Source organism: Streptomyces sp. NPDC046821, assembly GCF_040645335.1.
In the GTDB taxonomy this organism is placed as follows: Bacteria; Actinomycetota; Actinomycetes; order Streptomycetales; family Streptomycetaceae; genus Streptomyces.
The window spans coordinates 282,658-339,514 of sequence record NZ_JBEYYB010000002.1; the positions used below are offsets into that span (position 1 = coordinate 282,658).

Sequence of the window (56,857 nt, forward strand, 5' to 3'; positions counted from 1 at the left end):
CTGGACGATGCCGCTGAACAGCACGACGACGGCCATCGTCGCGAGCATTCCGGACGCGGAGCTCACGGCTCCCGCTCCGCGCCCCGTTCCCGTTCTCGTCCCCGTCACGCGTGTGGACACAGCTTCACCTCTGGATCGTCTGATGGCCGGAACCGAATGTGGTCGCTACTGTGCGGGTCGAGGCGCAGAGCGCCCCGAATATTCATGGATTCGTTCGTACGGAGTGCTGCTGATGCCAGAAACGGTCACCGCCAGCGAACTCGACCTCGCCCTGGTGAACGCCCTCCAGCTGCGGCCCCGGGCGTCCTGGTCGGAGCTGTCGCCGCTGCTCGGCGTGACGGCGGGCACTCTGGCGCGGCGCTGGGAGCGGCTGAACCAGGCCGGGCTCGCCTGGGTGTACGCGGCGCCGGGCCGCGAGTTCTCCCGCCACTGCTGCACGGCCTTCGTGCTGGTGCGCGTCCGCCCCGGGCAGCGGGAGCGGCTCCTCGCGGAGCTGATCCTGCTCCCGGAGGCGGTGACGATCGAGGTGACCGCGCCCGGCACCGCGGATCTGCTGCTCGACGTGCTGGCCCCCGATCTGCCCTCGCTCAGCCGCTTCCTCACCCAGCGCCTCGACCGGCTGCCAGGCATCGAGTCGGTGAGCGCCCTGCTCGCCACCTCGCTGTACGTGGAGGGCAGTCGCTGGCGGCTGCGCTCGCTGGACCCCTCGCAGCTCACGGCGCTTGGCAGTCAGACGGCGGCGCAGGAGCCGCCGCTCGGGCTCGGGCTCGACCCGGTGGACCGTTCCCTGCTCGACGAGCTGGTACGTGACGGGCGGCTCGGCCTCGCCGAACTCGCCGAGCGGACCGGCACCAGCCCGGCCACGGTGCGCCGCAGGCTGCGCCGCCTCACGGACTCGGCGGTCCTGACGTTCCGTTGCGACATCGCCTCCGCGCTCGCCGGGCATCCCGTCCCGGTGTCCCTGCTCGGCCGGGTCCCCCCGCGGGACATCGGCACCGTCCACCGCACGCTGGCCGCACAGTCGGAGTGCCGCCTGGTCGCGGCCGTCACAGGGCCCGCGAACATCTTCGCCACTCTGTGGGTGCACGGCCCAGGTGACATCCAGCGCCGCGAGACCGCGCTGTGCGCCCGGCTGCCCACGCTCACCGTGACGGACCGCATCGTGGGCCTGCACACCGTCAAACGCATGGGGCATCTGCTCGACGAGGAGGGACGGCACGTCGGCGTCCAGCCCATCTCACCCTGGTAGGGGGGCTCCCTGGGGTGGTCGGACGAGCCGGGTGAGCGGTGCGCCCGCCAACTCCCTCACCTCACGTGCCAGATGCGCCTGGTCCGCGTACCCCGCCCTCGTCGCGGTCTCCGCGAGCGGGACCCCGGTGCGGGCCAGTGCGAGGGCGCGCTGCATCCGCAGGACTCGGGCCAGGGTCTTGGGGCCGTAGCCGAACGCGGCCAGCGAGCGTCGGTGCAGGCTGCGGGCGCTCAGCCCCGCGCGCTCGGCCGTCGCGGCAACCGTGCGGCCCGCGCCGAGCGACGCCACGATGTGCGCGAGGACGGGATCGGGGGGCGCGGCGCCATGTACTTGGGCGACGGCTTCGAGGGCGGCCGCCGGGTCCGGTGCCGCGTCGACGCGTTCCGTCAGGCGCCGTACCAGGCCGGACGGCCACAGGTCGGCGAGGTCCACGCGCCGGTCACGCAGTTCGTCGGCGGGGACGCCGAGGACGTCGGGCGCGGTGCCGGGGAAGAAGCGGATGCCCGCGAATCGGATGCCCCCGGCGTCGTCGGAGCGGTGACCACGTGTGTCGGGTCCCGCGACGAAGAGGCGGCCCTCCGTCCACAGCAGGTCCATGCAGCCGTCGGGCAGGACGTCGGGGACGGGGTCGGGTCCGTCGGCGCCGGGGGTCGTCGTGCTGGTCCACAGGACGGCACCCGGCACACCCTGCGACGCCCGCTCCTGGTAACCGTCCGCCACGCTTCCGAGGCTACGCGCGCGGCAGCGCTGACCGCTCAGTTGTGGTTCGGGTGCCCGTTCTTGTCGTGACCGTTCCTGCCCTGGCCATCGTCGTCACGGCCGCTGCCGTCATGGCCGTTCTTCTCGTGGCCGTGGCCGTGCTTGAACTTGGAGTGGTCGTGTTTGTCGTGGGCCTGGGGGTGGTCGCCGTTCTTGCGGACGTGGGTGCGCAGGCGGGACGACACGTCGTCCGGGGGCAGGAACTTCGACCAGCGTTCGGGGAACTCGGACGGCATGTCCGGGTCGTCCGTGTCCTCGTGGGTCGCGTGGGCGGTGGAGCGGGCGACGTACTCCGCGGCCTGTGCGGTGCGCCAGCGTTCGTTCGCGGCGCGGGCGGCCGACGTCGCGACGGACGGCCAGACCCGGTCGATCGCCGCGTTCACCGCCGCTCCGACGAGGACCGCGAACGCCGAGACGCCGATCCACAGGAGTACGGCGACGGGCGCGGCCAGGGACCCGTAGATGGTCGGGCCCTCGATGGTGCTGGTGATGTAGAGGCGGAGCAGGAAGCTGCCCGGGACCCACATCGCGAGGGCCACGAGGGCGCCGGGGACGTCCTCGATCCAGGGCGAACGCACGGGTACGGACACGTGGTAGAGCGTCGTCAGGAAGGCCACGGACAGCATGAGGACGACGGGCCAGTACAGGATCTGGACGACGGTCTCGGACCATGGGACGAGGGCGATCACGGCGTCCGGGCCCGCGATCATCAGCGGCAGCGCGATCGAGCCGACGACCAGCGCGATGAGGAACAGCAGGAAGGCCAGCAGCCGGGTCTTCACGATGCCGCGCACGCCGTCGAGCCCGTACATGACCGTCACCGTGTCGACGAACGTGGACACCGCGCGCGAGCCCGACCAGAGCGAGAACACGAAGCCGATGGAGATGACGTCCGGGCGGGCCCGCATCGCGTCGTCGAGGATCGGGCGGGCGATGTCCTTCACGCCCTGGTCGGTGAGGACGGTGCGGGACGCCTCGAGGATGTGGTCGCGGACGCCGGCGATCGTGTGGGCGCCGGTCCACGTGTCGACGTAGGCGAGCAGTCCGATGAGCGAGAGGAGCAAAGGGGGGACGGACATCAGAGTGAAGAACGCCGCCTCGGCCGCGAGCCCCAGGATGCGGTACTCCATGCACGAGTTGACGGTGTCCTTGAGCAGCAGCCAGGCGGTCTTGCGCTTCGACACGTTGCGATAGAGGGCGCGGGCCCGGTGGAGACGGCCCTTGCCCGGCCGGTCGGGTGTTTCATTTGCCTGGTGCACGTCCTTACCGTATCTGTCATGGCAGCCACCACCCACGCAGTGACCAACCAGGCTCCGCCCCTGGTCGGATATGACGTCTTTGCCACCGACAGGGCCCTCGTCGAGGGGGTCGAACGGCACCTGGACGAGGCTCTTCTCGGCGAGGTCCGCGAGGAGCTCGGCATCCTCGGCAGCGCCGCCGGTTCCGCGCAGGTGCAGGAGTGGGGGGTGCTCGCGAACGAGAACCCGCCGCGACTGCGCACCCACGACCGGTACGGGCACCGGATCGACGAGGTCGACTTCCATCCGTCGTGGCACCGGCTCATGGGGAAGGGCGTGGGGGCCGGGCTCACGGCGGCCTGGTCGCGGCCGGCGGGGCATCTGCGGCGGGCGGCGGCGTTCCTCGTGTGGAGCCAGGTCGAGGCCGGCCACACGTGCCCGCTGTCCATGACGCACGCGGCGGTGCCGGCGCTGCGGGCCGACCCGAAGCTCGCCGCCGAGTGGGAGCCCCGGCTGACGTCGACCGTCTACGACAAGGGGCTGCGGCCCGCCGCGCAGAAGGCCGGCGCCGTCTTCGGGATGGGCATGACGGAGAAGCAGGGCGGCAGCGACGTCCGCGCGAACACGACGCTTGCGGCGCCGCTCGCCGAGGACGGCACGTACCGGCTGACCGGGCACAAGTGGTTCTGCTCGGCACCGATGTCGGACGGGTTCCTCGTGCTCGCGCAGGCGCCCGACGGCCTGACGTGTTTCCTGCTGCCGCGCGTCCTGGAGGACGGTACGCGCAACACGTTCGCGATCCAGCGGCTCAAGGACAAGCTGGGCAACCGGTCGAACGCGTCGGCGGAGGTCGAGTTCGACGGGACGTGGGCGCGCCGGGTCGGGGACGAGGGGCGCGGGGTGCGCACCATCATCGAGATGGTCGCCGCGACGCGTCTCGACTGCGTGATCGGGTCGGCCGCGATCATGCGGCAGGCCGTCGCGCAGGCGGTCCACCACTGCACGTACCGCGAGGCGTTCGGCGGCCGCCTCGTCGACAAGCCGCTGATGCGCAATGTGCTGGCCGATCTGGCGCTCGAGTCGGAGGCGGCGACGACGCTGGCGCTGCGGCTCGCGGCGGCGCAGGACGCCGTACAGGACAGCGGGTCCGAGCAGGAGCGGGCGTTCCTGCGGATCGCGGTGCCGGCCGCCAAGTACTGGGTGACGAAGCGGTGTACGCCGCTGGCGGCCGAGGCGCTGGAGTGCCTGGGCGGGAACGGGTACGTGGAGGAGTCCGGGATGCCGCGGCTGCTGCGCGAGTCGCCGCTCAACTCGATCTGGGAGGGGTCGGGCAACGTACAGGCCCTGGACGTGCTGCGGGCGTTGCAGCGTGAGCCGATGGCGCTGAACGCGTTCCTCCAGGAGGTCGGGAAGGCGCGGGGCGCCGATCACCGGCTCGACGCGGCGATCAAGGACCTGCTGACCGAACTGGCGGATCTGGAGGGCGTCGAGGGGCGTGCGCGGCGGGTGGTGGAGCGGATCGCGCTCGTGCTCCAGGGTTCGCTCCTTGTGCGCCACGCGCCGCCGGAGGTCGCGGACGCGTTCTGCGCGTCGCGCCTGGGCGGAGACTGGGGCGCGGCCTTCGGGACGCTGCCGCACGGGCTCGACCTGCGGACGATCGTGGCGCGGGCGCGTCCTGTGGCCTGAGCGTCCGGGCCGGGTGCTCACAGGGTCCCGGATCACGCGGACGCGTTCTGCGCCTCGCGGCTCGGTGGGGACTGGGGCGCGGCCTTCGGGACGCTGCCGCACGGGCTCGACCTGCGGACGATCGTGGCGCGGGCGCGTCCCGTGGCCTGAGCGTCAGGGTGGGTGTTCCCGGATCACGGGGGTGATGCTGCGCCGACACGGCACCACCCCCGCTCTTCTTGCCCCCTTGAGGAGCGTGCGTGCCACCGGAGCGGCACGGAGTCAGCTTTGACCGCCGTACGGCTGTTCGCCAGAGTTGCAGAGGGTTGCAACCCGAGCGGTGCCCGTCGCCTGCTGCTTTTCGGCCCCGCCGGACCCCTCGGCGCGGCACGATGTGCGCATGTCCCCACGCACTGTTCTGTTACAGGAGGACCTGTGACGGAGAAGAACTCGACCGTCGATCTGCGGCGGCTGTCCACGATGGACTGCGCCCACGCAGCACGGCTCCTGAACGGGGTCCGCGCGGCGACCCTGTCGGGGCAGCGGCCCCAGCTGCTGCCGCGCCCGGTGATCGGCGAGTCCTGGGGCCGGATGCTCCGCAACGGCGTCGACCCGGACCGGGACGTGCGTTCGGGCCTGCTGAACCTCGAGGAGATCGAGGAGCGCCGGCAGGCGTCCCCGCTGCTCGACATCATGCCGGTGCTGCGCGAGGCGCTGGTCAGCGTCGCGGACGAGGCGCACCACATCATGGTCGTGTGCGACGCGGACGGACGCATCCTGTGGCGCGAGGGGAACGCGGCGGTGCTGCACCGGGCCGACCGGCTCGGCGCCGAGCTGGGCGCGGACTGGTCCGAGGAGGCGGTCGGGACGAACGGGGTGGGTACGCCGCTGGTGGCCCGGCGCCCGGTGCAGGTGTTCTCGGCGGAGCACTTCGTGTCGGCGCAGCACATGTGGACGTGCGCGGGCGCGCCGATCACGGACCCGCGTGACGGGCGGCTGCTCGGCGTGGTGGACGTGAGCGGTCCGCTGGAGACGATGCACCCGGCGACGCTCTCGCTCGTCGGAACGGTGGCGCAGCTCGCGGAGGCGCGCTTACGGGAGCGCCATGTGGCGGCTCTCGAACGGCTGCGGGCGGTCGCGGCACCACTCCTCGCGCGGATCGGCGGCCGAGCGGTCGCGGTGGACGTGAACGGCTGGACGGCGGCGGTGATCGGGATGCAGCCGGTGGACCGGATCGCGCTGCCCAAGTCGCTGTCGGAGCAGTCGGAGACCGCGGAGGGGCGGGCGTGGCTGCCGACGCTTGGGGCGGTCACCGTGTCGCCGCTGCCGGGCGGCTGGCTGCTGCGGCTCGACGGCCCGGACGGGGAGGCCGAATCGGCCGGCGACACCCGGGTCGTGATCGACGTGAGCAGACCCCGGCGCTGGTCGGTCGAAGTGACGGACGGCTCCCGGTCCTGGTCCCACGAGCTGAGCCCCCGCCACGCCGAACTCCTTTACCTGCTGGCCCTGCACCGAGGAGGCCGCAGCGCATCGGCCCTGGCGGAGGACATGTTCGGCGACCCGACGCGTACGGTCACGATCCGCGCGGAGATGTCCCGGGTACGGCGCTACCTCGGCTGCCTCCTGCTCCACCGCCCGTACCGCTTCCGCGAGGACGCGGAGGTGGAGGTGCTGCTGCCGGAGGTCGCGGCGGACCTGTTGCCGCATTCGGTTGCGCCGGGGGTGCTGCGGTCGCGGGTGCCCGCGCCCTGAACTCCCGTTGGGTCGGCCCCGCCGCGCGTACGGGTGTGGGCAGGCCCGCCCCCTCCGACAGGCCTGCCCACACCGGTCTGCTGGCCCCTACTCCCCCGCGCCGCCCGGCAGTTGGCCGCCGTCGAAGTAGGCGAGCAGCTCGGGCTCAAGGTCCGGGACGTCGTACGGGACACCGCCCTCGCGCAGCGAGCGGGTGGCGAGCGCGCCGGCGGCGACGCTCATCCGGGCCGCGACGGGCGACGTGTCGGTGACGCCGCCCTCGCGCGCGAAGCGGCAGAACTCGTCGATGATCCGCTCGTCGGCGCCGCCGTGCGAGCCGGTCGCCTCGGGCACCCGGTACACGACGTCGGCGTCCTTGCGGTAGCCGGTCGGGCCGGTGTTCCAGACCCGCACCTCGTCGCCGGGGCTGTCGCCGAAGTTCTCCAGGCGGCCCTCGGTCCCGATGACGGTGTAGTTGCGGAAGTAGTCGGGGCTGAAGTGGCACTGCTGGTAGGCGGCGATGACGCCGTTGTCCAGGCGCATGTTCATCACCGACACGTCCTCGACGTCCACGATGTGGTGCAGGTCGTGGCGTGCGGTCGGCGGCCAGTCGAACTCCTTGAGCCACCCGTCGGGGCGCGGGGTGCCCGGCTCGCGGCGCGGCAGGTCCCCGTAGACCATGAGGTCGCCGAGGGCGTTGACGCGCTTGGTGTAGCCGCCGGCCAGCCAGTGCACGACGTCGAGGTCGTGCGCGGCCTTCTGCAGGAGGAGGCCGGTGGTGCGGGTGCGGTCGGCGTGCCAGTCCTTGAAGTAGTAGTCGCCGCCGTACGAGACGAAGTGCCGTACCCATACGGTCTTCACCTCGCCGATGTCGCCGCGCGTGATGATGTCGCGCATCAGGCGTACGACGCCCATGTGGCGCATGTTGTGGCCGACGTAGAGGCGGGTGCCGGTGCGGTGGGCGGTGCGCAGGATGCTGTCGCACTGCTCGACGGAGATGCCGAGCGGCTTCTCGACGTACACCGGCTTGCCCGCTTCGAGGACGTCGCAGGCGATGGCTTCGTGGGTGTCGTCGGGGGTGGCGACGATGACGGCGTCGACGGACGGGTCGTCGAGGAGCCGCTTGTAGTCGTCGACGGCGACGGCGCCCTCGTACAGCTCCGGCACCTTGGCCCGGATCTCCGGGTCGAGATCGGCGACCGCCGCCACGACCGACCCCTTGCCGGGCCGGTGCGCGGCGGCCGCGAGATTCCGTCGCAGCCCGAGCCCGATGACTCCGATGCGCAGGTCTTCCACGTGGGTGTCCTGTTCTGCGTGCGAGACGCGTAGGGGTGCGGGAGGTCCCGCCGGACGGACGGGTGCTACTTGCTGTCCGCGATGGCCTGCTCGTACTCCTTGCGCATCGCGTCGCCGGCGTCGCTGCGCCACGTGGGCAGGAGGTCCTTCTTGAAGGACGAGAGGGGCTTGCGCCCCGCCACGATGTCCTTGATGCCGACGTACACGGCGTCGGAGGAGGACGCGCCCTTGCTGGCGTAGGTGTCCGAGAAGAAGCCCGTGGTCGGGTCGATCTTGCCGATCTTCATCAGCTCGACCTGGGCCTCGTGGATACCGCGGGTGACCTCGGGCTTGCCGGGGAGGTACAGGCTCTCCGGGGCGTTGCCGAAGAAGTTGATGGCCTGCCGGGTGGTGAGGACCTCGGCGTTGCCCTTCTTGTTGAGCAGCACGTCGCCGTCCTTGGAACGGGTGAAGTGCGTGCCCTCGAGGCCGTTGTCCAGGAACAGCCGCTCCTCGCTGCCCATGGGGGCGCTGAGGTAGTTCATGACCTGGAGCAGGGTCTCGATACGGTCCTTGCTCACGTTCTTGTTGATCGCGGTGAACCCGACGGAGCCGTAGCCGAAGCCCCAGGTCGGCGTCATGCCCTTCTCGGCGCCGAACGGGACGAGGACCTTCTCCGGCCAGTCGTACATGGCGCTGTCGTTGAGGAAGCCGGGGAAGGACTGGACGTGCAGTCCGAGGAACCCGCCCTCCATCTTCTCCAGCGTCGTCGGCAGGTTCGGGTCCGGCCAGAAGAGCTGCGCCTTCTGGCACTTGAGGGCGAACTCCAGGCCGGCGTGGAACTCGTCGGTCTCGAAGTAGTGGGTGAGCTTGCCGCCGTCCATGCGCCACTTGTTGGGCGCGCCGTGCCAGTACGCGAACTGCAGGATGTGGTTCACATACATGGGCTCCAGGACGTACTTCTTGCGCTTGACGTCGAGGAGTTCCTTGGCCTTGTCGAAGAAGTCCTGGGCGCTGTCGAACTGCAGGCCGCCGACGGGCTTCCAGAAGTCCTCGTTGCCGACGTAGACCTGGCCCATGCGGCCGTACGGGACGGCGAGGCCCCAGATCTTGCCGTTGATGACGGCCGTCTTCCAGGCGAACTCGGGGATGTTGGCGAGGTTCGGGTACTTCTTGACCGCGTCGCCCGAGAGGTACGGGGTGAGGTCGTGGAACTTCGCCTCCAGGAGCGCCGGGACGTTCTTGAGGCCCTGGTTCGGCGGGAACCACATGAGGTCGGGCAGCTCGCCGCCGGCGATGGTGGCGTTGAACTTCGCGCGGTAGACGTCGTCGGCGCCGAGGCCGTTGACGATCGTCATCTGCAGGTCGGAGCCGAGGCGCTTGTTGAGCTCCTGCCAGTACGCGTTCCGGTTCATGGCCGGGGCCGCGGTGGTGAAGGTCTCGGTCAGGGCGGTGACCGGCTTGCCGTCACCCGGCGTCTTGCCGACGCTGCGGGCCAGGTTCTTGGGGTAGCGCAGGTACGCCGGGTCGAGACCGGACGCGTTGCCCGGCAGGTCGGGCGCGGGAACGTTCGCCGGGACGTACGTCGGCAGCTTCAGCTTGGCCGACGCCTTGGCGCCGCCGCCCCCCGAGGCCGCGCCGGAACCGCAGGCGGTCAGGGAGCCCGCACCGGCGACGGTGAGGCCGGCGACGGTCGCGGCACCGAGGAACCCGCGGCGGTTGAGGTCTGGGGTCGACATGGCTCTCCTAAGGGGCGAGGAGCGGTTGAGGGTGGTGACTGCTCGGTGGGGGGTGACGCGGGGGGAGCGGCTCAGGCCTTGACGGCGCCGGTGAGGACGCCCTTGACGAAGTACTTCTGGAGGAAGGGGTAGACCGCGACGATCGGCAGGACCGCGAGGATGAGCACGGCCATCGACAGGGCGGTGCTGGCGGGCAGCACGCTCACGCCGAGCGCCTTCGCGTTGAAGGTGTCGCCCTGGAGGACGTAGCTGCGCAGGACCACCTGGAGGGGCAGCTTGTCGGGGTCGTTGATGTAGAGCATCGCGTTGAAGAAGCTGTTCCAGTACGTCACCGCGTAGAACATGCCGACCACGGCGACGACTGCCTTCGACAGGGGCAGCACGATCCGGCACAGGATGGTGATCTCGCCGGCGCCGTCGAGGCGGGCGGCCTCGTGCAGCTCGTCGGGGATGCCCTGGAAGAAGGCACGCACGACGATGATGTTGAACGCGTTGAGCAGGATCGGCGCGATCATCGCCCCGTAGGTGTCGAGCAGGCCCAGCTCCTGCACCACCAGGTAGTTGGGGATGATGCCCGGGGTGAACAGGAACGTGCCCACGACGATCAGGAGCAGCGGCTTGCCCGCGAAGGTGCGCGGCCGGGACAGGCCGTAGGCGAGCGCGATCGTGCAGAGCAGGCTGAGCGCGGTGCCGACGACCGTGACGCCGACGCTCACGAGGGTGGCGCGGGTGATGACGCCGCCGGACAGGACGACCCGGTACGCCTCCAGGGTGGGGTGGTCCGGGAAGAGGACGTAGCCGCCGTTCGCCGCGAGTTCGGCCTTGGAGGACAGGCTGGTGCCGACGGCGAGCAGGAACGGGTAGCCGACCGCCACGACCATCGCGATCATGACGACGAACTTCAGCGTCTGCGCCGCCGGGTTGGGCTGTTCCATCCAGGCCGGCCGCTCGGCGGAGCCGCGGCGTCTGGTGCTGCCGGCCCGGCCACGGCTCTCGCGGCGCAGGGTGGTGGACGTCGGTACGGGCGCGGCGCTCACTGGTAGACCCCCTGCTCGCCGAGGCGGTGCGCGAACTTGTTGGCGGCGACGATCAGGGCGAAGCCGATGACGCCCTTCATCAGGCCGGCGGCGGTGGACATGCCCCAGTCGCCGTCGACGACACCGTGGAAGTAGACGTAGGTGTCGAGGACTTCGGAGGCGTCGCGGCCGACGTTGTCGCGCTGGAGCAGGATCTGCTCGAAGCCGACGGAGAGGATGTCGCCGAGGCGAAGGATCAGCATCATGACCATGACGGGCCGGATACCGGGCAGCGTGATGTGCCACATGCGGCGCAGCCAGCCCGCGCCGTCCATCGCCGCCGACTCGTAGAGCGAGGTGTCGATGGAGGCCATCGCGGCGAGGAAGATGATCGCGCCCCAGCCGGCGTCCTTCCAGACGTTCTGGGAGGTGACGAGGTACATGAACGTGTCGGGGTTGTTCATGATGTTGCCGACGTGCAGACCGTGTTCGTTCAGGTAGCTGGAGACCGTGCCCGCGCCGCCGAAGATCTGCTGGAACATGCCGACGACCACGACCCAGGACAGGAAGTGCGGCAGGTAGACCACGGTCTGCATGAGGCGCCGGGTCTTGTTGCTGATCAGCGAGTTGAGGAAGAGCGCGAGGGCGATCGGCGCGGGGAAGTAGAGGACGATCTGGACGGCGCTGATCTCCAGCGTGTTCCAGACGCTCGTCCAGAACTCCGGCTGCCCCAGCAGGGCCGTGAAGTTGTCCCAGCCGACCAACGGGCTTCCCTTGAAGCCGAGATAGGGCTGGTAGTCCTGGAAGGCGATGCTGTTGCCCGCGAGCGGCAGGTAGAAGAAGACCGCGAAGTAGAGGATGCCGGGCACGCACAGCAGGAGCAGTGTGCGGTCCTTGCGCAGGCGCTCGCGCAGGGGGCGCTTGCCGGCGGGCTTCCGCCCTTTCCTCCCCGGTTTCCCCTGTGTTCCCTGCGTTCCCTGTGTGCCGGACGCCTTCTTCCTGCCCGTTGTCCCGGGGTCCTCGTGCTGTTGGTCGGGCGGGTTGTGCGATGTGGGCATGGGCGATGCGGACGCGGCGGCCGACACATTCACCTCCTGCGTCGAGTGGCGAGCGGGGGTTGTTTCACCGGTGACCTCGCGGGGACTTGCCCGGCGGCGAGGTACCGGAATCTTGCGTCAGCGCCCAGATCGATGACAAGACTTGATCGGTAACTATTTAGTTCTTGCAGCTTCGCGCATGAAACGCGCACGTTACGGACACAGCTGCCTTGTCCGTCACGTCGGGAGCCGCACGTGAAACGCCCCTGCCCCCAGGGGTCTCCCGGGGGTAGGGGCGAGGGTGGGTGCCGGGTGTCAGCGGGTCGCTGAACTGCCGTTCCACGCGCCGATGTTGGGGTCCGTGCCCGGGGTGACCGGGTTGCCGGCGAAGTCGCGGGTGCCCGTGTCGGCCAGGGGCGCGCCGGTGCCGATCGCGGGCGAACCCGCGCGCAGGGTGTAGGCCGCTCCGGCGTCGGTGTAGCCAGTGGCCGTGCCCGGGGCCGCGAGGAGCGGGTCGGCCGTCGTGCCGCCGGGGTTGGCCGGTACGGAGCCGACGCCGTAGAGCGCGTTGTGGGACGCGGTCACTCCGCCTGAGCGGAGCGTGAAGGCGGCGGTGCCCGTGCCCTCCTTCACGACGATGTTGTTGTCGAAGCCGATCTCGTGCCGGTTGGTCGTGTTCTCGTTGACGACGGTCTGGCTGACGCCGTCACCGACGTAGATCGTGTTGTTCAGGAAGCGGACGCCGGAGAACGTGCCGCGGCAGGTCTCGATGCCGCGGAAGTGGTCGTTCTGGCTGATGTTGTAGCGGATCACCGCGTCGCCGAGGCTGCCGTCGGCGGTGCAGACGAGGAAGAAGCCGCCCGCGTTGTCGTGGCTGTAGTTGTACTGGAAGACGGTGCCGAAGGAGCCCTCGTCCACGTCGTACGCCATGCCGTCGCGGGTCGTCTCGCCGCCGGAGGTCTCGTTGTACTGGAAGACGGTGTCGTCCGCGTCCCACGGCCACATGCCCGCGTTGTAACCGGCGGAGCGGCGCTGGAACCCGTCCAGCTTGTTGTGCTCGACGAGGGCGCCCTTCGTGGCGGTCATGACGATGCCGTCGCCGCCGAGGTCGCTGAGCTTGTTGCCGCGTACGACGACGCCCGTGGACGGGACCCAGTGCGGGCCGTTCGGGTCGTAGCCGCTGATCGCGGGCCGCTGGTTCCAGCTGGACGCGAAGAAGATGCCCTCGCGGTCGATGGTCTTGAGGGTGTTGTTCTCGACGACCACGTCCTCGTAGTGGGTCTCCTTCGCCGAGCCGGTGACGGAGAAGAGGATGCCCGCGGAGCCGTTGTTGTCCTTGGTGTCGTCACCGCGGATGTCGTGGATGTCGAGGCCGCTGAGGCGGTAGTGCGTGCCGGTGCCGTAGTCGTCGAGGACGACGCGCACGCCGCGGCGCTTGGTGCCCGGGTTCGCCGCGTTGGTGATCTCAAGATCTGAGACCTCTATCCACTGGGTGTTGCGCAGGAGCACGGTGTCGGTGGCGCCCGCGCCGTCGATCACCGGCTTCGCCCCGGTGCCGTACGTGGCGATGCGAACGGGGCTGCCCGGGGCGCCGGCGCCGTCCGGGGCGAGCGTGCCGGTGCAGTGGGTGCCGCGCTTGAGGAGCACCTGGTCACCGGGGCCGAGATGCTGCGCATTGACGGCGGCGAGGGACCGCCACGGCAGCTTGACCGTGCCCTTCTCGGGGCCGGACTTCGCCTCGCAGTCGACGTAGTGGGCGCGGGACTTGAGCGGGGCGGCCGCGGCGGCGGGGGCGGACGCGAGGGCCGTGACGGCGGCCGTGGCCGCGGCGCAGAGGACGGCGAGCGCCGTGCTTGCGCTGCGTCTCATGACTACCTCCGTAAGTGGTGGCGGGTGCCGGTGGAGAGCGAACCCGGCGGGTGGCACAGAGCGTGCCGCCCCGCCGCGCCCTACTCCATGGACTGAGGACCCGGATCCATGGACTTACGGAGGGACCGCCGACTTTCGGAGGCGTACCGGCTCACGGAGGGACTGCCGGCTCACGGAAGAGGTGCGCTCACACGCCCGGGATCCCCCTCGCCTGGAACGCCTCGCGCACCGCGTCCGCCGCCTTCGTCCCGTACATCTTCTGCGCCGTCGCGACCGTCGTGAGGGCCGCGTCCTTGAAACTCGTGTCGGGGGCGAAGCCGAACTGGGCGTTCACGATGATGCGGTCGGCCGTGCGGGCGCCGAGCGTGTTGCGGATGTCGAAGAGCGCCCGGGACCAGATCTCGCCGTCCGCGTGCACCTCGCCGACCTTGTCCGCGTACGTCTTGCCGGTGTCGACGCGGCGCAGGCAGTGCGGGGTCGTGTTCGTGTACGCGACCGAGTCCCAGTCGGCGACGCAGGCGAGGTCGGTCTTGCGCGGCCAGCCGTACTTGGCGTCGGCGGCCGAGCCGACCTCGACGCCGAGATAGTCGCCGAAGGCCTCGCCGATCGCGCCCGCCTCCTCGGAGGTGCCGAAGCCGGGCACCTGCGCGTTGTGGACGGCGTGTCCGTACTCATGGACGATCACTTCCGCGTCCTCGGCGTCGTCGACACCGCCCTTGCCGTAGCGGATCTCGGCCTTCTTGTCGGTGAAGAAGGAGTTGTCGGCTCCCCACTGGTCGATGCGCACCGGCTGCGCCCGGTCGTTGGCGCCGGGCAGTTCGCTGCCGAAGCCGAGGCCTTGCAGGTACTCCTGCGCCTCGTTGATCCAGAAGTACGCCATGACCTGCTCGAACTGGTCGTCATGACGGTCGTACGACGCCGCGTCAGCGACCTTGGCGGCGCCGCCGGTGTTCGATCTCACGGTGGCCCACTTGCCGGAGAGACCACCGCTTCCGTCGAGATTGCGCAGGCTCGCGAGGGCGTACGCGGAGGTGGGCACCGCGGCCGCGGAGTCCTTGGCGTCGGTGAGGGTCTGGTCGCCGGACGACTGGACGGGGTTGACCATGAAGACCCGGGCCTGCGGGTCGGCGGCCTGCGCGCCGGTCCCGGCGGATGCCGGTGCGGCGAGGGTCGCGAGGGCCACGGTGGCGATGGCCGTGGCGAGGAGACCGCGGGGTGTGCGGCGAGCTGTCCTGCGGGGCATGAACGTCCTCCGGGTGCGTCGTACGCGGTGGGGGTGGCGTCGTGCGGCCGGATCTTCCCGTATCCCGGACCCCTTTCGCCAGGGTGTGGGCCCTCGTGATTGCCTGACGCGCATGAGCAACATCGTTGTGACCACCTGGTCCCTGGAGCAGACCGCTCCGACCGACCTCCTGCCGGCCGCCGCACCCGAGGGCGACGACGTCCGCGTCATGCGCGCCGAGGTGCCCTCGCCGGAGTTCAGCCGCTTCCTGTACGCGTCCGTCGGGGGCGACATCCTCTGGACCGACCGGCTGGGCTGGACGTACGCGCAGTGGCAGGACGTCGTGGGGCGGCCGGGCACGGAGACCTGGGTGGCGTACGAGAAGGGGACGCCGGCCGGGTACGTCGAGCTGGAGGCGCAGGACGACGGTGTCGTCGAGATCGTCTACTTCGGCCTCATCCCCGCTTTCCGGGGGCGCGGCATCGGCGGGCACCTTCTGTCGTACGGAGTGGCGCGCGCGTGGGACCTGGCCGAACGGTGGCCGGAGCGGACGCCGACGAAGCGGGTCTGGCTGCACACATGCAGCAAGGACGGTGAGCACGCGATGGCGAACTACGAGCGGCGCGGCTTCCGCCTCTTCGACACGAAGGTGGAGGAGGAGTCCGTGACGGCGACGCCGGGGCCGTGGCCCGGGGCGTACGCCGCGTAAGAGGAGAGACTCCGCAAGATCATGAGGGGCGCCCCGGGTGACCGTGGCGCCCCTTTCCCTTACTCTCCAGTGACACGCACCACACTTGCCCACGATGTGAGACATTCTCGTCCGCTATATGGACGGTGGTGGACTGAGTCTAAAGTCCCGTGCCACGCTTCCGTCATGTCTCGAGCTGGAATTGCCTTGGTGAGTCGGCGTCACGTCGACCTCGGCCGCATGTCCAGCGCCATGTGTCCGGCGCGCTGATCCACTCAGCACCGCCGCATCCCTTTTCGTACAGCCGCTCTGCGCACCGCCGCGCCCTTGCCGCGAAGTGTGCAGGTCAGCGCTGTCCCCTTAGTCGCTCGCCCGCTTGAAGGACGTACACCCATGGCTGCCACCCCCGAAAAGCCCACGACCGCCGCGCCGCGCCGCAAGGTGAGCCGTCACCGCGGCGAGGGCCAGTGGGCCGCGGGTCACTTCACGCCGCTCAACGGCAACGAGCAGTTCAAGAAGGACGACGACGGTCTCAATGTGCGGACACGCATTGAGACGATCTACTCGAAGCGCGGTTTCGACTCCATCGACCCCAACGACCTGCGCGGCCGTATGCGCTGGTGGGGGCTCTACACCCAGCGCCGGCAGGGCATCGACGGCGGCAAGACCGCGATCCTGGAGCCGGAGGAGCTGGACGACGAGTACTTCATGCTCCGCGTCCGCGTCGACGGCGGCCGGCTGACCACCGAGCAGCTGCGGGTCATCGGCGAGATCTCGGAGGAGTTCGCGCGCGGGACCGCCGACATCACCGACCGGCAGAACATCCAGTACCACTGGATCCGTATCGAGGACGTGCCCGAGATCTGGCGGCGCCTCGAGGCGGTCGGCCTGTCCACGACCGAGGCCTGCGGTGACACGCCCCGTGTGATCCTCGGCTCCCCCGTCGCCGGTGTCGCCGCCGACGAGATCATCGACGGCACGCCCGCCATCGACGAGATCCACCGCCGCTTCATCGGCAACCCCGAGTTCTCGAACCTGCCCCGCAAGTTCAAGACCGCGATCTCAGGATCGCCCCAGCTCGACGTGGCGCACGAGATCAACGACATCGCCTTCGTCGGTGTGAACCACCCGGAGCACGGCCCCGGCTTCGACCTCTGGGTCGGCGGCGGCCTGTCCACCAACCCCAAGCTGGGCCAGCGCCTCGGCGCCTGGGTGCCGCTCGACGAGGTCCCGGACGTGTGGGGCGGCGTCATCGGCATCTTCCGTGACTACGGCTACCGCCGCCTGCGCACCCGTGCCCGCCTGAAGTTCCTGCTCGCCGACTGGGGCACCGAGAAGTTCCGCCAGGTCCTGGAGGACGAGTACCTCCAGCGCAAGCTGGTCGACGGCCCCGCGCCCGAGCAGCCCGCCGGCACCTGGCGCGACCACCTCGGCGTGCACCGCCAGAAGGACGGCCGCTTCTACGTGGGCTTCGCGCCGCGCGTCGGCCGCGTGGACGGTGCGACCCTCACCAAGATCGCCGAGGTCGCGGGCGCCCACGGTTCGGACCGTCTGCGCACGACGGCCGAGCAGAAGATGATCGTGCTCGATGTGGCCGAGGACCAGGTCGAGTCGCTGGTGGCGGGGCTCGAGGCGCTCGACCTGAAGGTCAACGCCTCGCCCTTCCGCCGGGGCACGATGGCCTGCACCGGCATCGAGTTCTGCAAGCTCGCCATCGTCGAGACCAAGGCGCGCGGCGCCTCGCTGATCGACGAACTGGAGCGCCGCGTCCCGGACTTCGACGAGCCGCTCACCATCAACATCAACGGCTGCCCGAACGCCTGCGCCCGTATCCAGGTGGCGGACATCGGTCTCAAGGGGCAGCTGGTCCTGGACGAGAACGGCAACCAGGTCGAGGGCTACCAGGTCCACCTGGGCGGCGCGCTCGGCCTCGACGCCGGGTTCGGCCGCAAGGTCCGTGGCCTGAAGGTGACCGCGGCCGAGCTGCCCGACTACGTCGAGCGGGTCCTCAAGCGCTTCCAGGCGGAGCGCGAGGAGGGCGAGCGCTTCGCCACGTGGACGACGCGCGCGTCCGAGGAGTCGCTGTCGTGAGCGAGCGGGCGGCCCCTTTCTACTGCCCGTACTGCGGTGACGAGGACCTGCGTCCGAGCGAGCAGGGTCACGGCGCGTGGGAGTGCGGGGCGTGCAACCGGGCCTTCCAGCTGAAGTTCCTGGGGCTCCTGTCCCGGGGTGTGCAGGTCAACGACGGTGGAGGGGAAGAGATATGACCGTCACTCAGGCAGCCGGCCTGACCGAGCTCGAACTGCGTGAGCTCGCCGAGCAGGCCGGGCGCGACCTGGAGGACGCGTCCGCCCTGGAGATCCTCACCTGGGCGGTCGACACCTTCGGCGAGCGGTTCTGCGTCACCTCCTCCATGGAGGACGCGGTCGTCGCGCACCTCGCGTCGCGCGCCCGCCCCGGTGTGGACGTCGTCTTCCTCGACACGGGCTACCACTTCCCCGAGACCATCGGCACCCGCGACGCCGTCGAGGCCGTCATGGACGTGAACGTCATCACGCTCACGCCCCGGCAGACCGTCGCCGAGCAGGACGCCGAGTTCGGCCCCAAGCTGCACGACCGCGACCCCGACCTGTGCTGCGCGATGCGGAAGGTCAAGCCCCTCGAAGAGGGCCTGGGTTCGTACACCGCGTGGGCCACGGGACTGCGCCGCGACGAGTCCCCGACCCGGGCGAACACCCCGGTCGTCGGCTGGGACGAGAAGCGCCGCAAGGTCAAGGTCTCGCCGATCGCCCGCTGGACGCAGGACGACGTCGACAAGTACGTCGCCGAGCACGGCGTGCTGACCAACCCCCTGCTCATGGACGGCTACGGCTCCGTGGGCTGCGCCCCCTGCACCCGGCGTCTCGCCGAGGGCGAGGACGCGCGGGCGGGCCGCTGGGCCGGACGTAACAAGACCGAGTGCGGGCTCCACGGCTGATGACCGGGACCACAGAGACTTTGGAGAAGCAAGTGACCGGAGCCACCGTCTGGCTCACGGGTCTGCCGAGCGCCGGCAAGACCACGATCGCCAACGAACTGGCCGGCCGGCTGCGTGCCGAGGGCCGCAAGGTCGAGGTGCTCGACGGCGACGAGATCCGCGAGTTCCTGTCGGCAGGCCTCGGCTTCAGCCGCCAGGACCGCGACACGAACGTGCAGCGCATCGGCTTCCTCGCCGAACTGCTCGCCCGTAACGGCGTGCTGGCGCTCGTCCCGGTGATCGCGCCGTTCGCGGACAGCCGCGAGGCCGTACGCAAGCGTCACCAGGCCGGCGGCACCGGATACCTGGAGGTGCACGTCGCCACCCCCGTCGAGGTGTGCTCCGTGCGCGACGTGAAGGGCCTGTACGCGAAGCAGGCCGCGGGCGAGATCTCCGGGCTGACCGGGGTCGACGACCCGTACGAGGCGCCGGAAGCGCCCGACCTGCGCATCGAGTCGCACACCCAGACCGTGCAGGAGTCCGCGGCCGCGCTCCACGCGCTGCTCACCGAAAGGGGTCTCTCATGACGACCGTCGCACCCATCACGGGCGGGGAGACCGACAGCCCGTACGCCCTCTCTCACCTGGACGCCCTCGAGTCCGAGGCCGTGCACATCTTCCGCGAGGTCGCGGGCGAGTTCGAGCGGCCGGTGATCCTCTTCTCCGGCGGCAAGGACTCCATCGTGATGCTGCACCTGGCGCTGAAGGCGTTCGCGCCCGCGCCGGTGCCGTTCACGCTGCTGCACGTGGACACGGGCCACAACTTCCCCGAGGTCATCGAGTACCGCGACCGCGTCGTCGCCGAGCACGGTCTGCGCCTCCACGTCGCATCCGTGCAGGAGTACATCGACCGCGGCGCCCTCAAGGAGCGCCCGGACGGGACCCGTAACCCGCTGCAGACGGTGCCGCTCACGGAGAAGATCCAGAGCGAGAAGTTCGACGCCGTGTTCGGCGGCGGGCGCCGTGACGAGGAGAAGGCCCGCGCCAAGGAGCGCGTGTTCTCCCTGCGTGACGAGTTCTCGCAGTGGGACCCGCGCCGCCAGCGCCCCGAGCTGTGGCAGCTCTACAACGGCCGCCACGCGCCGGGCGAGCACGTCCGCGTCTTCCCGCTGTCCAACTGGACCGAGCTGGACGTGTGGCAGTACATCGCCCGCGAGGACATCGAACTGCCGCAGATCTACTTCGCGCACGAGCGGGACGTCTTCCAGCGCGCCGGCATGTGGCTGACCGCCGGTGAGTGGGGCGGCCCCAAGGAGGGCGAGAACGTCGAGCGGCGGCTCATCCGCTACCGCACCGTCGGCGACATGTCCTGCACCGGCGCCGTCGACTCCGACGCGACGACGCTGGACGCCGTGATCGCCGAGATCGCCGCCTCCCGGCTCACCGAGCGGGGCGCGACCCGCGCCGACGACAAGATGTCCGAGGCCGCGATGGAAGACCGCAAGCGCGAAGGGTACTTCTAGACATGACCAGCACCACCGAGCAGCTGGCCGGCCTGTCGGCCACCACCCTGCTGCGCTTCGCCACGGCCGGTTCCGTCGACGACGGCAAGTCCACCCTCGTGGGCCGGCTCCTGCACGACTCCAAGTCGGTCCTGACCGACCAGCTGGAGGCCGTCGAGCGGGTGTCCCTCGGCCGCGGCCAGGAGGCCCCCGACCTGGCGCTCCTCACGGACGGTCTGCGGGCCGAGCGTGAGCAGGGCATCACGATCGACGTGGCGTACCGCTACTTCGCGACCGCGCGCCGCCGGTTCATCCTGGCCGACACCCCGGGTCACGTGCAGTACACGCGGAACATGGTGACCGGCGCGTCCACCGCCGACCTCGCCGTCGTCCTCGTCGACGCCCGTAACGGCGTCATCGAGCAGACCCGCCGGCACGCCGCCGTCGCCGCGCTGCTGCGCGTCCCGCACGTCGTCCTCGCCGTCAACAAGATGGACCTCGTGAACTACGAGGAGTCCGTCTTCGCGAGGATCGCCGAGGAGTTCACGGCGTACGCGTCCGACCTGGGCGTCCCGGAGATCACCGCGATCCCGATCTCGGCGCTCGCCGGTGACAACGTCGTGGAGCCGTCCGCGAACATGGACTGGTACGGCGGCCCGACCGTTCTCGAGCACCTGGAGACGGTCCCGGTCAGCCACGACCTGACGAGCTGCCACGCGCGCCTGCCCGTCCAGGTCGTCATCCGCCCGCAGACCGCCGAGCACCCCGACTACCGCGGCTACGCGGGCCAGATCGCGGCCGGCACGTTCCGCGTCGGCGAGTCCGTCACGGTCCTGCCGTCCGGGCGTACGTCGAAGATCTCCGGCATCGACCTGCTCGGCCAGTCGGTCGACGTGGCGTGGACGCCGCAGTCGGTGACCCTCCTGTTGGAGGACGACATCGACGTGTCGCGCGGCGACCTGATCGTGCCGAGCGGTGACGCCCCGGCGACCTCGCAGGACATCGAGGCGACCGTGTGTCACGTGGCGGACCAGTCCCTCGCCGTCGGCCAGCGGGTGCTGCTCAAGCACACCACCCGCACGGTCAAGGCGATCGTCAAGGAGATCCCCTCGCGGCTCACCCTCGACGACCTCTCGGACCACCCGGAGCCGGGTCAGCTCGTCGCCAACGACATCGGCCGCGTCAAGATCCGTACCGCCGAGCCGATCGCGCTCGACGACTACGCCGACTCGCGCCGCACCGGTTCGTTCCTGCTGATCGACCCCTCGGACGGCACGACGCTCGCCGCCGGCATGGCGGGCGAGGCGTTCGGCGGCGGCAAGCCGCGGGCCACGCAGGCGGACGAGGCCGCGCAGGCCTCCGACGACGAAGGCTGGGACTTCTAGTCATGACACCCATCGACGTCTATGCGACGTTCGCGAAGGAGGGCGGCCGTGTCGGCAGCGGCGCCCTCGGCGCGGGCCAGGGCGGGGTCGGGCGATGTGCGTGCTGACGTACGCGCACTGCCTGCGCGCCCACTTGTTCGTACGCAAGCGAAAACCCGCCGACTTCCCGGCCACGGAATGAGTCCGTGACCGCCGGGCCAACGAGAGGACCACCTCCCGTGCCTGTCACTTCTTCCGCCTCCTGGCGCCGCGGCCTCGCCGCCGTCGCCGCGCTGCCGCTCCTCGCGCTCGCCGCGACGGCCTGCGGCTACGGCTCCGAGGCGAAGGACAACGCCTCCGGCCAGGCGAACACCGTCGCGAAGGGCAAGAAGCTCTCCGCCGACACAGTGAAGATCGGTTACTTCGGCAACCTCACGCACGGCACCGCCCTGGTGGGCAACCAGAAGGGCTTCTTCCAGAAGGAGCTCCAGGGCACGAAGGCCCAGTACGCGACGTTCAACGCGGGCCCGTCCGAGATCGAGGCACTGAACGCGGGCGCCATCGACATCGGCTGGATCGGCCCGTCCCCCGCGGTCAACGGCTTCACCAAGTCCCAGGGCAAGAGCCTGCGCATCATCGGCGGTTCGGCGTCCGGCGGTGTGAAGCTCGTCGTGAACCCTAAGAAGATCAAGTCCCTCGACGACGTCAAGGGCAAGAAGATCGCCACCCCGCAGCTCGGCAACACCCAGGACGTCGCGTTCCTCAACTGGATCGCCGAAAAGGGCTGGAAGGTCGACGCCAACAGCGGCAAGGGCGACGTCTCCGTGGTCCGTACGGACAACAAGATCACCCCGGACGCCTACAAGTCCGGCTCCATCGACGGCGCCTGGGCCCCCGAGCCGACCGCGTCCAAGCTGGTCGCCGAGGGCGCGAAAGTGCTGCTCGACGAGTCCGACCTGTGGCCCGGCAAGAAGTTCGTGATCACGAACATCATCGTGCGGCAGCAGTTCCTCAAGCAGCACCCGGACATCGTCGCGGCCGTGCTGCGCGGCTCGGTGAAGACGAACGCGTGGATCAACGCCCACCCGGACGAGGCGAAGGCGGCGGCCAACAAGCAGCTCGAGGCCGACACCGGCGCCGCGCTGCCCGCGAACATCCTCGACCCGGCCTGGAAGTCCATCCGGTTCATCGACGACCCGCTGGCCTCGACCCTCGACGCCGAGGCGGCCCACGCGGTGAAGGCCGGGCTCCTGGACAAGCCCGACCTCAAGGGCATCTACGACCTCGCGCCGCTCAACAAGGTCCTCAAGACCGAAGGCAAGAGCGCGGTCGACGACGCCGGCCTCGGCGTCAAGTAACCGCGTCGACCAGCCCGTAATCACTTGAGTTCCCAGGAGGTGACGACCATGGCAACCACCCTCGCCAAGGCCGCGGTGGACGGCGATCGGACCACTGGCCATGCCGCGCGGATCGAGCACGTCTCGAAGTCCTTCGCCACGCCCGCCGGGCAGCAGCTCGTCCTCGACGACATCACGCTCGACGTGGCTCCAGGCGAGTTCGTCACCCTCCTGGGAGCCTCGGGCTGCGGGAAGTCGACGCTGCTCAACCTGGTCGCCGGGCTCGACAAGCCCTCGTCCGGCGAGATCACCACGCAGGGCCGGCCGGCCCTGATGTTCCAGGAGCACGCCCTCTTCCCGTGGCTGACCGCGGGCAAGAACATCGAACTGGCCCTGAAGCTGCGGGGCGTCCCGAAGGCCGACCGCCGCACGCGGGCCGAGGAGCTCCTGGAGCTCGTCCGGCTCGGCGGCGCGCACGGCAAGCGGGTGCACGAGCTGTCCGGCGGTATGCGCCAGCGCGTGGCGATGGCCCGCGCGCTCGCGCAGGACAGTCAGCTTCTCCTGATGGACGAGCCGTTCGCCGCGCTCGACGCCATCACGCGCGACGTGCTGCACGACGAGCTGACGCGCATCTGGCGCGAGACGAACGTCTCCGTCCTGTTCGTCACCCACAACGTCCGTGAGGCGGTGCGGCTCGCGGAGCGGGTCGTGCTGCTGTCGTCGCGGCCGGGCCGCGTGGCGCACGAGTGGCGGGTCGGCATTCCGCAGCCGCGCCGCATCGAGGACACCGCCGTGGCGGAACTGTCCGTCGAGATCACCGAACAACTGCGTGGGGAGATCCGCCGTCATGGCCAGCACTGAGACGACGACCGCGAGCAAGGACACGGGCGCCGTCACGGACACGGAGTCCGGTCAGGACCTGGCGGGTCTGGAGGCGGGGCTCGACGCCCTGGAGACGGTGCAGACCACCCGTACGCCGCTGCGCCAGACGCTGGTGCGCAAGGTGCTTCCGCCGGTGACGGCGGTGCTCCTCGTCCTGGTGGTGTGGCAGGCGCTGATCTCGTTCAAGATCGTCACCGACCCGAGCAAGCTGCCCTCGCCGTCCGCGGTGTGGGACGAGGTGTCCAAGGCGTGGCTGGAGGGGACGCTCCTCGACTACATCTGGACGAGCGTGTCGCGCGGCCTGCTCGGCTTCCTGCTGGCCCTCGCGATCGGCACCCCGCTCGGTCTCGTCGTGGCCCGCGTCCGGTTCATCCGGTCGGCGATCGGCCCGATCCTGTCCGGCCTCCAGTCGCTGCCGTCGGTGGCCTGGGTCCCGCCGGCCGTGATCTGGCTGGGCCTCGACAACAAGATGATGTACGCCGTGATCCTGCTCGGCGCCGTCCCGTCGATCGCCAACGGCCTCGTGTCGGGCGTCGACCAGGTGCCGCCGCTGTTCCTGCGGGCCGGTCACACCCTGGGGGCGACGGGCCTGCGCCACACCTGGCACATCGTGCTCCCGGCCGCGCTGCCCGGTTATCTCGCGGGCCTGAAGCAGGGCTGGGCGTTCTCGTGGCGTTCGCTGATGGCCGCCGAGATCATCGCGTCGTCGCCCGACCTGGGTGTCGGCCTCGGCCAGCTCCTGGAGAACGGCCGCAACGCGAGTTCCATGTCGATGGTGTTCCTCGCCATCTTCCTGATCCTTATCGTCGGCATCGCCATCGATCTGCTGATCTTCAGCCCGCTGGAGCGGCGCGTCCTGCGCGGCCGCGGCCTCCTCGTGAGGAGCTGAGCACCATGCGTCCGCACCCCGCCCGCCCCGTCCTGCTCGTCATCGCCCACGGCAGCCGCGATCCGCGCCATGCCGCGACGGTGCACGCGCTGGTCGAAGCGGTGCGGGCGCTGCGGCCGGGGCTGCGCGTCGAGACGGGGTTCCTGGACTTCAACGTGCCCTCGGTGCAGGGAGTCCTGGAATCCCTGGCGGCCGAGGGGGTGCGTGACGTCATCGCCCTCCCCCTCCTCCTTACGCGGGCGTTCCACGCGAAGGCCGACATCCCTGCGGTCCTGCGGCAGGCCCCGGCCCGGCTGCGCATCCGCCAGACCGAGGTGCTCGGCCCCTCACCACTGCTGACGGCGGCCCTCGAACGCCGTCTGTACGAGGCCGGGCTCACCCCGGCCGACAAGCCCACGACCGGGGTCGTCCTGGCCTCGGCGGGCTCCACCGACCCGGAGGCGATCGCAGTGATCGCTGAAATCGCGCGGGAGTGGCGGCACACCGGTTGGTGCGCCGTGCGGCCTGCGTTCGCCTCCGCATCTCTGCCCCGCCCCGAGGACGCCGTGGCGCAGCTGCGCGCGGAGGGCGTCCGCCGGATCGCGGTCGCCCCCTACGTCCTCGCGCCCGGCTTCCTCCCGGACCGCATCGCCCGGGGCGCGGCCGACGCGGACGTCCTCGCCGACGTCCTGGGCCCGGCCCCCGAGGTCGCCCGCCTCCTCGTCGAACGTTACGAGGCGGCGGCCGTACGGGACTTGGTAGCCCTCGGCGCCTAGCGCGGGTCGCGTCCGCTCAGGGCGAGGACCCGGTGGAACAGAGGCGCGTCCTCCGGCACCGGGACGGGCTCGGCGAAGCCCTTGTACTGGCGGTACTCCTCGGCGTTCGCCTCGATGACGCCGTACAGAAGTCGCGCCGTGTCGTCCGACACGTCGTAGTCCTGGCCGGTGGCGTGGGCCAGATCCCAGCCGTGCAGGGCCAGTTCCGCGATGAGGAGTTCCGCGATCGCGGGTGCGGGCGTCTGCGCGAAGCCGAGGTCGATCTCGCCTTCCCAGACCTGCGGGTCGGACCACGCGGCGACGGCCTTGTCGAGCTGGGTGGCGTACGTCCCGGCCCAGTCGCCGTCGGCGGTGAAGTCGCGGGCCGTGAGGTCGTCGGGGAGCGTCTTGCGCAGGGCGCGGTGTTCCAGGCCGTGCGAGGTGTAGAGGACCAGGTGGTTCACGAGGGTGCGTACGTCCCAGTCGCCGCATCCGCTCGGTTCGGGCAGCTGTGCCTCGGTCACGCCCCGGGCGACCCTGGCGGCCTCTGCGGCGCATTCCTTCATGGCGGTGTGCGTGTTTTCCATACGTGGAGCTTCGCGCGCCGGGGCCGCCGGCGGCTTGAAGAAACGCGACACCGGCGCGGGGCTCATTCCCGGCTGAACGGCGTCCCTTGGTGGAAGTAGAGGAGCCAGTCCTCGCCGTGCCGCCGCCACAGTGAACTGCGGTGCGCGCAGACGCCGTTGCGGTCGGTGTCGAAGGTGAGGTGGACGAGGTCGGGGCCGAGACGTACGCCCTTCATACGGGACACCGTCAGGGGGCGCGCGCCCGGTTCGGTCGACGTGGACAGGTCCGCGATGATCGAGGCGCGGTCCCAGCGGCGGCCCGAGACACCGAACTCAAAGAAGTCCGGGTGCAGCAGGGCGCCCGTCAGCTCCGGGGAGCGGCGTACCTCCGGGTCGAGGAGCCGCAGCTCGCCCTCGATGGCGGCGTCGACGGCGGGGTCGGGCTCAGGCACCGGTCATCTCCGCGAGCTTGACGACGGTGTTCCAGTTCCGGGACGTGGCGATCAGGCCCTTGTTGAGGCCCGGCCGGGACAGCTGGGCGGCGAGCTTGGAGCGGCCGAGGCCGTCGGGGGCGTAGAGGTACAGCTCGCGCGCGCCGAGCCTGAAGTCCTCGGGGGCGAACGCGGCCCGGTCGACGGAGGCGAACCGCTCGGGGTCGACCGGCGCGGAGAAGTACGTGACGTGCAGCTGCTTGCCTTCGAGGGTGTCCGCGGGGAACGGGCACGCGTCGACGACGGACTTCAGGTACGCGTGGTCGCGCACGATGACGTCCACGTCGAAGCCGAACTCCTTCTCGATCGCCGCGCTCATCTCGGCCGCGAGCGACTCCTCACCGCCGTGGTCACTGGTGAACGTCGCGTTCCCGCTCTGCAGATACGTCCGTACGTCGCCGCAGCCGAGCCCTTCGACGAGGGGACGAAGCCGCGCCATCGGGACCTTCTTGCTGCCGCCCACGTTGATCCCGCGGAGCAGTGCCGCGTACGCCTTTGTCGCCATGCGGGACACCTTAGGCGGCCGCCGTGCCCCGTGGGGGAGGGCGCGGCGGCCGCCGGAACGGGGTGCTACTCGACGATCTTCAGGAGCTTGTCAGGCGTGCCCTGGGTGGCGTTGGAGATCTTGTCGGGGGTCGCGCCGTCGGTCAGGGCCTTGGCGACCTCGGCCGGGGTCGCGTCCGGGTGGCCGCTCAGGTAGACGGCGGCGGCGCCCACGACGTGCGGGGTCGCCATCGACGTACCGGAGATGGTGTTGGTGGCGTCGTCGTTCGTGTTCCAGTCGGAGGTGATGGCCGAGCCGGGGGCGTAGATGTCCACTACGGGGCCGTAGTTGGAGAAGCTGGACTGCTGGTCGTCCTTGGTGGAGGAGGCGACGGTGATGGCCTCCTTGACGCGGGCCGGGGAGCCCTTGGAGGCGTCGGTGGACTCGTTGCCCGCGGCGACCGCGAAGGTGACGCCTGAGGCGATGGCCTTCCGGACGGCCGCGTCGAGGGCCTCGTCGGCGCCGCCGCCGAGGGACATGTTGGCGACGGACGGGCCCTGGTGGTTCTTGGTGACCCAGTCGATGCCGGCGACGACCTGCTCGGTGGTGCCGGAGCCCTGGTTGTTGAGGACGCGGACGGCGACGATCTTCGCCTTCTTGGCGACGCCGTGCGCCTGGCCGGCGATGGTCCCGGCGACGTGCGTGCCGTGGCCGTTGCCGTCGTCGGCGTTGTTGTCGTTGTCCACGGCGTCGTAGCCGGAGGAGGCCCGGCCGCCGAAGTCCTTGTGGCTGATGCGCACACCGGTGTCGATGACGTACGCGGTCACGCCCTCGCCCGCACTGTCGGGGTACGTGTACTTGGAGTCGCCCGCGGTGTCCGTCTGGTCGATGCGGTCCACGCCCCACGACGGCGGGTTGTCCTGTGTCGCGTTGATGTGGAACGTCTTGTTCTGGACGACCTTGGCGACGGCCGAGTCACCGGCCAGGCGCTTGGCCTCGGTCTCCGAAAGGCCGTTCACGGAGAAGCCGTTGACGGCGGACGAGTACGCGCGCTTGAGCTTGCCGCCGTACTCCTTGGCGAGGTTCTGCTTGGCGTCGGTGCCGGCCTTCTTGTCGAGCAGCACGATGTAGCTGCCGGACACGGCACCCTTGGCATCTAGTCCGTAGACCTTGCCCTCGGTGGGGGTCGCGGCGCCGGCCAGGGGGCCCGCGAAGAGGGTGACTCCGACCGCGGTGGCCGCGGTGGCTATCGCCGCGGTGAGCTTGACCGTGTTCCGGGCACGCTTGTGATCTGCCATGAAGAGGGTTCTCCTCGTGGATTCGTGGGGGGGGTTTTGTTTTGTGGGGGTGTGCGGGGGCGCCGATGGTTCTCACGCGTCCCCCGCGAATCCCCGGAAGATTTCCGGGGGTTGGCACAAAACCCTGTCCGATTGACGCGGGCAGATCAAGGCCTGCATACAGCTGTGACTTGTTCAACAGGCTCTCGTAATAACAATTCGGGCTTCGGCCGACACTTCGGACCTCTGGAATTCACACTCGCCGATGGACAGCAACAGCTTGTAGACGATGGGGAGTTCGAAAAATCCGTAGGCATACGGGAAAAACGACTCCTGAACTCCTGGTGGAGATCCACTACTTGGGCGGCCGGGTGCCGCCGCAGGATTTCCCGCGACGGCACCTCACTGGCCTGAACTTTCCGCAGACCCTGCTCGATTAGCGCTGGGCACAACCTTTGTAACTAAGTGCCCGCGCTCTCTTTATCGTCGGCGCGCAACCGCGGTGTCGACCGCCGCCTCCACCAGATCTGCGGCCCGCGTCGTACCGCCCTCCCCCGCCATGTCCTTCTGGATCTCCTGGAGGCGGCGCGCCGCCTCGGGGTCGCCGGCCAGGGTGAGTACGGCCTCCCGGAGCGTCTTGGGCGTGGCCTCGTCCATCGGTACGTGGCGGGCGACGCCGAGCGCCTGGAGCATGTCCGCGTTGCCGAACTGGTCGACGGCCTGCGGCACGGCGACCATCGGCGTCGCGGTGGCGAGACCTTCCTGACTGCCGCCCGCACCGGCGTGCGTGATGAACGCGTCGGCCTCCTTCAGGATCGCCAACTGCGGTACCCACCGGCTCACTTCGATGTTCGCGGGGACCTCACCGAGCTCCTTCTCGTCGATGAATTTGCCGATCTGAAGGACGACGTGCCAGCCCGGCAGATCGCCGAACGCCTCGACGCAGGCGCGGTAGAAGGCGGGCTGCTTGGTGAACGTCGAGCCGAGCGAGACGAGCAGCACGTTCTCGGCGTCGGCCGGCCGCTGCCAGCCTCCCTGCGCCGAGCGGTCGCCCTGGCAGGCGCCGACGAAGGTGTAGCGGCCCTCGTCGACCCGGTCGGCGTTCGGCTGGAGCGCCTTGGGGATGAGGACGAGGCAGCGGTCCGGGCGGCCCATGAAGTCCTCCACCGGCAGATCCATCCCGTTCGAACGGATCCAGCCCTCGAAGGTCTCGTAGAACGCCTTGCCGCGCGGGGTCTGCTTCAGCGGCTCGAACATCGGCTTGCCGACCTCTTCGTCGTAGCCCTCCCAGGCCACGAGGTTCGGCGAGAACTGGATGATCGGGACGTTCCAGCGGTGGGCGAGGACGCGGGCCGGGTACGCGGTGATGTCGTAGAGGACGAGGTCGGGCTCGTCCCCCTCGTAGAGGTCGATGAGCTGGGGCAGCGCCTGGATCGCGTCCGTGAGGAAGGGTTCGATGTTGTCGATCAGCTCCGTGCCCCACGCGTCCGGGTCGTCGTCGGTGGGGAGCGTCGAGTGCCAGACCTTGGGTTCGGCCCCGGCCTCGGCGACCTTGTCCGCGAACTGCGGCGGGATCGCGTACGTGACGCGGTGCCCGCGGGCGACGAGCTCCCGGATCACCTCGATGCTCGGGTTCACGTGCCCGTGGGCGGCGATGGAGAACATGGCGATATGGGTGTTCCGGGAAGCGGTCATGAAGAAACCGTAGGCGAGACGATACGTCTCGTGCAATGACATTAATGCCGGGCGGCCTCCGTCCGCAGTACCCGCCGACCAGGGCGGAGACGGCTCCCGGGCGGGTGCGAGACTTGGCCGGTACGCCGTGATCGTGGGAGGCAGATGATGGACGAGGCGCAGGCACGGAAGGTGCTCGGCGCGGCGGGGCTCCCCGAGGGGACGCTCGGCGACGCGCGGGAGGCCGAGCTGCTGGCGCTCGGCGAGAACGCCGTGTTCGCGCTCGGCGACCTGGTGGTCAAGGTGGGCCGCGCCCCCGAACTCCTGGAGCGGGCCCGCCATGAACTGTCCGTCGCAGGCTGGCTCGCCGCGCACGACGTGCCGGCCGTCCGGGCCGCCGAGCCGGAGCCGCTGCTCGTGGACGGCCACCCGGTGACCGTGTGGCACCGGGTCCCCGCCGCGCTGCGGCCCGCCGAACCGCGCGACCTCGCCGAACTGCTTCGCCTCGTGCACGCGCTGCCCGCCCCGCCCTTCGCGCTGCCGCGCCGTGAACTGCTCGGCGGCGTGGAGCGGTGGCTGCGGCTCGCGGGCGACGCGATCGACCCGGCCGACGCGGCCTATCTGCGCGAGCGGCGCGACGGATTCGCGGACGCGGCCGCCGCGCTCGTCCCGCACCTGACACCCGGCCCGATCCACGGCGACGCGCTCCCGCGCAACGTGCACATCGGGCCCGGCGGTCCGGTCCTCGTCGACCTGGAGACGTTCTCCTCGGACCTGCGCGAGCACGACCTGGTCGTCATGGCGCTCTCCCGCGACCGGTACGGACTCGACCCCCAGGCCTACGACGCGTTCACGCAGACCTACGGCTGGGACGTGCGCGAGTGGGACGGGTGCGCGGTGCTGCGCGGCGCACGCGAGACGGCGAGCTGTGCGTGGGTCGCCCAGCACGCGCCGACCAACCCCAAGGCCCTGGCGGAGTTCGAACGCAGGGTGGCGTCACTGCGGGACGGGGATCCGACGGTGCGCTGGTACCCGTTCTGACGGAGCGGTTTCAGGGGGCGGGACCAGTTGCCGGTTCGGGTCCACTGCCGGTGCGGGACCAGAGCCAGCGCCAGGTCACCGATCAGACGTCCGCCAACTCCCGTATCGGCCAAGCCGACTCGACGACCGCCCCCTCGTCCCCCTTGCGTCTCAGGAACGCCTGGAAGTCCGCCGCCCACTCCGCGTACCACTCGATCTGCCGGTCGTGGAGCTTGGCCGGGCCGAGGGAGGCGACCTTGGGGTGGCGGGCGGCTATCGCCACGGCGAGTTGGGCGGCGGCCAGCGCGTCCGCCGACGCGTCGTGCGCGGCATCCAGCCGCACGCCGTACTCCGCGCACACCGCTTCGAGGTTCCGCTTGCCCTTGCGGTAGCGGTCCACGGAGCGGTCGATCGTGTACGGGTCGATGACCGGCATCGGCTCCACGCCGCCGAGCCGGTCCCGCAGTGAGGGCAGGCCGTGGCGGCGCAGCTCGGCGGTGAGCAGGGTCAGGTCGAACGCGGCGTTGTACGCGACGACCGGTACGCCCGTGCTCCAGTACCCGACGAGCGCGTCGGCCAGTGCGTCCGCGACGCGGTCGGCGGGCTCGCCGTCGGCCGCGGCTCTCTCGTTGCTGATCCCGTGGACGGCGACCGCGTCGGCGGGGATCGGGACCCCCGGGTCCGCGAGCCACTGCCGGTGCCCGAGCGGCCTCGCGTCCTTGACCTCTATCACCGCGCCCGTGACGATGCGCGCCTCACGCGGATCCGTCCCCGTGGTCTCCAGGTCGAAGCCGACCAGCAGCTCCCGGTGCCATCCCATCGCGGCCCCCTTCTTCGTGGTGCTTCCCCGTGTCTCCCCCCGGTGGCTCACCACGATCGCACGGGCCACTGACAACGGGCCGTGCGCGTTCCGCTTTCCGCCGTGCGCGGGGCTCAGGACACCGGCCGGGCGTCCGCCCACGCCATCTCGAACTCTTCGCGATACGTCGGGAAAAGTCCGGCTTCCTCCTCGGCGCGCGCGGAGTGCGCCTTCACCACGCGACCAGGTCCCCGAAGCACCAGTACAGGCGCTTCCATCCCCCGGCCCCGCCGCAGGTACGACTGGACGACCCCGACGCCGTCCGCCCCGTCACCGTCGACGAGATACGCGGTGAACCGTGGCGTCTCGTCGTAGACCTGGATCTCGAAGGCGCCCGGGTCGCGCAGCCGGGCCCGTACGCGCCGCATGTGGAGGATGTTCATCTCGACGGAGCGGCTCAGCTCGCCCCGCTTGAGGCCCAGCTCGCGCTCCCGGCGCTTGACCGCGCTCGACGCGGGGTTGAGGAACAACAGCCGCACCCGGCAGCCCGACTCGGCGAGGCGTACGAGGCGGCGGCCGGAGAAGTTCTGGACCAGCATGTTCAGGCCTATGCCGATGGCGTCGAGGCGCCGCGCGCCGCCGAAGATGTCCTCGGCGGGGAACTGCCGCAGCAGCCGTACGCGGTCCGAATGGACGCCCACGACGTCGGAGTACCGGTCGCCGACCAGCTCCTCGACGGCGTCGACGGGGAGGCGGCGGGCGGATGGCACGTCCGAGCCGACGCCGAGCATCTCCAGGAGCCGGGCGGAGGCGCGCTCGGCCTGGCCGAGGACGGCCTCGGACAGGGCGCGGTTGCGGGAGACGACGTTCCGGGTGACCTCCAGCTCGTCGAGGGCGAGCTCGACGTCGCGGCGGTCGTCGAAGTACGGCTCGAAGCAGGGCCAGTGCTGGACCATCAGCTCGCGCAGCTGCGGGAGGGTGAGGAAGCTGAGGACGTTGTCGTCGGCCGGGTCGAGCAGATAGCCCTTGCGGCGGCTCACCTCGCGGACGGCGACTGCGCGTTGGACCCACTCCTGACCTGCGGGTCCGGCCGCCGCCACGACCCAGTCGTCGCCGTGAACGGGTTCGTAGACGGGGCGCAGCACGGCGGCGACGACGGCCCGCAGGCGCTGCTCCACGAGATTCAGCCAGATGTAGGCGCGGCCGGCGCGCTGCGCGCGCGTGCGGACCTCGCCCCAGGCCTCGGTGCCCCAGGCGAACTCCGACTCCGGACCTATCTGGGACCCCATGTCCATGGGCCGCGCGAGGGACACCGCTCCGGGCGGGACGTCAGCCGACGCCCCCTCGTGACCCGCGTCACCAGGGGGCAGTTCCAGCCCACCCGAGCTCACCCGCACACCGCCTTCCGCTCCCCCGAGCACTCCCCCAGCAACGATCAAGGAAGGGTACTCCGGGAGCGGTCGGCGATGCAGCCCGATGGGCATGGCAGTTTCTCAACTGCCGTTCCTGGTCACGCCGTTCCGCCCTGTGAGGTCACCGGGAGTGAGCGGATTCATAGCGGTCACGCCTCTGAGGGCTCAGGAGAAGCGCTCTTCTTGCACTCCGTCACCTCCTAGGAGGTTCCGTGACTTTCGGGAAGACTCTGGCCCAAGTCGCCCGGGGCAATCCGGGCCGGAGTGGAAGAGTCGAACCCATGCAGGTCTGGCCTGGACAGGCGTATCCACTCGGTGCCACGTACGACGGTGCCGGTACCAATTTCGCGGTCTTCTCGGAGGCCGTCCGCCGCATAGAGCTGTGTCTGCTGCACGACGACGGCTCGGAGACCGCCGTCGAACTGCGGGAGACCGACGCGTTCGTGCGCCACGCGTACCTGCCCGGCATCATGCCGGGCCAGCGCTACGGCTTCCGCGCGCACGGCCCGTACGCCCCCGAGCGCGGGCAGCGGTGCAACTCGTCGAAGCTGCTCCTCGACCCGTACGCGCGGGCGATCAGCGGGGCGGTCGACTGGGGCGAGGCGGTGTACGGGTACCCGTTCGGGTCGCCCGACCGGCGCAACGACCTGGACTCGGCGCCGCACACGATGTCGTCCGTCGTGGTCAACCCGTACTTCGACTGGGGCGACGACCGCAGGCCGCGCACCGAGTACCACCACACGGTGATCTACGAGGCCCATGTGAAGGGCCTCACGATGTCGCACCCGGCGCTCCCGGAGGAGCTGCGCGGCACGTACGCGGCGCTCGCGCACCCGGCGATCCTGGAGCACCTCACCTCACTGGGTGTGACCGCGCTCGAACTGATGCCGGTCCATCAGTTCGTCAACGACCACCGCCTCGTGGAGATGGGGCTCAACAACTACTGGGGCTACAACACCATCGGCTTCTTCGCCCCGCACAACGCGTACGCCTCCTGGGGTGACCGCGGGCAGCAGGTCCTGGAGTTCAAGTCGGCCGTCCGGGCGCTGCACGAGGCGGGGATCGAGGTCATCCTCGACGTCGTCTACAACCACACGGCCGAGGGCAACCATCTGGGCCCGACGCTGTCCTTCCGGGGCCTGGACAATGCCTCGTACTACCGATTGGCGGAGGATCCGCGCTACTACATGGACACGACGGGCACGGGGAACTCGCTGCTCATGCGGTCGCCGCACGTCCTCCAGATGATCATGGACTCGCTGCGGTACTGGGTCACCGAGATGCATGTCGACGGGTTCCGCTTCGATCTGGCGGCGACCCTCGCGCGGCAGTTCCACGAGGTGGACCGGCTGTCGTCGTTCTTCGACCTCGTGCAGCAGGACCCGGTGGTCTCGCAGGTGAAGCTCATCGCCGAGCCGTGGGACGTCGGCGAGGGCGGCTACCAGGTGGGCAACTTCCCGCCTCTGTGGACGGAGTGGAACGGCAAGTACCGGGACACCGTCCGGGACCTGTGGCGGGGCGAGCCGCGCACCCTCGCCGAGTTCGCCGGGCGCCTGACGGGCTCGTCCGACCTGTACCAGGACGACGGGCGGCGGCCGCTCGCGTCCATCAACTTCGTCACGTGCCACGACGGCTTCACGCTGCGCGACCTGGTCTCGTACAACGAGAAGCACAACGACGCGAACGGTGAGGACAACCGGGACGGGGAGAGCTACAACCGGTCGTGGAACTGCGGGGCCGAGGGTGACACCGACGACCCGCGGATCCTGGGCCTGCGGGACCGGCAGAGCCGTAACTTCATCGCCACGCTGATGCTGTCGCAGGGCGTGCCGATGCTCAGCCACGGGGACGAGCTGGGGCGTACGCAGAACGGCAACAACAACGCCTACTGCCAGGACAACGAGCTGGCCTGGGTGCACTGGCCCGAGGAGCACGAGGAGGACGGCCTGCTGGCCTTCACGCGCGCGATGGCGCGGCTCAGGCGGGACCACCCGGTGTTCCGCAGGCGCCGTTTCTTCCTCGGGCGGTCGGTCGAGGGCACGCGTGACCAGCTGACCGACATCGCCTGGTTCACCCCGGAGGGCGGGGAGATGACGCGGGACGACTGGAACTCGGCGCAGGCGCGGGCCATGTCCGTGTTCCTGAACGGGCACGCGATCTCGGAGCCGGGCCCGCGGGGCGAGAAGATCTCCGATGACTCGTTTCTGCTGATGTTCAACGCCTCCCCCGACCCGAGGGAGTTCCTCGTGCCGCTCGACCACGGGCGGCAGTGGGAGGTCGTCGTCGACACGGCGCTGCCCGACGGGGTGCCGCCGGGCGCGGGCGAGAAGGTGAAGGCCGGCGACCGGCTCACGCTCCTCGACCGGAGCCTGACGGTGCTGCAGCGACCGGCGTGACCTCCGGGGCGGCTGGGGTCCGTACGAGGAGGGCTACGCCGAACGCGAGGGCGGCGGCCACGCTGCCGACGGTGAACGCGGCGGCGGGGCCGTACGACTCGGCGAGCCGGCCCGCCACCGCGAGCGTGACTGCCTGCCCGCCGACGAAGGCGCTCGCGGCGAACGTCATGCCCTCGGCGAGACGTTCGCCCGGCACGGCGCGTTCGGTGAGTCCGAAGCCGGTGATCAGGTTCGGCGCGAAGGCGGCGCCGAACACGGTCACCGCCACGTAGAGGCCGGTCATGCTCGTCGTGCCGATGAGCAGGAGGGACAGGAGGGCCGCGCCGGCGGTGGCCACGCGCCAGCGCAGGGCGAGCCCGAAGCGCTCCGGGACGGCGGCCATGGACAGGCCGACGGCGGCGCTCATGACGCCCATCGCGGCGTAGACGAGGCCCGCCTGGTCCTCCTGCCCGAGGTCCTGGGTGAGCGCCGTGATCCCGGCGCCGCAGCCGCCGAGGAGCACGCCCAGGAGGGCGAGGCCGAGGCGTACGAGCCGGACTTCGCGCGGCATACGCGGGCGGCCTCGCTGCTTCCTGGGGACCGCCACCGGCCGGACGGCCGTCGCCGTCGGGTGCAGCGCGAACGCCGAACCGCAGCCGGCGACGAGAAGGGCGGCCACCCCGAACGCGTACGCCGGATGGCCCACGAAGGCCGCCACGCCGATCAGCGCGGGTCCGAGGACGAACGACAGCTCGTCCATGGTGCTCTCCAGCGAGAACAAGGCGTTGACCACACGGCCGTCGCGCCCGTCCGTCCCCGCGCGGCGGACGAGGGCGACGCCCCTGGCTCTGGCCAGCGGGCCGATGCCGGGCACTGTGACCCCGGCGAGCACGCCGAGGACCACGAGCAGCGGTGTGGGGAGCCGGGCGAGGGCGCCGAGCGTGTAGCAGGCGATCGCGAGGGCGTTCAGGAGCGAGCAGCACAGCACGACGCCGCGCTGCCCGTGCCGGTCGGCGAGCCGGCCGACGACAGGACCCATGGTCACCTGTCCGAGCGCGAGGGCGCAGGCGACGATCCCTCCCGTCGCGAGAGATCCGCTCGTTCTCGTCACGAGCAGGACACTGCCGAACTGGATCACCGCGACCGGCAGCCGGCCGAAGAACGACAGCACCGGAAGCAGCCTTCCGGTCGCGTCGATCACCGCGCGGTACGTCGCCGTTGTTCGCTCGGCTGTTCCCCCTGCTGCCTGTGCCATCGTCCGACGCTATCCACGGCGGCGGTGACATATGCATACGGCGATGACACGAAAGACGCCCGGGCGGGTACGTAGCTTCGCATGACGCCCTTGACGCCGGACCCGCACGCCGCACCGCCCACGGCCACGTACCGGATGCAGCTCCAGCCGGCGTTCCCGTTCGCCGCGGCGGCCGCGGCCGTCCCGTATCTGGCCTCCCTGGGCGTCTCCCACCTGCATCTTTCGCCGATCTTGGAGGCCGTCCCCGGGTCCACGCACGGGTACGACGTCGTGGACCACGCGCGCGTGCGGGAGGAACTGGGCGGCGAGAAAGGGCTGCGGGCGCTCGCCAGGACGGCGCGCGAGCACGGGCTCGGGCTGATCGCCGACATCGTGCCGAACCACATGGCGTCGGCGGCCGGCCTCAACCGCGCGCTCCAGGAAGTGCTGCGGGACGGCCCCCACTCCCCGTACGCGCACTGGTTCGACATCGACTGGGAGGCGCAGGGCGGGCGGGTGCTGCTGCCCGTACTGGGGCACCGGCTGAGCCACGAGCTGGAGCACCTGGAGGTGGACGGTCCGGTACTGCGCTACTACGAGCACGCGTTCCCGCTGCGCGAGGGCACGCGGACACTGCCGCTTCCGGAGCTGCTCGACGCGCAGTGGTACCGGCTGGGCTGGTGGCGTCTTGCCCGAACCGAGCTGAACTACCGGCGGTTCTTCACCGTCTCGGACCTCATCGGGGTCCGCGTGGAGAACCGTGAGGTCTTCGACGCCACCCACGCGAAGATCCTCCAGCTCCTCGACGAGGGCGTCCTCGACGGGCTGCGGGTCGACCATCCCGACGGCCTCGCCGACCCGGGCGCGTATCTGAAGGATCTCGCCGACGCGGCGGGCGGGCGCTGGACCGTCGTCGAGAAGATCCTCGGCGAGGACGAACAGCTGCCCGCCGCCTGGCCGGTGGCCGGCACGACGGGGTACGACGCTCTGCGGCGGATCGACGGCCTGTTCACCGATGCGTCGGGGGCGGACGAACTGCTCGGCCGGTTCCGGCGCTTCACGGCGGCGCCCGCCGACGAGGGCGGTGACTGGGAGGCGACGGCGCGGCGCGCCGCGTACGAGGTCGTGACGCACGAACTGGCGGCCGAGGTGGACCGGCTGACGCGCGAGGCGGGCCGGCTGTGCGCGGCGGAGCCGACGCTGCGCGACCACGCCCCTTGGGCCCTGCGGACCGCCGTCCGCGAACTCCTCGTCCGCCTCGACGTGTACCGGCCGTACGTGAACGGGGGCGACGACCCCGAGACGGTTCTCACGCCCGAGGACGCCGAGGACGCGAAGGGTGCGTTCACCGTCGCGGAGGAGGCGGAGGCGGTGGACACGGTGCGGCTGCTGGCGCTCGGGAAGGGCGGGGCGGGGCCGGAGCACGGCGCGTTCCGGGCGCGGTTCGCGCAGACGGCGTCGGCGCTGCGGGCCAAGGCGCTGGAGGACCGGGCGTTCTACCGGCACGCGCCGCTGCTGTCCGCGACGGAGGTGGGGGGCGCGCCGCAGAGTCCGGCGGTCGACCCGGAGTCGTTCCACGCGTACTGCGCGCGCGTGCAGCGCGACTGGCCGTCCACGGGGACGGTGCTCTCTACGCACGACACGAAGCGCAGTGCCGATGTGCGGGCGGGGATCTCGGTGCTCACGCAGTGCCCGGAGGGCTGGGCCAAGCTGCTCGCGGAGGTCACAGGTGGCGGGGCGAGCGCGCCGGATGCCCAACTGGCGTGGGCTGCTTGGCAGACCGCGGTCGGCTTCGGCGACTCCGACGATGGTGACGGCGAGCGGCTTCAGGGAGCGATGCTCAAGCACGTTCGGGAGGCGGGCCTGCGCACGAGCTGGACGGAGCCGGACGCGGGGTACGAGAAGGCGGTGAGGGACTTCGTGACGGCGGGCCCGTGCGGGCCGCCGCGGAAGGCGGTCGCGTCGTTCGCGCGCTCCGTGCGGCCGCATGTGCGGGCGAATGTGCTCGGGGCGGCGCTCATCCATCTGACGATGCCGGGGGTGCCTGACCTGTACCAGGGAACGGAGTTCGAGTACCGGGCGCTGGTGGACCCGGACAATCGGGCGCCGGCGCGATTCGATGTCGGACGGCTGGAGCGGGGCGACGCCGGGCCGCTGGAGCGGGGCGACGCGGAGGAGAAGCTGGGGCTGACGATGGCCGCGCTGAGGCTGCGGCGGGCGCATCCGGAGTGGTTCGGCGGAGAGGCCACGTACGAGGCGCTGACCGCGCGGGGCGCGGGGGCGGAGCACTGTGTGGCGTTCGCGCGCTCGGCGGAGGTCGTCACGGCGGTGACCCGCTTGTCGCTGCGGCTGGCCGAGGCGGGGGGCTGGCGCGATACGGAACTGTCTCTGCCGGAGGGTCGGTGGGTCGATCTGCTGGCTCCGGGAGGGGAGTTCGAGGGGCACGCGCGCGTGGAGAAGCTGTTCGCGGGGTTGCCGGTGGCGCTGTTGGTCCGGGCGGGGGGTTAGGCCCCGCGTAGGGGTGGCGTGATCCGGAACCCCACACCCCGTCCGTGCGCCCCTCAGCCCAGAAGAACCGGAAGCGTCTTAGGGCCGCGTGTGGTCAGGCCCTCTGACTCGGGTCGGCCGGCGGGGGTCCAGCGTAGGCGGGGCAGCGCTTCCAGGACGGCGTGCAGGGCGCACTCCGCGGTGAGGCGGGCCAGTTGTATGCCCAGGCAGCGGTGGCGGCCCGTGCCGAAGGCGAGTCGGCCCGGTGCGGGGCGCAGGACTTCGTAGTGGTCGGGGGCGGCGAAGCGGACCGGGTCGCGGCCCGCGGAACCTATGAGGCAGGCGACGTCGGCGCCCGCCGGGATCGTGCCCGCTGCCGTGACCACGGGGACCAGAGCGCGGCGCATCACGATGTGCACAGCGGGGTCGCGGCGCAGGGACTCCGCCCAGGCCCCCGGAATCAGCGCGGGACGTTCCCGTACGAGCCTCAACTGGGTTGGATGGTCAAGGAGGTTGGCGAGGAACGACGCGAGGGCGAGATGGGTGGCCTCGCCTCCGGCGCCGAGCAGCGTTCCGGCCATCCCCACGACCGTCTCGTCCGGCAAGGGGCGGCCGTCGGCGCGTGCCGTGCACAGGACGGACAGCAGGTCGGCTCCCGGACGTGCGCGACGGCGAGCCACGTGCGGGCGCAAGAAGACGTCGAGGTCACCGTGTCCGCCGCCGAGGTGGGTGAGGCCGTCGCGGCACCACTCCCGCACGCGCGCGGTGTCCTCGTGCGGCAGCCCGAGCGCGCTCACCGCCGCCACGGCCGGCAGCCAGTGGCAGAACTCGGTGACGAGGTCGGCCTCTTGGCGGTCGGCCAGGCGTCGCGCGAGTACGAACGCCGCCCGCTCCACCCCGGCCCGTAGCGCGGCCAGCGCCCGCCCGCGCAGCGCCGGCGAGAGCAGCGCCCGGTGCGCGGCGTGCGTGCGGTCCTCCAGGGGCGCGCTCCCCTGGACCGGCGCGATGAGCCGCGGGTCACCGAGCGCCGCCCGTACATCCTCGTGCCGGCTGATCAGCCACGCGCCGAAGGCCTCGTCGTAGTGGAAGGGGTGCGAGGTCCTGAGCGTCCGGTACAGGGGGTAGGGGTCGCGGGCTATGTCAGGTGAACGGAGGCTGGGCGGCAGGGGCCCTTCGAGTCGCGGGAGGACGGTGGCCCGGGAAGCGGCGGGGCGGAGTCCGGCAGGGGTGCAGCCGCCGGTCGCACCGGCTCCGGCCGCCCCGGCACCTGTCCCGCCTCCGCCGATCACATCCGCCCCCGCCACATCCGCGTCACCGCTCGGCGCGAACGGGCACGACGCCTCGGGCTCCCGCGCCGCCGCCCCCGTGAACCCGGCGGAGCCCCACGCATCCGGAGCAACGCGCATCGCCGTGCCCCCAGCCCTTGTGCCGGTGCGCGCCGGGCGGCGCGCGATTCCTCCCAGGGGACCACCGAGTACGAACCCCCGCAGTCCTCGGACGCCCGTACGGGTGAGCGACCCCCGCCAAGCACCCGCGAAGCACCCGCCAAGCCCCCGCGCAGCACCCCGCCGCACCCGCCCCCGCCGCCTTCTTGACACGTGCCGCGCAGCGTGGGGTACTGCGGATGCGACGCGGGGAGCACCAACGGGGGGTGAGTCTGACGGAGCAGCGCTACCCGAATGTGACCGAATTGACCCAGTCAGCGCGGGAGCTGGCGGCCCGGCGTCCCGGTCTGTGCGTACTGCGCCAGGTCGGAACCTCACGCGCGGGCAGACCCCTGCACCTGCTCTCCGTGGGCGAGGCGCGCCCCTCGGTACTGGTGGTCGCGGGAGCCCACGCGAACGAACCCGTGGGCGGCGCCACCCTGCGGCGCCTCGCCGAACGCGCCGTACAGGAACCGGAGTTGCGTACCGACCACTCCTGGCACTTCCTGCTGTGCGCGGACCCGGACGGCGCCGATCTGCACCGCACCCCGGCGCCCCGCACCCTGCTCGACTACCACCGGCGCTTCTTCCGCCCGGCCGGTCCCGAACAGCCCGAGTGGTCGCCGTCCGAGCTGCCACCGGACCGGCTGCCACCCGAGACGCGCGCCCTGACCGGGGTCATCGACGAGCTGCGGCCGTTCCTCCAGGTGACGCTGCACGGGACCGATCTGGGCGGCAGCTGGGTGCAGTTGACGCGGGACATACCGGGGCTCGCCGAGCCGTTCGCCAAGTCGGCGGCGGAGCTGCACATCCCGGTGGAGACGGGCGCGGCGGACGCGGCGGGCTGGCCCGCGACCGGGCCGGGCGTCCATGTGATGCCGGCACCCGGCGCGGAGGCCGCGTTCCCGAGCCTGCCCGACGACGCCCGGCACAGCACCTGGCACCACGCCCACCGCTATGGCGGCAGTACCGCGATCATCGAGGTCCCGATGTGGGCGAGCGACCTCGTGGACGACCCGGCGCCGCACCCCACTCCCGGACTCGAACTGCGGCGCCTGGCCCACCGGTTGAGGCTGGACGCGCTCCGGGTGGAGGACATCCTCCACAAGGCGCAGCCCTGGCTTCCCGAGGAGGCCGGGCCGCTGTTGCGGGCGGCGCGTTGGGCGCTCGCGCTGGTCCCGGGGCTCGCCGCCGACTGGCTGCAACCGCCGCCGCCGGACGCCACGATGGCGTACGTGGGGAGCATCGACGCGTTCAGCAGGCGGCTGCCGCTGCGGGCGGCCGCGATGCTGCTGCGGGTCCTGGAGGAAGCGGACGCTCCGCAGGCTGCCGCCCTGGAGCAGTTGGTGGCGCTGTGGTGCGACGCGTTCGCCGAGCGGTTCAGGGCGCGGTGGGTGCCGCTTGAGCACCAGGTCGAGCACCAGGCGCGGACGACGCTCGCGGCCGTGCGGCACGCGCGGGTGACCGAACTCCCGTAGGAACAGCGGGAGTCAGCTTGCGGTGATCCGGAACGACATGCGCCCGAAGCCGACCTGGTCGCCGTCCTGGACGACGGCGGCGCCGACCACGCGCCGCCCGTTGACGGACGTGCCGTTCGTCGAACCGAGGTCACGCAGCACCCACATGCCGCCCTGCAGACTGAGTTCCGCGTGCACGCGGGAGACCGTCTCGTGGCTGAGGCGGAGCCCGTTCGCCGGGTCGCGGCCGATGCGGAGCGGATACGGGTTGCCCGGCGGCGGCAGTTGCAGCTTCGGGAGCCGCTCGCGCTGCCACGCCCCGCGCAGCCGTACCGTGAAGCCCGAGACCGCGGCGACGGAGCCGAAGACGACCCGTGACCAGCGGCCCTCGGTGTGCAGATCGGCGGTGAGCGCGGCCAGTTCGTCGGACCTGCGGGCTGCGAGGGCCAGCTCCATGCGCCGTACGAACGTGTCGTGCGAGAGCCTTCCCTGGGCGGCGCCCTCCCGGAGCTCCCGCAGCGCCCTGTCGCGCTCGGCGTCGGACAGCCGCGCGGGGTACGTGTGGTGCTCGTACGAGGAGGTCACGTTCGTGATTGTCCGGCAGCACGGCCGGGGTGTCCAGGAAACGACGAACTTCCCCCCTCCCGCGCACCGCCGTGACCAGCGAGGACAGGGGCCGCGGGCGCGGGGCTCCTGACGGACGGGTCGCGCCGCTGGTGGACGCCGGAGAACGAGCTGTCCGAGGGCCCGTCCGTGCGTCGAGCGTGCGTCTGATCCGGCGAGGAATGTGCGCGGCCCACCCCGAATCCCAGCGGATCGATCTCCGCTGAAGCAGGATGGACGGGTCGTCACTGTCGGCAGACAAGGGGGAACGGTCCGTGCGGTTCGAGGTGTGGGCACCACAGGCAGACCGGGTCACGCTCCATTGCGATGGCTCCACGAGCGCGTTGCGGCGCGACCCGGTGCGCGAGGGGTGGTGGGCGGGTGACGCCGACGCCGTGGACGGCTCGCGGTACGGATTCGCGCTCGACGACGGACCGGTGCTCCCCGACCCCCGCTCACGCCGCCAGCCGGAGGGACCGGACGGCCTGAGCGCGGTCGTCGACCACGCGCGGTACCAGTGGCGCTCGCCCTCGGGCCCGGAGCGCGGGCTCCCGGGCGCGATCCTGTACGAGCTGCACGTGGGGACGTTCACGCGCGAGGGCACGCTCGACGCCGCCGCCGAACGCCTGGGCCACCTGGTCGAGTTGGGCGTCACGCATGTGGAACTGATGCCGGTGTGCCCGTTCCCCGGCAAGCACGGCTGGGGGTACGAGGGCGTCAGCCCGTGGGCCGTGCACGAGCCGTACGGGGGCCCGGAGGCGCTGAAGCGGTTTGTCGACATGGCGCACGGGCTGGGGCTCGGCGTCGTCCTGGACGTGGTCCACAACCACTTGGGCCCCTCGGGCAACCATCTGCCCGCGTTCGGGCCGTACTTCACCGACTCCCACCACACGCCCTGGGGCGCCGCGATCAACCTCGACGCTGCCGGTTCCGACGAGGTGCGCGCGTTCCTCGTCGGCAGCGCGCTCGCCTGGCTGCGCGACTACCGGATCGACGGGCTCCGCCTGGACGCGGTGCACGCGCTGCGGGACACGCGCGCGGTGCACTTCCTGGAGGAGCTGTCGGCGGCGGTGGACACGCTGGGCGAGGAGCAGGGCAGGCCGTTGTTCGTGGTCGGCGAGTCGGACCTCGGCGACCCGCGCCTGATCACCCCGCGTGTCCACGGCGGCCTCGGGATCCACGCGCAGTGGAGCGACGACTTGCACCACTCCGTGCACACGGCGGTGACGGGCGAGTCGCAGGGCTACTACGCGGACTTCGCGGCGGCGCCGATGGCGGCCCTCGCCAAGACGCTGACCCGGGGCTACTTCCACGACGGCACGTACTCCTCGTTCCGGGGCCGCCATCACGGGCGCCCGATCGACCGCAGCCACACGCCCGCGCACCGGCTCCTCGGCTACACCCAGACCCACGACCAGGTCGGCAACCGTGCTCAGGGCGACCGGCTCTCCGCGATCTGCTCCCCCGGGCTCCTCGCGTGCGCGGCGGCGCTCGTCCTGACCGGGCCGTTCACGCCGATGCTGTTCATGGGCGAGGAATGGGCCGCGTCCACGCCGTGGCAGTTCTTCACCGACCACACCGACCCGGAGCTCGCGGACGCCGTGCGCAAGGGCAGGCGGCGGGAGTTCGCGTCGCACGGGTGGGCCGAGGGTGACATCCCCGACCCGCAGGACCCGGCCACGCGCGAGCGCTCCTGTCTGGACTGGTCGGAGGCCGCGAGCGGCGCCCACGCGCGCGTGCTGTCCTGGTACCGCGAGCTGATCGCCCTGCGCCGCGACCGCGCCGACCTGACGGACTCCGACCTCGCGGCGGTGCGGGTGGCGTACGACGAGGCGGCACGCTGGATCGCGTACCGGCGGGGTGATCTGCGGGTGGCGGTGAACCTGTCGGACGCGCCGGCGGCGGTGCCGGTGGGGCGCGGCACGTACCGGGTGGTCGCCGCGTGGGAACCGGTCGGACTGCCGGGCGAGGACGGCCTGCTGACCGTCCCCCCGGAGTCCTGCGCGGTGCTGGTCGGCCCCTGAGCCTGTTCCTGGGGCAGGCCCATCGGCCGGGGCCGGCCAGTCGGCGACCGGGGCCCCGTCACTCAGTCGGCGCCCCGGTACCCGTCGGTCAGTCGGCGTCCGGGTCCTTGTCGGAGAACTCCGTCACGAGTTCCAGGAGGATCGCCTCCCACGCCCGCTCCAGCTGGATGCGCAGGAGCGGCAGGGGGCTGTCGTCCGCGCCCTGGAGCCGTGCGGAGAGGCGTACGAGGGTGTCGCAGCGCGCGAGCCACAGGCCGCGGAGGGTGGCGCGGGCGCCGTAACCGGCGAGGGTCGCCGCGCGGACGGCCGCGCGGGCGCCGACGGAGATGCTGAGGCCCGCGATGTCCTCGGCCGGGTCGCCGATGACGGCGTCGGCCCAGTCGAGGGCGCCGCGCACCCGGCCGTCGGGCGTCACCGTCAGGTGCTCGCCCTTGAGGTCGTGGTGGACGACGACGGCGCCGGGCTGCGGGGCGAGCTGCGCGGTGGCGTGCGCGGTCAGCTGCGCGAGCCGGGCGGGCTCGAACTCGCCCTCCACGCCGAGGCGTTCGGCCGCGCGCGCCGCTTCCCTGCGCAGCACTTCGAGGGAGCGCGGCGGCACCCGGCGCAGGCCGAGGCTCTCGGCGCGGACGGCGGGCACCGCGCGGAGGCCGCCGAGCAGCCCGGCGAGATCCTCCTCGCCGGCCGCGGTCACGTCGACGGCCTCGCCCGAGACGCCCTGGAGCCGTGTGTCGAGCGTGTACATGAGACCGCTCGTCCACTCTCCGGACGCGAGGCTGGCCGGCACGGCGACGCCGACGTGCTGGCGCACGAGGTCACGGAGCCTGATCTCGCGGCGCATCCGGGCGGACGAGGACGCGTCGAGGGCGAAGCGCACCACGTAGCGGGTGCCCGCCCACCATGTGGCGTGGTCGCCGCCCTCGATGACGGGCGCCACGTCGAGCGCGCCGCCGTCGGGCAGGAGGGCGGCGAGCAGTCTGCGTACGGTGTCCTGGCTGGGCCGGGGGGTCTCGGACATGGCCTAGCTCACGATCGCCATGTCCCGCGACGTGCTGTTCAGCCGTCGCCCGCCGCCCTCGGTGACCGTCACGATGTCCTCGATCCGTACGCCGAAACGGCCCGGCAGGTAGATGCCGGGTTCCACGGAGAAGCACATTCCGGGGACCAGCGGCTGTTCCTCGCCCTCGATCATGTAGGGCGGTTCGTGGGTGGTGACGCCGATGCCGTGGCCGGTGCGGTGGATGAAGTACTTGCCGTACCCGCCCTCGTCGATGACCGCGCGCGCCGCCCGGTCGATCTCCTGGCAGGCGATGCCCGGCTGCACCGCCTCGCAGCCGGCCGCCTGCGCCTGCTTCACGAGGTCGTGGACGCGGCGCTCCTCGTCGGTCGGCTCGCCGACGTGGACGGTGCGGGAGGTGTCGGAGCCGTAACCGTGCTTGAGGCCGCCGAAGTCGAGGACGACCATGTCGCCGTTCTCGATGACGCGCTCGCCCGCCTCGTGGTGCGGGTTGGCGCCGTTCGGCCCGGATCCGACGACGGTGAAGTCGACCTGCGAGTGCCCGAACTGCCGTAGCAGATCGGCGAGATCGTGTGCGACGTCCGTCTCGCGGCGCCCAGCGAAGGACACCTTCTTGATCTCCTCGTACGTGGCGTCGGCGGCCTCGCCGGCGGCCGCGAGCCGTTCGAGTTCGGCCGCGTCCTTGACGGCGCGCAGCATCGGCAGGGCCTCGGTGAGGGAGGCGTACGAGGTGTCAGGAAGCGTCTTCTGCAGTCCGATCAGGTGCATCGCCCACGCGTTGTCACTGATGCCGAAGCGCCCGGAGGTGCCGAGGAGGGGCGCGGTCACCGCGTACGGGTCCTTGCCGTCGGTCCAGTCCCGCAGGGTGAGGGCGGGGGCGCCCACGGCCGCGGCTGCGTCCGGCGCTTCCAGGGTGGGGACGACGAGTACGGGGTCCCGGCCCGGGGCGAGGACGAGCATCGTGAGGCGCTCGGTGTCGGCGGTCGGCGCGTAACCGGTGAGCCAGACCATGTCCGGGCCGGGGGCCACCAGGACGCCGGCGAGCCCCGCCTCGGCCGCGGACCGGGCGGCGCGCTCCATGCGGGCCTTGTAGTCGTCCGCCGTGAACGGCGGTGGCGTCGCGGTCATCCGGTGTCCTCCGAGTGTGCCGAACTGGACAGTGCTTATCCGAACGGGACGTACGGGCAGCATCCTGCCCGCACGCCGGGCCTGACGCGAGTCAGTTCCGGCAACCGCCCCACCCACCTGCTAATGGCCAAGCATTGATCAACCATTACCACTAATGCTTAGATCGGCATCATCCGTTAACCCCCTGTTCCGGAGGACGTACCAACATGCTTGTGCTGGCCCAGATCAGCGACCTGCACCTGGACGGAACCCCGCGCGCCACGGAGCGCGCCCGCCGCGTCGTCGACCACCTGCGCGCGCTCCCCGGCCGCGTGGACGCGCTCCTGGTCACCGGCGACATCGCCGACCACGGCGCGGAGCCGGAGTACGAGGAGGCCGCCGAACTGCTCGGCCTGCACACCTTCGGCCTCCCCTTCCCCGTGCTCCCCTGCCCCGGCAACCACGACAGCCGCGCGCCCTACCGCAAGGCGCTGCTGCGTGAACCGGCGTCGGAAGGCCCGGTCAACCGCGCGTACCGGGTGGGCGGCGCGTGGGTCCTGATGTGCGACTCCAGCATTCCGGGCGCCGACGAGGGGCTGCTCGACGGGGAGACGTACGAGTGGCTGGAGACGACGCTGGACGGGATCGAGGCGGGGACCCTTGATGTCGAGGCGGGAACCCTTGATGGGGGCGCCCGGGGAACCCTTGATGGGGGCGCCCGGGGAACCCTTGATGGGGGCGCCCGCGAAAGCGCGAGCGCCCCCGCCCCCGTCCTCCTCGCCTTCCACCACCCGCCCGTGGCCCTGCATCACCCGTTGCCCGATGCCTACCAGTTGCAGCGGCCCGGGGATCTCGCCGCCCTGATGGCGCGGCGGCCCCAGATCGCCGGAATCATCACCGGCCACGCCCACACCCCCGCCGCCACCGTGTTCGCCGGGCGTCCCCTCGTGGTCGGCCCCGGCGTGACCTGGACGTTGCGGCTGCCCTGGGAGGGCGAGGGGGTCGCGGACCGTGACGCTCCGGTCGGGCTCGCGTTCCACATCCTCGACGACGAGCACCGGCTGACGACCCACTTCCGGGTCGTCTGACCTGCGCCTACACCACCACTCCCGGCGTCGCCGACAGCACCTGGTGCGCGCCCGACGCGTGAAGGACCGTCAGCGTGACCTCCTGCCCCGGAGGCGCGGCCTCCACTGCTCCGGCGAGGCCGTTCGCCGAGTCGACGGGTGTCCCGCCGATGGCGACCAGTACATCGCCACGGACGAGTCCGGCCGTGTAGCCGGGTCCGGGCACGTGGACGCCGACGACCAGCGCGCCCTCGCCCTTGGGCGCGTCCACCGCCTCGACGCCGAGCGCCGCCCGCAAGGGGCGGTCCGGCGGCGGGGACGCGTGTTCCGTGGACCGCGGCGGCGGGGAAGCGTGTTCCGACGTGGGCGGGGGCGACGGAGGACGCGCCTCCGCCGCCTCGGCCCGCTGCCGCATCTCCGCCAGCTTGCTCATCCCCACGACCGCCGCGCCGACCGTGCCGAGGCCGACGCCCGAGAGGACGAGCCCGGCCCCGAGCAGCAATCCGAGCGACAACGTCACAAGCCGCCTGCCCCGCCGTCGCGCGGCGTGCGGACGGCGGCGCGGTCCGGGCACCCGGTCCTCCACACCCTGCTCATTACGTGGAGCTCCGGGCATCGCCTTGGGGCGCAACGCGGTCTGTTCCATGGCCCACCTCCGGCCACAGCCCTACCCGGCCGCACCCCACACGACGATCCACGAACGAGTGAGACTGAACAGGCACCCAACGCACCATCCGATCACCCCACCGGCGCCACCGTCCCCATCGCACCCCACAACGGCGCCGTGAATCCCGCGAGCCCCGACGTCCCGGTGAACGGGTTCGGCAGCCGTCCGGGCACGAACCCGTGCGCGCGCCGGGCCAGGTCGTCCGCACCGTAACGGCGGCATTCGCGATGCCAATTGAGGATTCCGGCCGTCCAGTTCTGAAGCTCGACGACGTAGGCGTCCATGGCCGCCCGCGCCTGCGGCGACAGCTTGAAGTCGTCGTACAGGACCGGGAACTCATGGGCGGCGACATGCTCGAACTGCTGCATCCGCTGCGTCATGAGGTCGTTCACGATGCGCACGCCCGTCGGGTAGTCGCAGCCGAAGAAGTTCTGGACGACGAGGATCCCGTTGTGGATCTCCCCCTCGTACTCGATCTCCTTCTGGTACGAGAACACGTCGTTCAGGAGCATGGCGTAGTCGACGGCCGCGTTCTCCAAGGAGCGGACCGGGCCGCTGCGGTACACCTCGGGAGGGACGGCGGGGGCGTGGCCGAGGCGGCCCAGGCTCATGGTGAGGTCGGCGCCGAACGTGGCGCGGCGCATCTCCAGGTAGTCGACGGGGTCGGGGACGCGGTTCTGGAGCCGGTTGGACAGCTCCCACACCCAGCTCTCGGTCATGACGTCGACGGACGCCTTGAAGCGGCGCTTCTGGTCGGCCGTCATGCTGCGGGTCGTACGGGCCCAGAGGTCGATGAGGCCGCGCTCCATCGCGTTCACCGGCGGCGGGACCGGGCTCCCGTCGAGCGGCATACACGCGGACAGCCGCGCGGTGCACGCCCGCGCCGCCGCGAGGTCACGGCGGTGGCCGAAGACGAGCGGGTAGTAGTCGTCGGCGTACGTCCCCCAGGCCAGCCACTGAGCGCTCAGGTCCAGGGCTTCCTGGCTGCCGTCCGGGTCGGTGCCGGCCGCACCCAGGGGCAGGTCGTAGGCGGTGAGCTTGTCCTCGTCCCAGATGCCTTCCGCCAGAATGCCCATGGCGTGCGCCCACGGGGTGAGGCGGCGGCGGGTCTCGTCGAGGCCGGGGTTCACCCTGAGTCCGAACGGCATGTAGAAGTCGGGCAGTTGAGAGGGGCCGACCTTCTGGAACGGTACGTGCGTGTAGGCGCGCAGCCGTTCGGCTCCGGCGGCCGCGAGCAGGGCGCCGATGTCGGTGGAGCCCGTGCCGAGTCCGGTCGGCCCGGCGAGCGGGCTGGAGGCGGTCGCGCCCTGGTTCATGTAGCGGCTGGAGCGCAGGTGCCATTCGTGGCCGCCTGACTGCCAGTCCTGGAGGCCCTGGGTGTACGCGGCGACCGCGCCGACCTCGGGTGGCGTGAGCCCCTTGTCGAGGGCGAGGGCGGGCACCTCGGTGAGCGCGGTGTGCTCGAACTGGTGGATGCGTGAGGTGAGGATGTCGTTGACGGCCTCGGCCGCCTGCTGCGTCGTACAGCCGAAGAAGGTCTCCAGGACCAGTACGCCGTTGCTGAGTTCGCCCTCGTCCTCGACCTCGCGCTGGTACGAGAACAGGTCGTTGCGCAGGTGGACGGCGTCGGAGAACGTCTCCATGAGGACGCGCAGTGGCCGTGATCTGGCGATGGAGGCGGGCACCTCCTTGGTCGCGTACTCGACGAGCCCCGCCGACCAGGGCGCGCCGCCCACCTTGCGGCGCATCTCGATGTACTCGACGGGGTTGGAGACCCGTCCCTCGTTGATGTTGGACAGCTCCCACATCGACTCGTTGAGGAGGTGTTCGGTCGACTCGGCGAACCGTCTGCGCCAGTCCACCGACATGGCGGGCACGGTGCGCGTCCAGAGGTCGGCGAGGCCCGCCTCCACCGGGTTCCGCGGCTCGGGCATGGGGGTGTCGAGGTCCATCGGCATGAACAGCGGCAGGCGGTCCAGATAGGCCTTGCCGCCCTCGCGGTCCGCCGTCCGCTTGAAGGTCTCGAGGAAGTGGTCGTCGAAGAAGAAGACCCACACGTACCAGTCGGTGATGAGCGACAGGGCGGGCCCGTCACAGTCCGGGTGGGTGTACGCGCACAGCAGTCCGTAGTCGTGCGCGTCCAGGTCACTCTGTTCCCAGACGCCCGACCCCTCCAGCATTCCCATGTCGCGGGCCCACCCGGTGGAGTGGGCCCGCGCCTCGTCGACGTGGGGATTGAGCCGCGCCTGATAAGGCATGTAGAAGTGCGGCAGTTCGAAGGGCTGCGTCATGTGCCCGGCCCTACCCGTGATCATTCGCGGGCATCCGGGCGGGTGCACATGATCGCACCATCGCGTGAACCGATGACTGAAGATCGCGCGGACGGGGTAAGGGGGTGCGCACTCCCCCCACGTTTCCGCGCATTACGGGCGACTCACCGGGTCCTGGCCACATCCCACCCGTCACCCGACGGAGCGTCAGCGGGGCATGTCACAGTGCCCGTATGGACGATGCCCGAGACTTCCCGCGCCAGTACGCCCGCACGCGCAGCTTCTCCCTGGGGGCGCCGAACCGGTTCACGGTGTCGGCGGACGGTGCGCGCGTCCTGTTCCTGCGGACGGGCGGCGGAGCGGACCCGGTGAGCGCCCTGTGGGTCCACGAGGACGGTGCGGAGCGGGTCCTCGTGGACGTGTCGCGCACCGCGCGCGGTGACGTGCCGGCCGCCGAGCGCGTGCGCAGGGAGCGGGCGCGCGAGAGTGCGGTCGGGCTCGTCTCGTACTCGGCCGACGCCGAGGCCCGGACCGTCGTGTACGCCCTCTCCGGAGCGCTCTGGGCCGTGCGCGTCGCCGACGGGGTCCCCTTCTCCGTACCGGCGGCGGGACCCGTAGTGGATCCACGCCTCTCGCCCGACGGGCGGTCGGTCGCGTACGTCACCGGGGGCGCGCTGCACGTCGTCACGCTCGACGGTGACGACCGGCTGCTCGCGGCGCCCGAAGGCCCGGACATCACCTACGGGTTGACCGACCACGCGTCCTCGGAGTCGATGGACCGGCTGCGCGGTCACTGGTGGGCGCCGGACGGCAGCGCGGTCCTGGCCGCGCGCGTCGACACGTCACGGGTTCAGCGGTGGTACCTGTCCGACCCCGCCGACCCGTCGGCGCCACCCCGCATGGTGCGTTACCCGGCGGCGGGCACCGCCAACGCGGACGTGTCGCTCCATGTGCTGTCCCTTGACGGCTCACGGGCCGAGGCCGACTGGGACCGTGAGGCGTTCGAGTACGTCCCGAGGGCCGGGTGGGACGCGCACGGCCCGTTCGCCGCCGTGCAGAGCCGTGATCAGCGGACGCTGCGCACGCTGGCCGTGGACCCGGCGACCGGCGCGACCCGCGTCCTGGACGAGCAGCGCGACGCGGCCTGGGTCGAGCTGGTGCCCGGCGCGCCGTGCCGTACGGCGTCCGGCGCGCTCGTGACCACGCACGACGAGCAGGACACGCGCCGCCTGACCGTGGCCGGGGAAGCCGTGACTCCGGTGGGCCTCCAGGTACGCGAAGTGCTGGGCGCGGAGGGCGAGTCGGTGCTGTTCACGGGCGGGGGCGAGCCGACCGAGACCCATGTGTGGACCTGGTCCCCCGACGCGGGGTGCGTCCGGCTGACCACGACGCCCGGCGTGCACACGGCGGTCGCCGGCGGCGGCACCACGGTCCTGGTGAGCCGCACGGAGGACGGGCTGTCCGTCGACGTGACGAAGAAGGGCGAGCCTGACGGGAGCATCACCTCCCTCGTCGAGCGTCCCGTCGTCCCCACGCGCCCGGTCCATCTGCGGCTCGGCGAGCGGGAGTTGCGCAGCCAGCTGTTCCTGCCGTCCTGGCACACCCCGGGCAGCGCCGAGCTCCCCGTACTGCTCAACCCGTACGGGGGCCAGCAGATGCAGCTCGCCACACGCGGCCTCGGCTGGCCCGCGCATGTGTCGCAGTGGTTCGCCGAGCAGGGCTTCGCGGTCCTCGTGACGGACGGGCGCGGCGGTCCGGGGCGCGGGCCCGCGTGGGAGAAGGCGATCCGCGGCGACATCCTCACCCACGCCCTGGACGACCAGGTCGACGCGGTGCACGCGGCGGCTGCGGACTTCCCCGACCTGGACCTGACGCGGGTCGCGATCCGCGGCTGGTCGTTCGGCGGGTTCCTCGCGGCGGGCGCCGTGCTGCGCAGGCCCGATGTGTTCCACGCGGCGGTGGCGGGCGCCGCGCCCACCGACCAGCGGCTCTACGACACGCACTGGAAGGAGCGCTATCTCGGCCACCCCGACGAGGAGCCGGAGAACTACGCCCGCTGCTCCCTGATCGCGGACGCACACCGGCTCACCAGGCCGCTGCTCCTGGTGCACGGTCTCGCCGACGACAACGTGGCGGTCGCGCACACGCTGCGCCTCTCGGCGGCGCTGCTCGCGGCGGGCCGCAGCCACCAGGTGCTTCCGCTGCCGGGCGCGACCCACATGGTCACGCGGGAGGACGTGGCGGAGAACCTGCTGGTGTTCCAGCGGGACTTTCTGAAGAAGTCGCTGGCGCGCTGAACTCGGCGGGGGAGGCGGGGGCTTACCCGTCCGGGTCCCGGGTGACCCTTCACCGAAGGGCCTGCCGCTAGGCGGGGCGGCTCGGGGTGAGGCAGGGCTCGGCGTCGCCCGCCTCCGCGGCGCCGACGCTTACCAGTGCGCCGGCCGGCTCAGTGGCAGGGCTCGGCGTCGCCCGCCTCCGCGGCGCCGACGCTTACCAGTGCGCCGGCCGGCTCAGCGTCGCCGGGATGCGGGTCGTGGCGTCACCGCGGGCCGCGTTGACCTGGGCCTGGGTGAGGAAGAGGCTGCCCGTCAGGTCGGCGCCCGCGAGGCGTGCGTCGCGGAAGTCGGCGCCGATGAGGTCGGCCTCGCGCAGGTCGGCGCCGGTCAGGTCGGCGGCGATGAGATAGGCGCCGCGCAGGTTGGCGCCCCGCAGGTCGGCCCCTTTGAGGCGCGCGCCCATCAGGTCGGCGCCCCGGTGGTTCTTCTTCCGGCCCGGCACGGCCGCGCGGACGAGTTCGCTGACCTTGAGAAGCGTCTCGCTGACGTCGGCGCGCAGAGCGGGCACGTCGGCGGCGGCGAGGGTGGCGGCGTCGGCGCGGGTGAGTTCCTCGATCCCGTCGAGTGCGCGCCGTACCTCCTGGTGCGCCGGGCGGGCCCGCTCGTGCTCCAGGGCCTCGTTCAAGTACCAGAGCAGTTCGTGCAGTTGGCGCATGACGGGGAAGACGTCGAACATCTTGCGGGCGGTGCCGCGGGACGTACGCCAGTCCTCGCCGCCGAACGTCACCTGCGACACCTGCTGGCCGGCGCCGAAGCAGTCGAAGACCGTGCAGCCCTGGTAGCCCTTGTCGCGGAGCGTGGCGTGGATGCCGCAGCGGAAGTCGTCCTGGAGGTTGCGGCACGGCTGGCCGGCGGCCTTGTTCGCGGCGAAGTCGGAGGACTTGGCGAAAGGCAGCGCGACACAGCACAGGCCGAAGCAGTTCCCGCAGTCGGCGACCAGGTCGAGACGGCGGCGGTGCCCGGCCTCCTGAGAGGTGTCGGGGCTCTCGGCCGGCTCGGGTCGGGTTTCGCGCTTCTGGGACAACGGGCCTGGTCTCCTGCGTGACGAACGGTGGCGGCTGCCGGGCCGGCGTGGCCTCGCGGCGGCGCCCGGGTCGGACTTTCATTGTCCCTGATGCCACCGCGCGCCCTTGTGCGCCCCGGGGACATCACGCCACCGTGAGCAGGCGCGGGCGCGCGCACACCCGCTCACGCCCACGCGACCGTACGGACCCCGACCCGACAGGAGTCACAGTGGCCTCTTCCTTCGTCCTCCCCCACGAGGTGCACGGATCCGGAGCGCACAAGGTCATCGCCGTGCACGGCTGGCTCGCGGACCGCGGCGCCTACGCGCAGGTGGTCCCGGACCTCGACCGTGACTCCTTCGAGTACGCGCTGGTGGACCTGCGCGGCTACGGCGGGGCGAGGGACTCGGGCGGGGAGTACACGACGGCGGAGGGCGCGGCCGACGTGATCGCGCTGGCGGACCGGCTCGGCTGGGAGCGCTTCTCGGTGATCGGGCACTCGATGGGCGGAAGCGTCGCCCAGCGGATCCTGGGGCTCGCGCCGCACCGGCTGCGCAGACTGGTCGGCGTATCGCCGGTCCCGGCGTCGGGGCTGCCGCTGCCGCCCGAGCAGTGGGAACTGTTCTCCGGTGCGGACCGGCTTCCGGAGAACCGCCGCGCCATCCTCGACGTCACGACCGGCGGCGCGCGGCCCGCGGCCTGGCTCGACCGGATGGTGGCGCGGTCGCTGGCGTCCGGCGACGCCAAGGCGTTCCGGGCCTGGCTGGACTCCTGGGCCGGCGAGGACTTCCACGAGCAGGTGAAGGGCGCCACCGTCCCCGCGCTCGCCGTCACGGGCGCGCTCGACCCGGCGCTCTCGGCGGACCTGATGCGCGCGACCTGGATGGACTGGTACGCCCGCGCCGAACTGGCCGAACTCCCGGCGTGCGGGCACTACGCGATGGACGAGACACCGCTCGCGCTGATCCGGACGGTGGAGGACTTCCTCCGGGCGGACGGACCGGGCGACGGGGCCCACGCGTGACGGAGGCGCACGACGGGCACGAAGGGACGGCCGAACGGGACGCCCCGGGCTCCCCTGGGGTCCAGGGCTCCCCCGGGGTCCGCTCCCCCAGGGGCCAGGGCTCCCCCGAGGTCCCGGGCTCCGCAGCCGCCCCGCGCTCCACCGAGGCCCCAAACTCCACCGACGCCCCGGGCCCTCCTGGGGGCCAGGCCTCCCCCAAAGTCCCGGACTCCCCCGACGCCCCGGGCCCTCCCGACACCCCGGGCCCTCCCGACTCCCCGCGCTCCCCCGGCGCCACGGGCCTCCCCGACGTCCCCGACGTCTTCGACCCCCGCCAGTACGCCCACGGCATCCCCCACGACAGCTACCGCATCCTCCGCGACCGCCACCCGGTGGCCTGGCAGGCGGAGCCGGAGGTGTTGGGGTGGCCCGCCGGGCCCGGGTTCTGGGCGGTCACCCGGCACGCCGACGTGGTCCGCGTCCTCAAAGACGCGGCCACGTACTCGTCCTTTCTGGGCGCGACGCAGATCCGCGACCCCGACCCGGCGGACCTGCCGTTCATCCGCTCGATGATGCTCAACCAGGACCCGCCCGGCCACGGCCGGCTGCGGCGCCTGGTGAGCCGGGCCTTCACCCCGCGCCGCGTAGACCGCTTCGCCGAACTCGCCCGCACACGCGCGCGTGCCCTGCTGTCGATCGCCCGCGCGACGCCCGCCCCCGCGACCGACCTCGTCGCGGCCGTCACCGACGACTACGCCCTCCTGAACCTGGCCGACCTGCTCGGCGTCCCCGACTCCGACCGGGGCCTGCTGCTGCACTGGACGCAGCGCGTCATCGGCTACCAGGACCCGGACGAGGCGGGCGAGCCGGTCCTCGGCCCGGACGGGAAACCGGTCAACCCGCGCTCGCCCGCGATGCTGGCCGACATGTTCGCGTACGCGCGCTCGCTCGCCGCCTACAAGCGGAACCACCCGGCGGACGACGTCATGACAGCCCTGGCCACCGACCCGGACCTCACCCCGGCCGAGCTGGAGATGTTCTTCTTCCTGCTGACGGTCGCCGGCAACGACACCGTGCGCAGCGCGGCTCCCGGCGGCCTCCTGGAGCTGGCCCGCGCCCCGGACGCGTACCGGAATCTGCGCGACGGGAAGGCCGGCATGGCGACGGCGGTGGACGAGCTGCTTCGCCGGCATCCGCCGGTGCTCACGTTCCGCCGTACCGCCGTCGTCGACACCGTGCTCGCGGGCCGGCGGATCCGGGCGGGCGACAAGGTCGTCGTGTTCCACGCCTCCGCCAACCACGACGAGCGCGTCTTCGCCGACCCGCACCGCCTCGACCTGGGCCGCGACCCCAACCCCCATGTCTCCTTCGGGGACGGCCCGCACGTCTGCCTGGGCGCGCACTTCGCACGCCTTCAACTACGGGTGCTCTACGAGGAGACCTGCCGGGCGCTGCCCACCCTCGAACTGGCCGGCCCGCCGAGGCGTCTCGTGTCGAACTTCATCAACGGCGTGAAGGCGCTCCCGGTCGCCACAGGGCCCGGCTGAGCACGTGCGCGGGGCCGGTACCGTTGGGGGGAACTGTCTCGTAAGCCTCCTGGCGGGCTGCGTGTACCCCCGAGAGGAACTGAGATGACGACGAACCGCGGACGCAAGCACGTGATCCGGAACCGGATGACGTCGACCGGGGAGTCGTACGTCGAGGCCGCGCGCAACCTGAAGGCGATGAAGGACATGGGGCAGACCGCCGAGGCCGTCCGCACCCAGCGCTGGCGCCCGGCGGACTCGCTCGACGAGCCCTGCCCCTGCGGCGGCACGTGCGAACCCGGCGAGAAGTGCGACCACTGCCACGCCGTCCACCGCCACGTGGGCCGCGCCCCCGGCAGCCTCACCGACGTCGAGACCTGGGCC

Annotated in this window: 49 protein-coding genes (2 of these 49 running past the window's edge); 25 read left to right on the forward strand and 24 right to left on the reverse strand. The window is 71.5% G+C overall.

What is annotated here, in order from left to right; all coding sequences use genetic code 11:
* Window positions 1–66, reverse strand: the beginning of a protein-coding gene (locus ABZ893_RS04855) for an MFS transporter (protein WP_361396811.1). 1,344 nt of this gene lie to the left of the window's left edge; 66 of the gene's 1,410 nt are visible here — the first part of the coding sequence; it begins with the start codon at window positions 64–66; its stop codon lies off the left edge, out of view.
* A gap of 166 nt (window positions 67–232) precedes the next feature.
* Between ABZ893_RS04855 and ABZ893_RS04860 the strand changes: the two genes are divergently transcribed.
* Window positions 233–1,249 (forward strand): Lrp/AsnC family transcriptional regulator, encoded by a 1,017-nt coding sequence (locus ABZ893_RS04860; protein WP_361396814.1) that lies wholly within the window; start codon window positions 233–235, stop codon window positions 1,247–1,249.
* Here the strand turns inward: ABZ893_RS04860 and ABZ893_RS04865 are convergent.
* Together ABZ893_RS04865 and ABZ893_RS04870 are read right to left on the reverse strand one after the other, a co-directional pair.
* A complete protein-coding gene (locus ABZ893_RS04865) occupies window positions 1,238–1,969 on the reverse strand; it encodes a helix-turn-helix transcriptional regulator (RefSeq protein WP_361396817.1) in 732 nt (243 codons plus the stop codon). The two genes, ABZ893_RS04860 and ABZ893_RS04865, sit on opposite strands and share 12 nt — an antisense overlap.
* 35 nt (window positions 1,970–2,004) lie before the next feature.
* Window positions 2,005–3,267 (reverse strand): YihY/virulence factor BrkB family protein, encoded by a 1,263-nt coding sequence (locus ABZ893_RS04870; protein WP_361396820.1) that lies wholly within the window; start codon window positions 3,265–3,267, stop codon window positions 2,005–2,007.
* Between the two features lie 18 nt (window positions 3,268–3,285).
* On the opposite strand from ABZ893_RS04870, the gene ABZ893_RS04875 reads away from it, so the two are divergent.
* A complete protein-coding gene (locus ABZ893_RS04875; RefSeq protein ID WP_361396822.1) occupies window positions 3,286–4,932 on the forward strand; it encodes an acyl-CoA dehydrogenase family protein in 1,647 nt (548 codons plus the stop codon).
* A gap of 459 nt (window positions 4,933–5,391) precedes the next feature.
* Window positions 5,392–6,663, forward strand: a complete 1,272-nt coding sequence (locus ABZ893_RS04880; protein WP_361397695.1) for a GAF domain-containing protein — start codon at window positions 5,392–5,394, stop codon at window positions 6,661–6,663.
* Between the two features lie 87 nt (window positions 6,664–6,750).
* Here ABZ893_RS04880 and ABZ893_RS04885 read toward each other — a convergent pair whose 3' ends face one another.
* From ABZ893_RS04885 to ABZ893_RS04910, 6 genes are all read right to left on the reverse strand, one after another.
* Complete coding sequence (locus ABZ893_RS04885) at window positions 6,751–7,938, reverse strand: Gfo/Idh/MocA family oxidoreductase (protein WP_361396824.1); 1,188 nt, start codon at window positions 7,936–7,938, stop codon at window positions 6,751–6,753.
* 65 nt (window positions 7,939–8,003) lie between these two features.
* Entirely contained in the window at window positions 8,004–9,656 is a 1,653-nt protein-coding gene (locus ABZ893_RS04890; RefSeq protein WP_361396827.1) for a hypothetical protein, read from the reverse strand.
* Between the two features lie 71 nt (window positions 9,657–9,727).
* Entirely contained in the window at window positions 9,728–10,591 is an 864-nt protein-coding gene (locus tag ABZ893_RS04895) for a carbohydrate ABC transporter permease (protein WP_361397698.1), read from the reverse strand.
* Between the two features lie 98 nt (window positions 10,592–10,689).
* Window positions 10,690–11,730, reverse strand: a complete 1,041-nt coding sequence (locus ABZ893_RS04900; protein WP_361396830.1) for an ABC transporter permease subunit — start codon at window positions 11,728–11,730, stop codon at window positions 10,690–10,692.
* A gap of 294 nt (window positions 11,731–12,024) precedes the next feature.
* Window positions 12,025–13,578, reverse strand: a complete 1,554-nt coding sequence (locus ABZ893_RS04905) for a hypothetical protein (protein WP_361396833.1) — start codon at window positions 13,576–13,578, stop codon at window positions 12,025–12,027.
* A 187-nt stretch (window positions 13,579–13,765) separates the two neighbouring features.
* Window positions 13,766–14,821: a M4 family metallopeptidase gene (locus ABZ893_RS04910; protein ID WP_361396836.1), complete on the reverse strand. Its 1,056-nt coding sequence runs from the start codon at window positions 14,819–14,821 to the stop codon at window positions 13,766–13,768.
* 112 nt (window positions 14,822–14,933) lie between these two features.
* Here ABZ893_RS04910 and ABZ893_RS04915 point away from each other — a divergent pair, with 112 nt between their 5' ends.
* From ABZ893_RS04915 to ABZ893_RS04970, 12 genes are all read left to right on the forward strand, one after another.
* Window positions 14,934–15,509 (forward strand): GNAT family N-acetyltransferase, encoded by a 576-nt coding sequence (locus ABZ893_RS04915; RefSeq protein ID WP_361396839.1) that lies wholly within the window; start codon window positions 14,934–14,936, stop codon window positions 15,507–15,509.
* A gap of 165 nt (window positions 15,510–15,674) precedes the next feature.
* Window positions 15,675–15,758 (forward strand): putative leader peptide, encoded by an 84-nt coding sequence (locus ABZ893_RS04920; protein ID WP_315877410.1) that lies wholly within the window; start codon window positions 15,675–15,677, stop codon window positions 15,756–15,758.
* A 123-nt stretch (window positions 15,759–15,881) separates the two neighbouring features.
* The gene (locus tag ABZ893_RS04925) at window positions 15,882–17,579 is read left to right on the forward strand and encodes a nitrite/sulfite reductase (RefSeq protein ID WP_361396842.1); all 1,698 of its coding nucleotides are present in this window, start codon (window positions 15,882–15,884) and stop codon (window positions 17,577–17,579) included.
* Entirely contained in the window at window positions 17,576–17,755 is a 180-nt protein-coding gene (locus ABZ893_RS04930; protein ID WP_361396845.1) for a hypothetical protein, read from the forward strand. Before ABZ893_RS04925 ends, ABZ893_RS04930 begins: the two co-directional genes overlap by 4 nt.
* Window positions 17,752–18,465 carry a phosphoadenylyl-sulfate reductase gene (locus ABZ893_RS04935; RefSeq protein WP_361396848.1) on the forward strand — a complete coding sequence of 238 codons (714 nt, stop codon included), beginning with the start codon at window positions 17,752–17,754 and terminating at the stop codon, window positions 18,463–18,465. Before ABZ893_RS04930 ends, ABZ893_RS04935 begins: the two co-directional genes overlap by 4 nt.
* Window positions 18,465–19,031, forward strand: a complete 567-nt coding sequence (gene cysC / locus ABZ893_RS04940; protein ID WP_361396851.1) for an adenylyl-sulfate kinase — start codon at window positions 18,465–18,467, stop codon at window positions 19,029–19,031. Before ABZ893_RS04935 ends, cysC begins: the two co-directional genes overlap by 1 nt.
* Complete coding sequence (gene cysD / locus ABZ893_RS04945; protein ID WP_361396854.1) at window positions 19,028–19,966, forward strand: sulfate adenylyltransferase subunit CysD; 939 nt, start codon at window positions 19,028–19,030, stop codon at window positions 19,964–19,966. The genes cysC and cysD overlap by 4 nt, the downstream gene beginning before the upstream one ends.
* A 2-nt stretch (window positions 19,967–19,968) precedes the next feature.
* Window positions 19,969–21,330 (forward strand): GTP-binding protein, encoded by a 1,362-nt coding sequence (locus ABZ893_RS04950; protein ID WP_361396856.1) that lies wholly within the window; start codon window positions 19,969–19,971, stop codon window positions 21,328–21,330.
* A gap of 218 nt (window positions 21,331–21,548) precedes the next feature.
* Window positions 21,549–22,667 carry an aliphatic sulfonate ABC transporter substrate-binding protein gene (locus ABZ893_RS04955; RefSeq protein ID WP_361396859.1) on the forward strand — a complete coding sequence of 373 codons (1,119 nt, stop codon included), beginning with the start codon at window positions 21,549–21,551 and terminating at the stop codon, window positions 22,665–22,667.
* A 48-nt stretch (window positions 22,668–22,715) separates the two neighbouring features.
* Entirely contained in the window at window positions 22,716–23,507 is a 792-nt protein-coding gene (locus tag ABZ893_RS04960; RefSeq protein ID WP_361396862.1) for an ABC transporter ATP-binding protein, read from the forward strand.
* Window positions 23,494–24,417 (forward strand): ABC transporter permease, encoded by a 924-nt coding sequence (locus tag ABZ893_RS04965; protein WP_361396865.1) that lies wholly within the window; start codon window positions 23,494–23,496, stop codon window positions 24,415–24,417. Before ABZ893_RS04960 ends, ABZ893_RS04965 begins: the two co-directional genes overlap by 14 nt.
* A gap of 5 nt (window positions 24,418–24,422) precedes the next feature.
* Window positions 24,423–25,172 carry a sirohydrochlorin chelatase gene (locus ABZ893_RS04970; protein WP_361396868.1) on the forward strand — a complete coding sequence of 250 codons (750 nt, stop codon included), beginning with the start codon at window positions 24,423–24,425 and terminating at the stop codon, window positions 25,170–25,172.
* On the opposite strand, the gene ABZ893_RS04975 is transcribed toward ABZ893_RS04970, so the two are convergent.
* The 5 genes from ABZ893_RS04975 to mgt all read right to left on the reverse strand — a co-directional run bounded on the left by ABZ893_RS04975 (window position 25,169) and on the right by mgt (window position 29,706).
* A complete protein-coding gene (locus ABZ893_RS04975) occupies window positions 25,169–25,738 on the reverse strand; it encodes a TIGR03086 family metal-binding protein (protein ID WP_361396870.1) in 570 nt (189 codons plus the stop codon). The two genes, ABZ893_RS04970 and ABZ893_RS04975, sit on opposite strands and share 4 nt — an antisense overlap.
* Before the next feature lie 62 nt (window positions 25,739–25,800).
* The gene (locus ABZ893_RS04980) at window positions 25,801–26,169 is read right to left on the reverse strand and encodes a nuclear transport factor 2 family protein (protein WP_361396873.1); all 369 of its coding nucleotides are present in this window, start codon (window positions 26,167–26,169) and stop codon (window positions 25,801–25,803) included.
* Window positions 26,162–26,713 (reverse strand): DUF1697 domain-containing protein, encoded by a 552-nt coding sequence (locus ABZ893_RS04985; protein ID WP_361396876.1) that lies wholly within the window; start codon window positions 26,711–26,713, stop codon window positions 26,162–26,164. Before ABZ893_RS04985 ends, ABZ893_RS04980 begins: the two co-directional genes overlap by 8 nt.
* Before the next feature lie 65 nt (window positions 26,714–26,778).
* Window positions 26,779–27,990, reverse strand: coding sequence for a S8 family serine peptidase (locus ABZ893_RS04990; RefSeq protein ID WP_361396879.1), 1,212 nt, complete (start codon window positions 27,988–27,990; stop codon window positions 26,779–26,781).
* Between the two features lie 459 nt (window positions 27,991–28,449).
* Window positions 28,450–29,706 (reverse strand): macrolide-inactivating glycosyltransferase, encoded by a 1,257-nt coding sequence (gene mgt, locus ABZ893_RS04995; RefSeq protein ID WP_361396882.1) that lies wholly within the window; start codon window positions 29,704–29,706, stop codon window positions 28,450–28,452.
* 105 nt (window positions 29,707–29,811) lie between these two features.
* Between mgt and ABZ893_RS05000 the strand changes: the two genes are divergently transcribed.
* On the forward strand, window positions 29,812–30,684 hold the full coding sequence (locus tag ABZ893_RS05000) for an aminoglycoside phosphotransferase family protein (protein ID WP_361397701.1): 873 nt from the start codon (window positions 29,812–29,814) through the stop codon (window positions 30,682–30,684).
* Window positions 30,685–30,766: 82 nt separating this feature from the next.
* On the opposite strand, the gene ABZ893_RS05005 is transcribed toward ABZ893_RS05000, so the two are convergent.
* A complete protein-coding gene (locus ABZ893_RS05005; protein ID WP_361396885.1) occupies window positions 30,767–31,483 on the reverse strand; it encodes a 3'-5' exonuclease in 717 nt (238 codons plus the stop codon).
* Window positions 31,484–31,596: 113 nt separating this feature from the next.
* Window positions 31,597–32,853: an SAV2148 family HEPN domain-containing protein gene (locus ABZ893_RS05010; protein ID WP_361396887.1), complete on the reverse strand. Its 1,257-nt coding sequence runs from the start codon at window positions 32,851–32,853 to the stop codon at window positions 31,597–31,599.
* Between the two features lie 302 nt (window positions 32,854–33,155).
* Here ABZ893_RS05010 and glgX point away from each other — a divergent pair, with 302 nt between their 5' ends.
* A complete protein-coding gene (gene glgX, locus ABZ893_RS05015; RefSeq protein WP_361396891.1) occupies window positions 33,156–35,270 on the forward strand; it encodes a glycogen debranching protein GlgX in 2,115 nt (704 codons plus the stop codon).
* Here glgX and ABZ893_RS05020 read toward each other — a convergent pair.
* Window positions 35,224–36,504, reverse strand: coding sequence for an MFS transporter (locus ABZ893_RS05020; protein ID WP_361396894.1), 1,281 nt, complete (start codon window positions 36,502–36,504; stop codon window positions 35,224–35,226). The genes glgX and ABZ893_RS05020 overlap by 47 nt on opposite strands.
* A gap of 81 nt (window positions 36,505–36,585) precedes the next feature.
* Here ABZ893_RS05020 and treY point away from each other — a divergent pair, with 81 nt between their 5' ends.
* Window positions 36,586–38,991 carry a malto-oligosyltrehalose synthase gene (gene treY, locus ABZ893_RS05025; protein ID WP_361396896.1) on the forward strand — a complete coding sequence of 802 codons (2,406 nt, stop codon included), beginning with the start codon at window positions 36,586–36,588 and terminating at the stop codon, window positions 38,989–38,991.
* A gap of 53 nt (window positions 38,992–39,044) precedes the next feature.
* Here treY and ABZ893_RS05030 read toward each other — a convergent pair whose 3' ends face one another.
* On the reverse strand, window positions 39,045–40,376 hold the full coding sequence (locus tag ABZ893_RS05030; protein WP_361396899.1) for a cytochrome P450: 1,332 nt from the start codon (window positions 40,374–40,376) through the stop codon (window positions 39,045–39,047).
* A 218-nt stretch (window positions 40,377–40,594) separates the two neighbouring features.
* Between ABZ893_RS05030 and ABZ893_RS05035 the strand changes: the two genes are divergently transcribed.
* On the forward strand, window positions 40,595–41,872 hold the full coding sequence (locus ABZ893_RS05035) for a M14 family zinc carboxypeptidase (RefSeq protein ID WP_361396902.1): 1,278 nt from the start codon (window positions 40,595–40,597) through the stop codon (window positions 41,870–41,872).
* Between the two features lie 12 nt (window positions 41,873–41,884).
* On the opposite strand, the gene ABZ893_RS05040 is transcribed toward ABZ893_RS05035, so the two are convergent.
* Window positions 41,885–42,436: a DUF1707 and FHA domain-containing protein gene (locus ABZ893_RS05040; protein WP_361396905.1), complete on the reverse strand. Its 552-nt coding sequence runs from the start codon at window positions 42,434–42,436 to the stop codon at window positions 41,885–41,887.
* Window positions 42,437–42,687: 251 nt separating this feature from the next.
* Here ABZ893_RS05040 and treZ point away from each other — a divergent pair, with 251 nt between their 5' ends.
* On the forward strand, window positions 42,688–44,478 hold the full coding sequence (gene treZ, locus ABZ893_RS05045) for a malto-oligosyltrehalose trehalohydrolase (protein ID WP_361396908.1): 1,791 nt from the start codon (window positions 42,688–42,690) through the stop codon (window positions 44,476–44,478).
* Between the two features lie 88 nt (window positions 44,479–44,566).
* Here treZ and ABZ893_RS05050 read toward each other — a convergent pair whose 3' ends face one another.
* A complete protein-coding gene (locus ABZ893_RS05050) occupies window positions 44,567–45,493 on the reverse strand; it encodes an aminoglycoside phosphotransferase family protein (RefSeq protein ID WP_361396911.1) in 927 nt (308 codons plus the stop codon).
* 3 nt (window positions 45,494–45,496) lie between these two features.
* Window positions 45,497–46,621, reverse strand: coding sequence for an aminopeptidase P family protein (locus tag ABZ893_RS05055; RefSeq protein WP_361396914.1), 1,125 nt, complete (start codon window positions 46,619–46,621; stop codon window positions 45,497–45,499).
* Between the two features lie 206 nt (window positions 46,622–46,827).
* On the opposite strand from ABZ893_RS05055, the gene ABZ893_RS05060 reads away from it, so the two are divergent.
* The gene (locus tag ABZ893_RS05060) at window positions 46,828–47,688 is read left to right on the forward strand and encodes a metallophosphoesterase (RefSeq protein WP_361396917.1); all 861 of its coding nucleotides are present in this window, start codon (window positions 46,828–46,830) and stop codon (window positions 47,686–47,688) included.
* A 7-nt stretch (window positions 47,689–47,695) separates the two neighbouring features.
* On the opposite strand, the gene ABZ893_RS05065 is transcribed toward ABZ893_RS05060, so the two are convergent.
* A complete protein-coding gene (locus ABZ893_RS05065; RefSeq protein WP_361396919.1) occupies window positions 47,696–48,313 on the reverse strand; it encodes a PDZ domain-containing protein in 618 nt (205 codons plus the stop codon).
* A 92-nt stretch (window positions 48,314–48,405) separates the two neighbouring features.
* Window positions 48,406–50,625: a germacradienol/geosmin synthase Cyc2 gene (gene cyc2 / locus ABZ893_RS05070; RefSeq protein ID WP_361396922.1), complete on the reverse strand. Its 2,220-nt coding sequence runs from the start codon at window positions 50,623–50,625 to the stop codon at window positions 48,406–48,408.
* A gap of 212 nt (window positions 50,626–50,837) precedes the next feature.
* Here cyc2 and ABZ893_RS05075 point away from each other — a divergent pair, with 212 nt between their 5' ends.
* Window positions 50,838–52,901 carry a prolyl oligopeptidase family serine peptidase gene (locus tag ABZ893_RS05075; protein WP_361396925.1) on the forward strand — a complete coding sequence of 688 codons (2,064 nt, stop codon included), beginning with the start codon at window positions 50,838–50,840 and terminating at the stop codon, window positions 52,899–52,901.
* Window positions 52,902–53,094: 193 nt separating this feature from the next.
* Here ABZ893_RS05075 and ABZ893_RS05080 read toward each other — a convergent pair whose 3' ends face one another.
* Window positions 53,095–53,880, reverse strand: coding sequence for a pentapeptide repeat-containing protein (locus tag ABZ893_RS05080; protein ID WP_361397704.1), 786 nt, complete (start codon window positions 53,878–53,880; stop codon window positions 53,095–53,097).
* Window positions 53,881–54,173: 293 nt separating this feature from the next.
* Here ABZ893_RS05080 and ABZ893_RS05085 point away from each other — a divergent pair, with 293 nt between their 5' ends.
* The 3 genes from ABZ893_RS05085 to ABZ893_RS05095 all read left to right on the forward strand — a co-directional run.
* A complete protein-coding gene (locus ABZ893_RS05085; protein ID WP_361396927.1) occupies window positions 54,174–54,968 on the forward strand; it encodes an alpha/beta hydrolase in 795 nt (264 codons plus the stop codon).
* A 329-nt stretch (window positions 54,969–55,297) separates the two neighbouring features.
* A complete protein-coding gene (locus ABZ893_RS05090) occupies window positions 55,298–56,494 on the forward strand; it encodes a cytochrome P450 (RefSeq protein WP_361397707.1) in 1,197 nt (398 codons plus the stop codon).
* A gap of 84 nt (window positions 56,495–56,578) precedes the next feature.
* Window positions 56,579–56,857: the 5' portion of a hypothetical protein gene (locus ABZ893_RS05095; protein ID WP_361396929.1), read on the forward strand. It continues 186 nt past the right edge of the window; only the first 279 of its 465 coding nucleotides appear in the window; the start codon lies at window positions 56,579–56,581; its stop codon lies off the right edge, out of view.

What these genes read in the sequence shown, in the direction of transcription:
- ABZ893_RS04860 (WP_361396814.1), top strand. Translation starts at nt 233, where the DNA reads ATGCCAGAAACGGTCACCGCCAGCGAACTCGACCTCGCCCTGGTGAAC.
- ABZ893_RS04875 (WP_361396822.1), top strand. Translation starts at nt 3,286, where the DNA reads ATGGCAGCCACCACCCACGCAGTGACCAACCAGGCTCCGCCCCTGGTC.
- ABZ893_RS04880 (WP_361397695.1), top strand. Translation starts at nt 5,392, where the DNA reads ATGGACTGCGCCCACGCAGCACGGCTCCTGAACGGGGTCCGCGCGGCG.
- ABZ893_RS04890 (WP_361396827.1), bottom strand. Translation starts at nt 9,656, where the DNA reads ATGTCGACCCCAGACCTCAACCGCCGCGGGTTCCTCGGTGCCGCGACC.
- ABZ893_RS04895 (WP_361397698.1), bottom strand. Translation starts at nt 10,591, where the DNA reads ATGGAACAGCCCAACCCGGCGGCGCAGACGCTGAAGTTCGTCGTCATG.
- ABZ893_RS04900 (WP_361396830.1), bottom strand. Translation starts at nt 11,730, where the DNA reads ATGCCCACATCGCACAACCCGCCCGACCAACAGCACGAGGACCCCGGG.
- ABZ893_RS04905 (WP_361396833.1), bottom strand. Translation starts at nt 13,578, where the DNA reads ATGAGACGCAGCGCAAGCACGGCGCTCGCCGTCCTCTGCGCCGCGGCC.
- ABZ893_RS04910 (WP_361396836.1), bottom strand. Translation starts at nt 14,821, where the DNA reads ATGCCCCGCAGGACAGCTCGCCGCACACCCCGCGGTCTCCTCGCCACG.
- ABZ893_RS04915 (WP_361396839.1), top strand. Translation starts at nt 14,934, where the DNA reads ATGAGCAACATCGTTGTGACCACCTGGTCCCTGGAGCAGACCGCTCCG.
- ABZ893_RS04920 (WP_315877410.1), top strand. Translation starts at nt 15,675, where the DNA reads ATGTCTCGAGCTGGAATTGCCTTGGTGAGTCGGCGTCACGTCGACCTC.
- ABZ893_RS04925 (WP_361396842.1), top strand. Translation starts at nt 15,882, where the DNA reads ATGGCTGCCACCCCCGAAAAGCCCACGACCGCCGCGCCGCGCCGCAAG.
- ABZ893_RS04935 (WP_361396848.1), top strand. Translation starts at nt 17,752, where the DNA reads ATGACCGTCACTCAGGCAGCCGGCCTGACCGAGCTCGAACTGCGTGAG.
- cysC (WP_361396851.1), top strand. Translation starts at nt 18,465, where the DNA reads ATGACCGGGACCACAGAGACTTTGGAGAAGCAAGTGACCGGAGCCACC.
- cysD (WP_361396854.1), top strand. Translation starts at nt 19,028, where the DNA reads ATGACGACCGTCGCACCCATCACGGGCGGGGAGACCGACAGCCCGTAC.
- ABZ893_RS04950 (WP_361396856.1), top strand. Translation starts at nt 19,969, where the DNA reads ATGACCAGCACCACCGAGCAGCTGGCCGGCCTGTCGGCCACCACCCTG.
- ABZ893_RS04960 (WP_361396862.1), top strand. Translation starts at nt 22,716, where the DNA reads ATGGCAACCACCCTCGCCAAGGCCGCGGTGGACGGCGATCGGACCACT.
- ABZ893_RS04965 (WP_361396865.1), top strand. Translation starts at nt 23,494, where the DNA reads ATGGCCAGCACTGAGACGACGACCGCGAGCAAGGACACGGGCGCCGTC.
- ABZ893_RS04970 (WP_361396868.1), top strand. Translation starts at nt 24,423, where the DNA reads ATGCGTCCGCACCCCGCCCGCCCCGTCCTGCTCGTCATCGCCCACGGC.
- ABZ893_RS04975 (WP_361396870.1), bottom strand. Translation starts at nt 25,738, where the DNA reads ATGGAAAACACGCACACCGCCATGAAGGAATGCGCCGCAGAGGCCGCC.
- ABZ893_RS04985 (WP_361396876.1), bottom strand. Translation starts at nt 26,713, where the DNA reads ATGGCGACAAAGGCGTACGCGGCACTGCTCCGCGGGATCAACGTGGGC.
- ABZ893_RS04990 (WP_361396879.1), bottom strand. Translation starts at nt 27,990, where the DNA reads ATGGCAGATCACAAGCGTGCCCGGAACACGGTCAAGCTCACCGCGGCG.
- mgt (WP_361396882.1), bottom strand. Translation starts at nt 29,706, where the DNA reads ATGTCATTGCACGAGACGTATCGTCTCGCCTACGGTTTCTTCATGACC.
- ABZ893_RS05000 (WP_361397701.1), top strand. Translation starts at nt 29,812, where the DNA reads ATGGACGAGGCGCAGGCACGGAAGGTGCTCGGCGCGGCGGGGCTCCCC.
- ABZ893_RS05005 (WP_361396885.1), bottom strand. Translation starts at nt 31,483, where the DNA reads ATGGGATGGCACCGGGAGCTGCTGGTCGGCTTCGACCTGGAGACCACG.
- glgX (WP_361396891.1), top strand. Translation starts at nt 33,156, where the DNA reads ATGCAGGTCTGGCCTGGACAGGCGTATCCACTCGGTGCCACGTACGAC.
- ABZ893_RS05020 (WP_361396894.1), bottom strand. Translation starts at nt 36,504, where the DNA reads ATGGCACAGGCAGCAGGGGGAACAGCCGAGCGAACAACGGCGACGTAC.
- treY (WP_361396896.1), top strand. Translation starts at nt 36,586, where the DNA reads ATGACGCCCTTGACGCCGGACCCGCACGCCGCACCGCCCACGGCCACG.
- ABZ893_RS05030 (WP_361396899.1), bottom strand. Translation starts at nt 40,376, where the DNA reads ATGCGCGTTGCTCCGGATGCGTGGGGCTCCGCCGGGTTCACGGGGGCG.
- ABZ893_RS05035 (WP_361396902.1), top strand. Translation starts at nt 40,595, where the DNA reads ATGCGACGCGGGGAGCACCAACGGGGGGTGAGTCTGACGGAGCAGCGC.
- treZ (WP_361396908.1), top strand. Translation starts at nt 42,688, where the DNA reads ATGGACGGGTCGTCACTGTCGGCAGACAAGGGGGAACGGTCCGTGCGG.
- ABZ893_RS05050 (WP_361396911.1), bottom strand. Translation starts at nt 45,493, where the DNA reads ATGTCCGAGACCCCCCGGCCCAGCCAGGACACCGTACGCAGACTGCTC.
- ABZ893_RS05055 (WP_361396914.1), bottom strand. Translation starts at nt 46,621, where the DNA reads ATGACCGCGACGCCACCGCCGTTCACGGCGGACGACTACAAGGCCCGC.
- ABZ893_RS05060 (WP_361396917.1), top strand. Translation starts at nt 46,828, where the DNA reads ATGCTTGTGCTGGCCCAGATCAGCGACCTGCACCTGGACGGAACCCCG.
- ABZ893_RS05065 (WP_361396919.1), bottom strand. Translation starts at nt 48,313, where the DNA reads ATGGAACAGACCGCGTTGCGCCCCAAGGCGATGCCCGGAGCTCCACGT.
- cyc2 (WP_361396922.1), bottom strand. Translation starts at nt 50,625, where the DNA reads ATGACGCAGCCCTTCGAACTGCCGCACTTCTACATGCCTTATCAGGCG.
- ABZ893_RS05075 (WP_361396925.1), top strand. Translation starts at nt 50,838, where the DNA reads ATGGACGATGCCCGAGACTTCCCGCGCCAGTACGCCCGCACGCGCAGC.